General features: G+C 68.0%; 61 protein-coding genes (1 of these 61 only partly in view). 26 read left to right on the forward strand and 35 right to left on the reverse strand.

The window, feature by feature from the left end:
• From VGB75_08185 to VGB75_08195, 3 genes are all read left to right on the forward strand, one after another.
• Window positions 1-198 (forward strand): hypothetical protein (locus VGB75_08185; protein ID HEY0167004.1); only part of this gene is annotated, 198 nt, incomplete at its 5' end.
• 348 nt (window positions 199-546) lie between these two features.
• Entirely contained in the window at window positions 547-1,014 is a 468-nt protein-coding gene (locus VGB75_08190; GenBank protein ID HEY0167005.1) for a hypothetical protein, read from the forward strand.
• 95 nt (window positions 1,015-1,109) lie between these two features.
• Complete coding sequence (locus tag VGB75_08195; protein HEY0167006.1) at window positions 1,110-2,399, forward strand: hypothetical protein; 1,290 nt, start codon at window positions 1,110-1,112, stop codon at window positions 2,397-2,399.
• Here VGB75_08195 and VGB75_08200 read toward each other — a convergent pair.
• Together VGB75_08200 and VGB75_08205 are read right to left on the reverse strand one after the other, a co-directional pair.
• The gene (locus VGB75_08200) at window positions 2,389-2,874 is read right to left on the reverse strand and encodes a pilus assembly protein TadG-related protein (protein HEY0167007.1); all 486 of its coding nucleotides are present in this window, start codon (window positions 2,872-2,874) and stop codon (window positions 2,389-2,391) included. The genes VGB75_08195 and VGB75_08200 overlap by 11 nt on opposite strands.
• Window positions 2,875-2,912: 38 nt before the next feature.
• On the reverse strand, window positions 2,913-3,362 hold the full coding sequence (locus tag VGB75_08205) for a hypothetical protein (GenBank protein HEY0167008.1): 450 nt from the start codon (window positions 3,360-3,362) through the stop codon (window positions 2,913-2,915).
• Window positions 3,363-3,438: 76 nt separating this feature from the next.
• Between VGB75_08205 and VGB75_08210 the strand changes: the two genes are divergently transcribed.
• Window positions 3,439-3,642: a hypothetical protein gene (locus tag VGB75_08210; protein ID HEY0167009.1), complete on the forward strand. Its 204-nt coding sequence runs from the start codon at window positions 3,439-3,441 to the stop codon at window positions 3,640-3,642.
• The gene (locus tag VGB75_08215) at window positions 3,639-3,809 is read left to right on the forward strand and encodes a hypothetical protein (GenBank protein HEY0167010.1); all 171 of its coding nucleotides are present in this window, start codon (window positions 3,639-3,641) and stop codon (window positions 3,807-3,809) included. Before VGB75_08210 ends, VGB75_08215 begins: the two co-directional genes overlap by 4 nt.
• A 37-nt stretch (window positions 3,810-3,846) precedes the next feature.
• Here the strand turns inward: VGB75_08215 and VGB75_08220 are convergent, their stop codons facing one another.
• The 11 genes from VGB75_08220 to VGB75_08270 all read right to left on the reverse strand — a co-directional run bounded on the left by VGB75_08220 (window position 3,847) and on the right by VGB75_08270 (window position 13,023).
• Window positions 3,847-5,115, reverse strand: coding sequence for a hypothetical protein (locus tag VGB75_08220; protein ID HEY0167011.1), 1,269 nt, complete (start codon window positions 5,113-5,115; stop codon window positions 3,847-3,849).
• 514 nt (window positions 5,116-5,629) lie between these two features.
• The gene (locus tag VGB75_08225; GenBank protein ID HEY0167012.1) at window positions 5,630-6,277 is read right to left on the reverse strand and encodes a hypothetical protein; all 648 of its coding nucleotides are present in this window, start codon (window positions 6,275-6,277) and stop codon (window positions 5,630-5,632) included.
• Complete coding sequence (locus tag VGB75_08230; GenBank protein ID HEY0167013.1) at window positions 6,274-6,813, reverse strand: hypothetical protein; 540 nt, start codon at window positions 6,811-6,813, stop codon at window positions 6,274-6,276. The genes VGB75_08225 and VGB75_08230 overlap by 4 nt, the downstream gene beginning before the upstream one ends.
• Before the next feature lie 521 nt (window positions 6,814-7,334).
• Entirely contained in the window at window positions 7,335-7,781 is a 447-nt protein-coding gene (locus tag VGB75_08235) for a pilus assembly protein TadG-related protein (GenBank protein HEY0167014.1), read from the reverse strand.
• A complete protein-coding gene (locus VGB75_08240) occupies window positions 7,778-8,263 on the reverse strand; it encodes a hypothetical protein (protein HEY0167015.1) in 486 nt (161 codons plus the stop codon). The genes VGB75_08235 and VGB75_08240 overlap by 4 nt, the downstream gene beginning before the upstream one ends.
• Window positions 8,260-8,625, reverse strand: a complete 366-nt coding sequence (locus VGB75_08245; protein ID HEY0167016.1) for a TadE/TadG family type IV pilus assembly protein — start codon at window positions 8,623-8,625, stop codon at window positions 8,260-8,262. Before VGB75_08245 ends, VGB75_08240 begins: the two co-directional genes overlap by 4 nt.
• A 56-nt stretch (window positions 8,626-8,681) precedes the next feature.
• Window positions 8,682-8,906, reverse strand: coding sequence for a hypothetical protein (locus VGB75_08250; protein HEY0167017.1), 225 nt, complete (start codon window positions 8,904-8,906; stop codon window positions 8,682-8,684).
• A 64-nt stretch (window positions 8,907-8,970) separates the two neighbouring features.
• Window positions 8,971-9,915, reverse strand: coding sequence for a type II secretion system F family protein (locus VGB75_08255; GenBank protein ID HEY0167018.1), 945 nt, complete (start codon window positions 9,913-9,915; stop codon window positions 8,971-8,973).
• Between the two features lie 43 nt (window positions 9,916-9,958).
• Entirely contained in the window at window positions 9,959-10,816 is an 858-nt protein-coding gene (locus VGB75_08260; protein HEY0167019.1) for a type II secretion system F family protein, read from the reverse strand.
• A gap of 1 nt (window position 10,817) precedes the next feature.
• Window positions 10,818-12,107: an ATPase, T2SS/T4P/T4SS family gene (locus VGB75_08265; GenBank protein HEY0167020.1), complete on the reverse strand. Its 1,290-nt coding sequence runs from the start codon at window positions 12,105-12,107 to the stop codon at window positions 10,818-10,820.
• A 115-nt stretch (window positions 12,108-12,222) separates the two neighbouring features.
• Complete coding sequence (locus VGB75_08270) at window positions 12,223-13,023, reverse strand: alpha/beta hydrolase (GenBank protein HEY0167021.1); 801 nt, start codon at window positions 13,021-13,023, stop codon at window positions 12,223-12,225.
• 111 nt (window positions 13,024-13,134) lie between these two features.
• On the opposite strand from VGB75_08270, the gene VGB75_08275 reads away from it, so the two are divergent.
• Complete coding sequence (locus VGB75_08275; protein ID HEY0167022.1) at window positions 13,135-13,473, forward strand: hypothetical protein; 339 nt, start codon at window positions 13,135-13,137, stop codon at window positions 13,471-13,473.
• 867 nt (window positions 13,474-14,340) lie between these two features.
• Here the strand turns inward: VGB75_08275 and VGB75_08280 are convergent.
• Together VGB75_08280 and VGB75_08285 are read right to left on the reverse strand one after the other, a co-directional pair.
• Window positions 14,341-15,072 carry a DinB family protein gene (locus VGB75_08280; GenBank protein HEY0167023.1) on the reverse strand — a complete coding sequence of 244 codons (732 nt, stop codon included), beginning with the start codon at window positions 15,070-15,072 and terminating at the stop codon, window positions 14,341-14,343.
• A gap of 177 nt (window positions 15,073-15,249) precedes the next feature.
• Entirely contained in the window at window positions 15,250-15,489 is a 240-nt protein-coding gene (locus tag VGB75_08285) for a hypothetical protein (protein HEY0167024.1), read from the reverse strand.
• Between the two features lie 146 nt (window positions 15,490-15,635).
• On the opposite strand from VGB75_08285, the gene VGB75_08290 reads away from it, so the two are divergent.
• The 3 genes from VGB75_08290 to VGB75_08300 all read left to right on the forward strand — a co-directional run bounded on the left by VGB75_08290 (window position 15,636) and on the right by VGB75_08300 (window position 17,760).
• Complete coding sequence (locus tag VGB75_08290; GenBank protein HEY0167025.1) at window positions 15,636-16,127, forward strand: hypothetical protein; 492 nt, start codon at window positions 15,636-15,638, stop codon at window positions 16,125-16,127.
• A 326-nt stretch (window positions 16,128-16,453) separates the two neighbouring features.
• Window positions 16,454-16,801: a hypothetical protein gene (locus VGB75_08295; protein ID HEY0167026.1), complete on the forward strand. Its 348-nt coding sequence runs from the start codon at window positions 16,454-16,456 to the stop codon at window positions 16,799-16,801.
• A gap of 170 nt (window positions 16,802-16,971) precedes the next feature.
• On the forward strand, window positions 16,972-17,760 hold the full coding sequence (locus tag VGB75_08300) for a DUF2278 family protein (protein HEY0167027.1): 789 nt from the start codon (window positions 16,972-16,974) through the stop codon (window positions 17,758-17,760).
• A 102-nt stretch (window positions 17,761-17,862) separates the two neighbouring features.
• Here VGB75_08300 and VGB75_08305 read toward each other — a convergent pair whose 3' ends face one another.
• A complete protein-coding gene (locus tag VGB75_08305; protein ID HEY0167028.1) occupies window positions 17,863-18,297 on the reverse strand; it encodes a VOC family protein in 435 nt (144 codons plus the stop codon).
• 385 nt (window positions 18,298-18,682) lie between these two features.
• Here VGB75_08305 and VGB75_08310 point away from each other — a divergent pair, with 385 nt between their 5' ends.
• Window positions 18,683-20,296, forward strand: coding sequence for a peroxidase family protein (locus VGB75_08310; GenBank protein ID HEY0167029.1), 1,614 nt, complete (start codon window positions 18,683-18,685; stop codon window positions 20,294-20,296).
• A 79-nt stretch (window positions 20,297-20,375) separates the two neighbouring features.
• On the opposite strand, the gene VGB75_08315 is transcribed toward VGB75_08310, so the two are convergent.
• Window positions 20,376-21,473 carry a D-TA family PLP-dependent enzyme gene (locus VGB75_08315; GenBank protein ID HEY0167030.1) on the reverse strand — a complete coding sequence of 366 codons (1,098 nt, stop codon included), beginning with the start codon at window positions 21,471-21,473 and terminating at the stop codon, window positions 20,376-20,378.
• Window positions 21,474-21,997: 524 nt separating this feature from the next.
• On the opposite strand from VGB75_08315, the gene VGB75_08320 reads away from it, so the two are divergent.
• The gene (locus VGB75_08320) at window positions 21,998-22,528 is read left to right on the forward strand and encodes a hypothetical protein (protein ID HEY0167031.1); all 531 of its coding nucleotides are present in this window, start codon (window positions 21,998-22,000) and stop codon (window positions 22,526-22,528) included.
• Window positions 22,529-22,926: 398 nt separating this feature from the next.
• Here VGB75_08320 and VGB75_08325 read toward each other — a convergent pair whose 3' ends face one another.
• The 6 genes from VGB75_08325 to VGB75_08350 form a co-directional block, all read right to left on the reverse strand.
• The gene (locus VGB75_08325; protein ID HEY0167032.1) at window positions 22,927-23,832 is read right to left on the reverse strand and encodes a XamI family restriction endonuclease; all 906 of its coding nucleotides are present in this window, start codon (window positions 23,830-23,832) and stop codon (window positions 22,927-22,929) included.
• Between the two features lie 30 nt (window positions 23,833-23,862).
• Window positions 23,863-25,092 carry a DNA cytosine methyltransferase gene (locus tag VGB75_08330; protein ID HEY0167033.1) on the reverse strand — a complete coding sequence of 410 codons (1,230 nt, stop codon included), beginning with the start codon at window positions 25,090-25,092 and terminating at the stop codon, window positions 23,863-23,865.
• Window positions 25,093-25,339: 247 nt separating this feature from the next.
• Window positions 25,340-26,191: a hypothetical protein gene (locus VGB75_08335; GenBank protein ID HEY0167034.1), complete on the reverse strand. Its 852-nt coding sequence runs from the start codon at window positions 26,189-26,191 to the stop codon at window positions 25,340-25,342.
• Window positions 26,188-27,249 carry an ABC transporter ATP-binding protein gene (locus VGB75_08340; protein HEY0167035.1) on the reverse strand — a complete coding sequence of 354 codons (1,062 nt, stop codon included), beginning with the start codon at window positions 27,247-27,249 and terminating at the stop codon, window positions 26,188-26,190. The genes VGB75_08335 and VGB75_08340 overlap by 4 nt, the downstream gene beginning before the upstream one ends.
• Window positions 27,246-28,349, reverse strand: a complete 1,104-nt coding sequence (locus VGB75_08345) for a hypothetical protein (GenBank protein HEY0167036.1) — start codon at window positions 28,347-28,349, stop codon at window positions 27,246-27,248. The genes VGB75_08340 and VGB75_08345 overlap by 4 nt, the downstream gene beginning before the upstream one ends.
• The gene (locus VGB75_08350; GenBank protein HEY0167037.1) at window positions 28,333-28,929 is read right to left on the reverse strand and encodes a sigma-70 family RNA polymerase sigma factor; all 597 of its coding nucleotides are present in this window, start codon (window positions 28,927-28,929) and stop codon (window positions 28,333-28,335) included. Before VGB75_08350 ends, VGB75_08345 begins: the two co-directional genes overlap by 17 nt.
• A gap of 181 nt (window positions 28,930-29,110) precedes the next feature.
• Here VGB75_08350 and VGB75_08355 point away from each other — a divergent pair, with 181 nt between their 5' ends.
• The gene (locus tag VGB75_08355) at window positions 29,111-29,374 is read left to right on the forward strand and encodes a hypothetical protein (protein ID HEY0167038.1); all 264 of its coding nucleotides are present in this window, start codon (window positions 29,111-29,113) and stop codon (window positions 29,372-29,374) included.
• 50 nt (window positions 29,375-29,424) lie between these two features.
• Here VGB75_08355 and VGB75_08360 read toward each other — a convergent pair whose 3' ends face one another.
• From VGB75_08360 to VGB75_08370, 3 genes are all read right to left on the reverse strand, one after another.
• Window positions 29,425-30,921: an amino acid permease gene (locus VGB75_08360; GenBank protein HEY0167039.1), complete on the reverse strand. Its 1,497-nt coding sequence runs from the start codon at window positions 30,919-30,921 to the stop codon at window positions 29,425-29,427.
• An 86-nt stretch (window positions 30,922-31,007) separates the two neighbouring features.
• Window positions 31,008-31,901, reverse strand: a complete 894-nt coding sequence (locus tag VGB75_08365; protein HEY0167040.1) for a B12-binding domain-containing protein — start codon at window positions 31,899-31,901, stop codon at window positions 31,008-31,010.
• 138 nt (window positions 31,902-32,039) lie between these two features.
• Window positions 32,040-32,786 (reverse strand): B12-binding domain-containing protein, encoded by a 747-nt coding sequence (locus VGB75_08370; GenBank protein HEY0167041.1) that lies wholly within the window; start codon window positions 32,784-32,786, stop codon window positions 32,040-32,042.
• Between the two features lie 213 nt (window positions 32,787-32,999).
• Between VGB75_08370 and VGB75_08375 the strand changes: the two genes are divergently transcribed.
• Window positions 33,000-33,779: an ANTAR domain-containing protein gene (locus VGB75_08375; protein ID HEY0167042.1), complete on the forward strand. Its 780-nt coding sequence runs from the start codon at window positions 33,000-33,002 to the stop codon at window positions 33,777-33,779.
• A gap of 5 nt (window positions 33,780-33,784) precedes the next feature.
• The gene (locus VGB75_08380; GenBank protein ID HEY0167043.1) at window positions 33,785-34,069 is read left to right on the forward strand and encodes a hypothetical protein; all 285 of its coding nucleotides are present in this window, start codon (window positions 33,785-33,787) and stop codon (window positions 34,067-34,069) included.
• 95 nt (window positions 34,070-34,164) lie between these two features.
• On the opposite strand, the gene VGB75_08385 is transcribed toward VGB75_08380, so the two are convergent.
• The gene (locus VGB75_08385) at window positions 34,165-34,812 is read right to left on the reverse strand and encodes an NAD(P)H-dependent oxidoreductase (protein ID HEY0167044.1); all 648 of its coding nucleotides are present in this window, start codon (window positions 34,810-34,812) and stop codon (window positions 34,165-34,167) included.
• Window positions 34,813-35,059: 247 nt separating this feature from the next.
• Window positions 35,060-35,689 (reverse strand): maleylpyruvate isomerase family mycothiol-dependent enzyme, encoded by a 630-nt coding sequence (locus VGB75_08390; protein HEY0167045.1) that lies wholly within the window; start codon window positions 35,687-35,689, stop codon window positions 35,060-35,062.
• A gap of 86 nt (window positions 35,690-35,775) precedes the next feature.
• Between VGB75_08390 and VGB75_08395 the strand changes: the two genes are divergently transcribed.
• The 4 genes from VGB75_08395 to VGB75_08410 all read left to right on the forward strand — a co-directional run bounded on the left by VGB75_08395 (window position 35,776) and on the right by VGB75_08410 (window position 38,896).
• A complete protein-coding gene (locus VGB75_08395) occupies window positions 35,776-36,219 on the forward strand; it encodes a MarR family transcriptional regulator (protein ID HEY0167046.1) in 444 nt (147 codons plus the stop codon).
• 121 nt (window positions 36,220-36,340) lie between these two features.
• The gene (locus VGB75_08400) at window positions 36,341-37,159 is read left to right on the forward strand and encodes a basic amino acid ABC transporter substrate-binding protein (GenBank protein ID HEY0167047.1); all 819 of its coding nucleotides are present in this window, start codon (window positions 36,341-36,343) and stop codon (window positions 37,157-37,159) included.
• Between the two features lie 64 nt (window positions 37,160-37,223).
• Entirely contained in the window at window positions 37,224-38,087 is an 864-nt protein-coding gene (locus VGB75_08405) for an amino acid ABC transporter permease (protein ID HEY0167048.1), read from the forward strand.
• The gene (locus tag VGB75_08410; GenBank protein HEY0167049.1) at window positions 38,084-38,896 is read left to right on the forward strand and encodes an amino acid ABC transporter ATP-binding protein; all 813 of its coding nucleotides are present in this window, start codon (window positions 38,084-38,086) and stop codon (window positions 38,894-38,896) included. The genes VGB75_08405 and VGB75_08410 overlap by 4 nt, the downstream gene beginning before the upstream one ends.
• 154 nt (window positions 38,897-39,050) lie before the next feature.
• On the opposite strand, the gene VGB75_08415 is transcribed toward VGB75_08410, so the two are convergent.
• The gene (locus VGB75_08415; protein ID HEY0167050.1) at window positions 39,051-40,091 is read right to left on the reverse strand and encodes a DUF1353 domain-containing protein; all 1,041 of its coding nucleotides are present in this window, start codon (window positions 40,089-40,091) and stop codon (window positions 39,051-39,053) included.
• Between the two features lie 216 nt (window positions 40,092-40,307).
• On the opposite strand from VGB75_08415, the gene VGB75_08420 reads away from it, so the two are divergent.
• On the forward strand, window positions 40,308-41,942 hold the full coding sequence (locus VGB75_08420) for a hypothetical protein (GenBank protein ID HEY0167051.1): 1,635 nt from the start codon (window positions 40,308-40,310) through the stop codon (window positions 41,940-41,942).
• Here the strand turns inward: VGB75_08420 and VGB75_08425 are convergent.
• The gene (locus tag VGB75_08425; GenBank protein ID HEY0167052.1) at window positions 41,935-42,105 is read right to left on the reverse strand and encodes a hypothetical protein; all 171 of its coding nucleotides are present in this window, start codon (window positions 42,103-42,105) and stop codon (window positions 41,935-41,937) included. The genes VGB75_08420 and VGB75_08425 overlap by 8 nt on opposite strands.
• A 148-nt stretch (window positions 42,106-42,253) precedes the next feature.
• Here VGB75_08425 and VGB75_08430 point away from each other — a divergent pair, with 148 nt between their 5' ends.
• Window positions 42,254-44,659 (forward strand): excinuclease ABC subunit UvrA, encoded by a 2,406-nt coding sequence (locus VGB75_08430; protein ID HEY0167053.1) that lies wholly within the window; start codon window positions 42,254-42,256, stop codon window positions 44,657-44,659.
• Between the two features lie 24 nt (window positions 44,660-44,683).
• On the opposite strand, the gene VGB75_08435 is transcribed toward VGB75_08430, so the two are convergent.
• On the reverse strand, window positions 44,684-45,217 hold the full coding sequence (locus VGB75_08435; GenBank protein HEY0167054.1) for a PH domain-containing protein: 534 nt from the start codon (window positions 45,215-45,217) through the stop codon (window positions 44,684-44,686).
• Between the two features lie 44 nt (window positions 45,218-45,261).
• Window positions 45,262-46,065: a biotin--[acetyl-CoA-carboxylase] ligase gene (locus VGB75_08440; GenBank protein ID HEY0167055.1), complete on the reverse strand. Its 804-nt coding sequence runs from the start codon at window positions 46,063-46,065 to the stop codon at window positions 45,262-45,264.
• 271 nt (window positions 46,066-46,336) lie between these two features.
• On the opposite strand from VGB75_08440, the gene VGB75_08445 reads away from it, so the two are divergent.
• On the forward strand, window positions 46,337-47,914 hold the full coding sequence (locus tag VGB75_08445; GenBank protein ID HEY0167056.1) for an acyl-CoA carboxylase subunit beta: 1,578 nt from the start codon (window positions 46,337-46,339) through the stop codon (window positions 47,912-47,914).
• A complete protein-coding gene (locus VGB75_08450; GenBank protein ID HEY0167057.1) occupies window positions 47,911-48,126 on the forward strand; it encodes an acyl-CoA carboxylase subunit epsilon in 216 nt (71 codons plus the stop codon). The genes VGB75_08445 and VGB75_08450 overlap by 4 nt, the downstream gene beginning before the upstream one ends.
• A 117-nt stretch (window positions 48,127-48,243) precedes the next feature.
• Here the strand turns inward: VGB75_08450 and VGB75_08455 are convergent, their stop codons facing one another.
• On the reverse strand, window positions 48,244-49,059 hold the full coding sequence (locus tag VGB75_08455; protein ID HEY0167058.1) for an S-methyl-5'-thioadenosine phosphorylase: 816 nt from the start codon (window positions 49,057-49,059) through the stop codon (window positions 48,244-48,246).
• 125 nt (window positions 49,060-49,184) lie between these two features.
• Between VGB75_08455 and VGB75_08460 the strand changes: the two genes are divergently transcribed.
• Window positions 49,185-50,345: an acyl-CoA dehydrogenase family protein gene (locus VGB75_08460; protein HEY0167059.1), complete on the forward strand. Its 1,161-nt coding sequence runs from the start codon at window positions 49,185-49,187 to the stop codon at window positions 50,343-50,345.
• Between the two features lie 126 nt (window positions 50,346-50,471).
• Window positions 50,472-51,077, forward strand: a complete 606-nt coding sequence (locus tag VGB75_08465) for a nucleoside triphosphate pyrophosphatase (GenBank protein HEY0167060.1) — start codon at window positions 50,472-50,474, stop codon at window positions 51,075-51,077.
• A 34-nt stretch (window positions 51,078-51,111) separates the two neighbouring features.
• Here VGB75_08465 and VGB75_08470 read toward each other — a convergent pair whose 3' ends face one another.
• Window positions 51,112-52,635: an acyl-CoA carboxylase subunit beta gene (locus tag VGB75_08470; GenBank protein HEY0167061.1), complete on the reverse strand. Its 1,524-nt coding sequence runs from the start codon at window positions 52,633-52,635 to the stop codon at window positions 51,112-51,114.
• Between the two features lie 124 nt (window positions 52,636-52,759).
• A complete protein-coding gene (locus tag VGB75_08475; protein HEY0167062.1) occupies window positions 52,760-53,923 on the reverse strand; it encodes an acyl-CoA dehydrogenase family protein in 1,164 nt (387 codons plus the stop codon).
• A 151-nt stretch (window positions 53,924-54,074) separates the two neighbouring features.
• Here VGB75_08475 and VGB75_08480 point away from each other — a divergent pair, with 151 nt between their 5' ends.
• A complete protein-coding gene (locus VGB75_08480) occupies window positions 54,075-54,482 on the forward strand; it encodes a MerR family DNA-binding transcriptional regulator (GenBank protein HEY0167063.1) in 408 nt (135 codons plus the stop codon).
• A 111-nt stretch (window positions 54,483-54,593) separates the two neighbouring features.
• A protein-coding gene (locus VGB75_08485; protein ID HEY0167064.1) for an acetyl/propionyl/methylcrotonyl-CoA carboxylase subunit alpha crosses the window boundary here: on the forward strand, window positions 54,594-55,158 show its beginning. The gene runs 1,205 nt beyond the window's last position; only the first 565 of its 1,770 coding nucleotides appear in the window; the start codon lies at window positions 54,594-54,596; the stop codon falls past the right edge of the window.

Below are 55,158 nucleotides of genomic sequence, written 5' to 3' on the forward strand. Positions count from 1 at the left end.
GTCAGGGCTGTCAGGGCTGTCAGGGCTGTCAGGGCTGTCAGGGCTGTCAGGGCTGTCAGGGCTGTCAGGGCTGTCAGGGCTGTCAGGGCTGTCAGGGCTGTCAGGGCTGTCAGTGGACGAACGGGTTCATTGGACGAAGCCCTGGGCTTGGGACCGGGCGTGCTGGTCGATGCCGTCCGGGCGGCCGATGAGGCCTGAGAAGGCCAACTCGGTGTGGCCGCGGCAGTGGGCCAGCACGGTGGCGCCGTCGGCGGATAGCGCGGCCTGCACCTCAACCCTTCACTCAACTAAGTGCGACGCCAGTCTTTGACTCTGCGCACAACGCCGCGACGGCCCATAGCGCCTATAGAACCGCGCCCGCTCGTTACCAATGCCCGTCGTGCGCCATGTATTGGACATAGGCGCTGCGGCTAATCCCACCTCCGTCGGCCACGTAGCTAACAATATGTTGACACCCTCAATGCTAACAGGGCACGCTACTCGGCAGGGCTGCCTGGTGGCCTGTAGCTCTACGGGGGTGGGGAAATTATAGGTACGCGTTCGCATATGCGGGTACTTGCCGTCGCCGCGTCACTCTCAGCGGTCAGTCTTGCCGCCTGCGACAAGGACACCGGCTCCGCTTCGTCTGGATCGGTCGCCCGCAGCGGCAGCGCGGTCATTTCAACCGCCCCTGCTAGCACAACCACCAGCTCACAAGCGAGCCCATCGTTCTGCAACCAGCTCAACGCCAGCTCTGCCCTTCACGGCTTACCCTCAGCGATCAAAGCAATTGCTGCCTCTGCGGACTCAGCCTCAGGGGTAACAACGCTGCAAACCGCAGCCAGGGATTTACGCGCCGCCGCAAAGATAGCTCCAAAAATCATCGCCGGCAATATGAGGGCAACAGCCCAGGCCATCGACGTGTACGCGAATGATGGCCTCACCGACCAAGGCGTGTCTGACGCATTGGTTAATCAGTTAAGTTTACTCGGAACGGTGGTGCAGGCGGAATGTCACTACGCCTTAGGGAACTGATTGCGGCGTCGCTCAGTTCTCTACTCGTCGTCTCAATCAGCATGATTGCGTTCTCTGTCCCCGCTTCTGCTGGGCCGGCTCCGGGGCTTTGTGCCATGAACACCTCTCGCGGCGAAGTTCCGGCGAAGTTTCCTTTGCAAGCCTGCCTCACCTCCGACATTATTTGGCTCCATAACAATCTTGAAGTGCCCGTCACAATGGCTGGCTCAGGTATGGGAACTCCGATTATTGTTCCCTCCGATATCGGTATTGCCGCGTCTCTTACGCGTGCTTATTACAACGATCCTTGGATAGTTTTTCCAGGCGATACGGTTCGCATCCCCATCGGGCCTGGATCGGTGAAGCTAATTGCTGATAATACTAAGGCAGGCGGCTTCTACGTGCTTGCTGCAACATTGCTCACCTTTATTCCCGGAGGAGTGAGGAAGGCGCTGTATGATGCGCTAGCGGGCCTTATTCGCGATCTGATTGACGCTACCCTGAAGTACGCTAACTGCATCACCCGCGCAAACTGGATACAGATGATCGCTTGCTCAGCTCAAAACAATTGGGACGTTAAATTTGCCATCGGAAAGGCAGGCGTGCTTGCCCTTTCCAAAGGGGCTTGGTCCTTATTGTTTGACACTGGCTACCTTCTCAAATTGGTGGGGGATCAGGTCCCCGGGGTAGCGGCTGTGGTCTATGGAGCTCCCATCTCCCTCAGCGCGAAGCAGGTCGCTCCTGAAGGCGGTAGCGGTAAATCGACCGACCAGGGTGGCACTGGTTCTGGTAACACTACTAATCCTGGAAGTAGCGAAGGCACTCCTGGATCGGAGAAACCCCCAGGAAGCTCACAAACAGGTAGCATCAAGATCGACTGGAGTGGCGCTCACCCCAAGTGGATTAGGATGACACTCGGAGGATTCAGCGCAGGGAGCTGGCGGTACACCTGCCATTTCGGGAGCGGCGGCGATCAATCCTTTACATTGTTCTCCTCTGGGGGTACGCAGACCATCGATAACGGCCGCACTTGTTACACCGGGATCCCAGGGGACACGGTTTGGGTGACCATTGCATCAGCTCGATCGAACACGATCTCGGTTGCTCCACCACCGCAGCCGCCACCTCCTCCACCACCACCACCACCGAGTCGAGTTGTCTCCCTCGCCCAGGGACCCGCAGCACCTGCGGGTTACCGCTACGCCGTGGCCATCTCCGGATTCAGCGCCAACAGCAACGTCACCGTGACCTGCCATGACTCAGCCGACCCGCAAGGCTTCTACACCTTCGTGATGACCACCAACGGTTCAGGCGCAGCCTCCACCTCAAACCAGTGCTACTCCGGCGACGGACCCGACCATTGGGTGCGAGCCGCCGGCATCGAATCCAATCACGTCACCTGGTAGCTGCCCCATAAGTTGTCACTGAACTGTCACGGCCAAGCTGCCTAGTCATCGAATTCATTGGATGAAGCCTTTGGGCTTGGGATCGGGCGTGCTGGTCGATGCCGTCGGGGCGGCCGATGAGGCCTGCGAAGGCCAACTCGGTGTGGGCGTGGCAGTCGGCCAGCACGGTGGCGCCGTCGGTGGACAGCCCGGCCTGCACGATCACCTCGGTGCGTCCGGCGTCCGCGGCGAGGTAGTCCTGCACCGCTGCCAGCGGCAGGGTGCCGGTCAGCTCCCGGGTCCTGGCGGCCGGGCCGTCGATGGCGTTGGCCCCGGCCACCGCCGCCCCGTCGCAGACGCTCTGCAGGTCACGATGCTGGGTGAAGGCGTCACTGGCCATCACCGCCGCAGCCACCACCAACAACCCGATCAGGGAGAATCCGAGGATCAACGGGATGGTCGAACCCCGGTCGTCGTCGATCATCCGTCGAGTCATCCGGCCAGTCGAGGCGCGATCACGCCGGCGCGGCCGGCTCATCGGGCGATGATCCGGAAGTCGTCGACGTGCACCAGATACCGACCGATGATTGTCACTCCGCGCCCGGACAGCAGGGTGGGAACCGCCGGCAGCGGCTGATGCCTGACCACGCAGACCGCGAACACCGACGCCGGAGCCAGCGACGGCACCGAGGCCGGGCCCCGGCAATCCGCGCCAGCCTCGACGTAGCGCACCTGCACCTCGGCCGGCGTCAGGCCCTGACCGCGCAAGGCAGCCCGCAAGGCAGCCTGCGCCCGGACCTCGGCCTGCGCGGCAGTGTCCGACGTGGCGATCGCCCGGCCGACGTCGCGGGCGGCGTTGGTGGTCGCCAGCCGGCCGCGCTGCACCACCGCGACCGCCACGATCAGGTAGATCAACGGCACCAGCACCAGCACCGCCACGAAGACGATCGCGCTCCACGACGGACGCGCTCCCTTTGCTGCCACGGCGTAGTGGACCTAGTGTTCCTGTCCTGTCCGTCGGCATTGGCACCCTTACCGACGGACACCGAAGGAGGACGCAGTGATCTCGATGCTCTTGGCCCTGCTGCACCGCAGAAAGACCGGACACCGGATCTGGCGCGAGGAGATGATCTGGTCAGGCGAGCGGGCGATGGTCTGGTTCTGCGAGTGCCAGAAGCAGTGGCACCCGCTCTCGCAGCCCGGTCCCTATCCGGACGGCAGGGACCCGATCCACAGGGAGCCGCCCTGGGAGCGGGAGAAGTGACCACGTCCCTCCGGGTGCTCGGCTACGTGCGCGAGCGCGGATGCCCATGGAAGGGCAACCCCGCCCGCTGCCCGTGGCGCAGCACCGAGGCAACCCGCGACGACGACCACGCCTGGGACGCTCCGCGAGGGTACGCCCGGCATCGCGGGGACCGCCGCAGGTACTGAGAAAACGGGGTCGCGTGGACACTTCCGCTGGCCCGAGTTAGGGGGAACGCAGCACCGATGCCCATCGGCCCAGGTACTCCAGTGCGGGGAGCGAATCCAGAACCAGGTTTCCCGAACTGGCGGCCACGGCACGGTCCCGGGCGTCTTCCAACTGGTCCGCGATGTCAGCTAGCGGAGTTGCAGCCGTCAGGTCGAGTTCCCACTTCCGCGCCAGAGCGAAGTGCCGCTTGAGGTCGTGGTAGGGCAGGGAGGCAATCGACTGACCCGTCGCTCGCCAGTCAGCGCACGCATCACATGGACACGCGAATGACAGGTCCACCGATTCAAGGACAGCCGCAACCGCCGGGGACATGAAGAGGTGAAGGTCTCGCACGTAGTACCGCGGAGGTGCAGCGCCGGTCGACGCCAGCGCGGGCCAATCGCGAGACTCGCTATACGTAAGTCCGTTTCCGAAGCCGCGAAGACCTGCGTGGCGCATACAGATGCTAAAGAAGCCCCCGTACAAGTTGACGAGCCGTCGACCGTCAGGTCGGTTGGCGATCACATTCCACAACGCGCGCAGTTGCGACTCGTTGACCTTTCGCTCATCGAAGTTCGTGATCCAGAAGAAGGCGATCTTCGAGAGCGCAGGCGGCAGCAGCGGCAGGATCTCGGCGAGCGTGGCCACGCCGTCCGCGTTCTCTTTAGGGCGTCCATCAAGACACAGAACGGGCATGATCTTGTCCGGTTGCGGAAGCGAAGAAGCAGCCGCCCACACTTCCTGCATGACAGTCCACCAGGGGTCCGACGTGCCGGAGACCGCGAAGTACGGTGCGAGGATGGCGTACGGCGGCATGGCATTCGTGGTCGGAGCGGGGGCCCCCTGCTGCTGCATCGCTTCCGCCAACAAGGCGGCATAGCGATCCAGCTTCTTCTTCACGACGGGCGCGTGACCCGCGTAGGTCCGCTGCCTGTCGACGATCTCGCCAACGAGTTCACCGACCACTGCGGGGGTGTAGAAGGTTGGGTCGAGGGAGGCGGTCCCACTTGCGACGGCCGAGTGAACGGTTGGGCCGTGCCACTCAGCGAGGGTGATGTGAGATGCGCGAGGGTCATCGATGTCCCCTTGAAACAGGGGCGTGCGCGGGTCGATCAAATATTGCAGCTGGCTCGACAGGACGAACGCAGCGGTCGCCTCCTGGTAGTAGGACGCGATCGTGCCCGGCACGGTCATCACGTGAAAGGTGCCCTGGACAGCGATGTTTCGGAAACTAGCCTGATCGCTGTTTCCGTAGGCCATTAAGTGACGGAAAGGCATCTGGTTCACACCCCCCGCATCAGCGCGGCTACGGATTCCGTGCCTCGCGCTCTCATCGACGTGAGCTGGTCAAGAGTCTTCTGGCGTAGCGCCGAGTCGGGATTCGCGGGAGTAGCAGCAATGACTACATGCAGCCACTTCTGGTCGACAGCGAGGACACCCACGCCCTGACCCCAGCAAGCGTCTATCACTGCGTCGGTGACCTTATAGGCCGGGAGAGCGATCATCGACAGGTCGACGCTGAAGCGGTTCAGAACTGCCTGACGCAGCGCCCGTTGCCAACTTGCGAGTTTCGCTTCAATCCCTACCACGACGTCGGGTGAAGAATCATGGAGGTCGCGAACGGCGACACAGACATCAGTTCGAGCCCGCCCATGCGACTTAACCTCGAACCCCACGGCTCGAAGTGGCCATTGAGCTCTCATCCTCCGTGCGAGCTGATCGACCAGCGCCGCCTCTGAGATGTGGCGAGCGGGACGCGGCGCCGGTGGAACGAAAGCGCGGGCGGGGTATGCCACGAGCGTCATCGCGTCGAACCTCCCGAGTTCCGTGCCATGCGAGCCAGGCCAGAAAGATAGTTGCTTTCGCGTACCGAGCCGAGCGCTTCGGCGCCGATCCACCCCAGCGACCCGGCGAGCACGAACAGAGCCACCAGCGACAGGGGAATCGGGAAGTCAACCGATGGCATGCACAGCGAGAACCCGAAGTACACCCATGCCAGCAAGAAGACGAACGCTGCGCACCCGATCCTCTTCGCATGACCGACGCGACGGTCATGGACCGACTGCGCGCGGTGGATCACCGCGTAGTGCGACTCAAGTTCAGCGTACGAGTCGAAGAACTTCGGGTTGGCACCGAGAACGCGCCGCGTGTCGATCTCCGGGTCACCCGGCTCCCCCGGGAGGAAGCGCTTCTTGGTGAAATCCACGTAAGGCTGTATGCGAACAATCACCGATGCCAGGATCGGACGAACGTTGTCCGTCAGGACCCCATCCCGAACTTCAGCCACATCGTCGCCGCAGTCCTTCAGGATCCGCGACTCCGCAGTGAACGCGCGCACGATGGCCGTGATGGCGGTGATCGATACCGGGATGATGAGGCCCATCCAGCCGAGTTGTAGTTCCGGACCGCTACCGCCCTTGGCAGCAGCCGCCACGACCAACGCGTTCACGCGTACCGGTGGGCGATCACCGAATTCTTTGCCGAGTCCGGGTAGGTCTTGTACACGTACCTGATCAGACCAGATAAGGAGCGGGCCGCATATCGATCCTTGATCGCGGACAACTGCTCGGCAACCGCCGGGTGATGGTGCGCCAAGAGGTCGGCGACGAGGTGCCCATGCTCTGTCAGCACGAACCGCCGCTCCACGTACTCGTCTGCCTCGACTGCGCCGGTGACGTTGACGTCTTCCATGCTGTCGATCGTTTGCCCATCGACGACACGTTCTTCCGTGAGCAGCCCGGACTCCTCCAGCAGTTCGACAGCCTCGTAGACGTCTTTCGAGAAAGGACCATAGTTGTAAGCCTTAAACTCGAGTTGCTCGCCCGCGACGCTGTCCGCGACGGACGTTTCCTTCTCAACCAGGTACAGCAACTTCTCAAGACGCGTGATGCCGTTGACCCGATTCTTGGCACTGGCAACGTTCGTCGGCGCGGCCAAGAGCATCAGCACGAGGTCGCTACCTTCGAGCGAGTCTGCGAGCGCCATGCGCGTCCCCTTCCGTGGCTATGTTCCGTCAGCCGACTCTAGTCCGCTTCGGGCAAGTGGGATGCTTCAGCATCCCACCGACAACCGGACGCAAGGGTCAGGCGCGCGAGGTGCTCGTCCTGGGAGTATGTTACGTCTTGCGAATTAGAGGCGGGCTCGTTGATCCAGATCTCCTCGACCGCCCGGTCGTCGAAGTACTGCTGCAACGGCCCGAAGCCGGCCACCTGATCGAACACGGCGCGGCCGCGGCCTCGGCGTCACCCAGCGGCGGCAACGCCGACATAGCGGCCCGGTCCAGGTAGTCGATGAGCACCTCATCGACCAGCCGACGGGTCGCCTCGGGCTCCAGCACCGGGTCCACTGCCTGCGGCGCACCAGCTCGCGGACCTCGCCCTCCACGATCGACTGCGCGCCCGGCACTGCTTACCCCCGGTAGGCGTCAAGAGCAACGCGAGAAAGCTTAACGGCCCAATGCGCGTTCTGCCGCTTAAGGCTCGAATTCTGGAACCATCACGCTGCTTTCATCGGACGATGCCCTGGGCTTGGGATCGGGCGTGCTGGTCGATGCCGTCCGGGTGGCCGATGAGGCCCGCGAAGGCCAACTCGGTGTGGGCGCGGCAGTCGGCCAGCACGGTGGCGCCGTCGGCGGACAGCGCGGCCAGCACGCTCACCTCAGCACGTCCGGCGTCCGCGGCGAGATAGCTCTGCACCGCTGCCTGCACCGCTGCCAGCGGTAGCGTGCCGGTCAGCTCTCGGGTCCTGGCGGCCGGGCCGTCGATCGCGTTGGCCCCGGCCACCGCCGCCCCGTCGCAGACGCTCTGCAGGTCTCGCTGCTGGGTGAAGGCGTCACTGGCCATCACCGCCGCCGCCACCACCATCAACCCGATCAGGAAGAACCCGAGGATCAACGGGATGGTCGAACCCCGGTCGTCGGCGAACTTCGGGCGAGGCCGTGGGTCGCGGCTCATCGGGCGATGACCCGGAAGTCGTCGACGTGCACCAGATAGCGGCCGATGACGGTCACCCCGCGCCCGGACAACAGGGTAGGCACCGCCGGCAGCGGCTGATGTCTGACCACGCAGATCGCGAACACCGACGCCGGCGCCAGCGACGGCGTCGTCGCCGGGCCTCGGCAGTCCGCGCCGGCTTCGACGTAGCGCACCTGCACCTCGGCCGGAGTCAGACCCTGACCGCGCAAGGCGGCCCGCAACGCGGCCTGCGCCCGAACCTCGGCCTGCGCGGCAGTGTCCGACGTGGCGATCGCCCGCCCGACATCGCGGGCGGCGTTAGTGGTCGCCAACCGGCTGCGCTGCACCACCGCGACCGCCACGATCAGGTAGATCAACGGCGCCAGCACCAGCACCGCCACAAAGACGAACTCGATGATCGCGCTGGCCTGCTCACCCGTGCGCCGCAGCTCGTCGAACCGTCGCTGTAGGAGTGATCTCACGGGTCGTCCTTGAGTGACTGCCCGCTGACATCGACTCTCACCAGCGCGCCGATCGGCAGGAAGACCGATCTGATCGTCCCCCGGCATCGCACCTCGGCGGTCACCAGACCGCTGCCAACCTCAGCGACCAGGCCTCCTGCGCAGGGCAACCGCCGAGCCATTCCCGGGCTCAGCGCCTGGCTCAGCAACGCCGCGGCGCGCTCACCGCCGGCCTGCGCCGGCACACCGGCGTTCGCGGCATAGCGGGCCCCGTCAGCAGCCGCCGCCGAGGCCACCGACCGGACGTAGAACACCGCCGCGACCTGCACCACCGCGAACAGAAGCATCACCAGCAGCACCGACATCAAACAGAATTCGGCCACAGCGGAGCCGCGATCATCGGTCAGGCTCCGCGCCCTACGGCGATCGGCCACTGCCTTCAGTTGCCGGTCTCGCCGGTCACCGAGTCGATCGCGTTGCTGACCGCATCGGTGATCTTGGCCTTGAAGACGCCGAAGATCACCACCACCAAGCCCGCCGACATCACCGTGACCATCACCCAGCCCGGCACGTCGCCGCGGTCGGAGTCCGAGCCCCGCAGCCGGCGCTGCGCGCGCAGGTAACCGTTGCCGAACCAGGCGGCCAGCAACTGCGCCTGAACCATGTCTGTGTTCCCCTTTCCTCAGCCCGCGAGCGCGTGCCGTTCCTTGTGGTCGCCTATTCAGCGGTTATTTGGTGAGCGAGACCAGCGTCAGCAGTCCCGGGTAGAGCGCGAACAGCACCGTCACCGGCAGGATCAAAAACACCACCGGCACCATCATCTGCAGCTCCTTGCGGCCGCCGGCTTCCAGCAGCGCCCGCTTGGAGAACTCCCGGACGTCGGCCGCCTGGGCGCGCAGCACCTCCGCCAGCGGCGTGCCGCGCTCGATGGCGACCAGCAATCCCTGGATGAACCTGCTGAACGGTTCCAAGGTGGTCCGCTCGGCCAGCTCGCCCAGCGCCCTGGTGATCGGCTTGCCGGCCTTGGCCTCGTCCAGCACGCCCTGCAGGTCTCGGGTCAGCTCGCCGCGGGTCAACCGGCACACCCGCTGCATCGCGTCGATCGGCGCCTCGCCGGCCAGCACGGCCAGGGCGAGCAGGTCCGCGATCACCGGGAACTCCGCGAGCATCGCCCGCTCGCGACGGTGGACCTGCTGGGTGAGCCACCAGTCCCGGGCCAGCACTCCGCCGGCCGCGCCGATCAGCGCCGCGCCGGCGATCAGAACCGGGTCGAGGCCACCGCGCAGGTAGGTCAGGCCCGTCAAGCCGACAGCGCCGCCGACCATGCCGAGGCCACCCCAGACCACCTGCTCCATCCGGAAGTCCTCGACGTCGGCGACCAGCCCCAGGCCTGCGAGCCGGCGACGCACCGATGCCGCACCACCGACCACCCGGTCCAGCCAGCGAACCAGGCCGACAGCCGCCGGGCCGAGCAACCGCCGCGCCACGTCCAGCGGCGCCGGAGGACCGGCCGAGCGGGCCAACAGCCGCGACGGAGCGGGGGTGTCGGCGAGATAGGGCGCGATCCGGTCGCTGAGCCGGATCACCCTCATCGGCGGAGCGGATCGAATGGCCAGCAGGGCGCCGAGCGCTGCCATCAGGCCGAGGCCGGCGCCCAGCCACCAGCTGGTCATCGCGACACCCGTGTCACCGCAGCACTGCTCATCGCAGCTCGGGTCATCGCAACACCCTGGGCTCTTCGGGCAGCCGGCCGATCCGCACCATGATCCGGTATGCCAGCAGGCACACCGCCGCGCCGATGCCCAGCAGCAGCACGCCGCCGGAGGAGTCGAAGGTCTGCAGCGTCGAGGACTGGGTTCCCAGCAACAGCAACACGATCCACGGCGCGGCGACCGCGAGCCGGGCCGCGCTGACCGTCCAGCCCTGACGGGTCTCCAACTCGGCGCGGGTCCGCGCGTCGGCTCGCAGCAGCTCCGACAGCGTGCGCAACACGGTGCCGAGATCACTGCCACCCACCTCGCGAGCCACCCGCAGCGTCTCGCACACCCGGTCCCCCACCGGGTCGGCCAGGTCGTGCTTCAACGCGTTCAGGCATTCGGCGAACCGGCCGCTTGCGCGGTAGGAGACGCCGAACCGCGCGAACGCCGGGCGCAACGGCTCCGGCCCGCGGACACCGAGGCCGGACACCCCTTCAGGCAGGGACATTCCGGCCCGGACGGCTGAGGCGAGGTTGTCGATGGCCTCAGGCCACAGCTCGCGCAGCGCGACCTGGCGGCGCTGGCGCATCCGCCGCACGACAGCCAGCGGCCCGAGAAAGGCGAACACGGTGAAGCAGGCGGCGACGGCCAGGGTTCCGGTGATCAGCTGCACGAGCAACCCGGCCAGCGCCGCCGAGATCACCTGCAGGCTGAGCAGCTGCGCCGAGCTGACCGACTCGACGCCGGCCTGCCGGATCAGCTCGTCCCGGCGCGTCGACCAGCCCAGACGAGCCGGGTCGCGCCGCGGCGCTCGAGGACCGCTGCGCCAGATCAGCAGCAAGCCGACGCCCGCGAGCAGGCCGATGAATGCGCCCATCTCAGGCTCTCGCCCGTGCGGCGCCGGCGGCCATGGCCGGAGCGCCACGGTCTGAGCGCTCGTCCTGCCCGAGCAGCTCGGCCAGGTCGTGACCGGCCTGCTCGTAGCGCTCTTGATGCGGCGGGTAGCCGTCGCCGCGACGCAGTCGGCCCTGCCGGTGACCGAAGATCTCCGACGTCTCGATCACCTCGCCCTCGGCCCGTCCGGTGACCGCGACGATCTCGCGGACCCGGCGCTGACCCCGGTGGTCTGCGCCCAGGTGCACCACCAGGTCGACCGAGGCGGCAACCGTCGGAACGACGAACGCGGCGCTGACGTTCTCACCGGCCAGCAGCGGCAGGGTGCACATCTTCACCAGCGCCTCCCGGGCGGAGTTGGCGTGCAGCGTGCACATGCCTGGCAGTCCGGAGTTCAGCGCGATCAACAGGTCCAGGCACTCCTCCTGCCGGACCTCGCCGACGATGATCCGGTTGGGACGCATCCGCAGCGCCTCTTTGACCAGCCGGCGCAGGGTGATCTCACCGGTTCCCTCCAGGTTGGGCTGCCGGGTCTGCATCGACACCACGTCGGGCAGCGGCACCTGCAACTCGAACACTTCCTCGGCAGTGATCACCCGCTCGGTGGCCGGGATCGCCGCGCACAGCGCGTTGAGCATGGTGGTCTTGCCGGCCTGGGTGCTGCCCGACACCAGCACGTTCAGCCCGGCGGCGACCGAGGCCTCCAGGAAGCGGGCCGCCTGCTCGGGCAGCGACCCCAGCCGGACCAGCTCGTCCAGGCCGGCGACGCCGATCACGAACTTGCGGATGTTGACCGCCATATGCAGACGGGTGATGGACGGGATGACGACGTGCAACCGGGAGCCGTCGGGCAGTTGCGCGTCGACGAAGGGCGCGCTGAGATCGAGGCGGCGACCGGACAGGCGCAGCATCCGCTCGACCAGGTCGGCGACCTCGTCGCTGGTGAGGATGACCGTGGTCAGCTGGGAGCGGCCGTGCCGGGCGATGAACACCCGGCCGGGCTCGTTGATCCAGATCTCCTCGACCGCCGGGTCGTCGAAGTACTGCTGCAACGGCCCGAAGCCGGCCACCTGGTCGAACACGGTGCGGGCAGCGGTCTCGGCATCACCGAGCGGCGGCAGCGCTGACATCGCGGCCCGGTCGAGGTAATCAGTGAGCACCTCGTCCACCAGCCGCCGGGTCGCCTCCGGCTCCAGCACCGGATCGAGCTGCCGGCGGCGCACCAGCTCGCGAACTTCACCCTCGACGATCGACTGCGCGGTCGCCACCCTCACCCCCGGTCGGTTCCAAGATCAACCGGGGCAGCTTAAACGACCGATTGCGCAGCCTTGCGCTTAGAGACGGATTTGTGGATAACCATCCAAGAGAGTAGACGGTCCGTCTAAGGGATCACGCGCTCAAGGGCTGGGGTCTCAGCTGAGACACGATCAAATCGGGTGCCATATCGATGGCGTCGTGACCGCACCCGGGAAGTGCTAGGACCTCGGCCGATGGCGCGGCATCGGTAATGGCCGCGGTGACAGCGCCGGCCCAGGCTGGGCTGTGGTCCCCGAGCAACAGGGTTATGGGGCAATCCAGGTCCCGGGCCAGGGCGGCGGGGTCAACGCGGCTAAGGGCATGGGCCTCGCGCGGCAGGGTGGCTGACACGACCGCTAGGACGTCGTATCCCATCGGGGCCCGACGCAGCGCGTCGATCTCCTCTGGTCTCAGACCGATCACCTCGCTCAGGAAGCTCACCATTGCGGGGCCGGGCTGTCCGTTGTTGATCAGCGCCGTTGCCCGCCTCACCCACTCCTCGGGGACCGTCGGAGGACCGGGCGGCTCGTAAAGCAGCATCCGGCCGATCAACGCGCCGAGACCTCGAACGCCGAGCGCGCAGGTAGCACCGTAGCTGTGGGCGAACACATGGACGGGCGTCGACGCCGCGGCTGCCACGGCGACGATGACCGCGGCGATGTCGGCGTACTCCTGCTCGATCCGGTACTCGTGGTGGTCGCCGCTCGTGCCTCGACCGCGCCGGTCCATCGCGGTCACCTGGAAGGAGTCGGTCAACGCTTCCCACAGCGGCGCCCACCGCTCGATCTGCCCGAAGCCGCCATGCACGAGCACCAGCGGTGGTCCCGATCCTGAGGTGAGCGTGCCGATCGGCACCCCACCCTCGCCGGCCACCGAGCCTCTGATGCCGTCCACAGCCACACCACCTGCGATAAGTTACGCCTGCCTGCGCGGCGCACAGCCTGTTGAGTGTAAGCCCTCGCCGGTGGGAGAAGCCTCAGCCCAGCGCGGGGTGAACGGGGTCATGTGCAGCCGCTACCTGAGCAGGACGACGGGGACGGCGATGATGTGCCGGCCATCCAGGTGACCGGCCGGTTGACCGGCTGCACGCCGGGTACCGACAACTACGGCGAGAGCACCACGGTGGAGCAGGACGGCCACATCCTGAGCGAGTCGGGCGACCATGCCGGATCGGGCCTGGTCTCGTGCTCGAACCCGCGGGATCCACGGTCGGAACCGACCCGATCTATGCCCGCAGCGGCACCCCCGGTACACCCGGGACGGGTCCGGATCACCATGACCGTGCAGAGTTACTCCACCTCCGTCAAATTCTCCGTGACCCGCTGGGCCACCGTTCCCGGCTGACCCGGTTCACGTCAACTGCCTAGCGGGCGGGACCCCGCTGTCGAAGCGGTCGCAGGTGCGCGACCGTCTCACACCTTGTCAGCACTACCCAACCAGGCCAATGAACGCCCCGACCAGTGCAATCTTTGTGGTCGTGGGCATGGCGTTCCACTGCTGCCGCAGGTTCAGCATTTGAGTCGACCAGCCCCAGCCCGGCACCGATTGAACTGAAGTTCCACTACGGCTCGCCCTGTCCGTACCGGGCGATGGCCGCAGTGTTGCGGGCCAGCCGGACCCGCGTGCTCGAACGGTCTAATCAGTCGATTCAGGTAGGACAACTCTGCCGACAAGCCGGCTGCCGCTGCACCACACGGTATGACCTTCCGACACCTGGTATGGATTGCTCTGAGTGGGGGTGCCAACGTAAGCGCCGTCCTTATACAGGTGGCCGCCACTACACGATAATGAGGCTGCCATCGCTTCGCCCGGCAAGACCGCCATGGTCGCCGCGCACAACGCTCCGACCAGACCGCTCAGCGCGGCAATCCGACGGCTGCCAGTGCTAACTTTTGTCATCGACCAAGCCCCTTTTGTTATGTATTGATACGCCCGAATTAGGACGATACAGTCCGCGGGCCGCAGCGGCGCAAGCAGGTCAGATGCTTTACCTGCCCATACGAGGCGATGGTCCGACACTGACGCAGCCATCAACCCGAGCAAGCGGTGGTCGGAGTCTTCGCCCACTTCGAGGCCTACCGACCACGACATGCAGAGCGAGTATCTCGGCATGACCGTCACTTAGACAGTTCGCCTAGTCAAGGCTGAACACATCGAGTCCTGCCCGATCGCGGCATGAGCGGGCGCTCGTCCTGGCTGGCTCATTGTGGCTCAACGCATACGAGCGAGATCCCGTCGGATGTAGCGCAGGTGCGCCCATTCCTCCTCCAGGATCACGCGAATGCAGTCACCGACGCTGGGACGCCAGTCGCCGCCGCCCCACGGGTTCTCGCGTTCCTCGGCGAGCAATTCCGCCGTGGCCGTGGCGAGGAAGTCGGTCACCAACTGCTGTCGCTCGGCCCGCACCGCGAGGACCTCCTCGTAGGCCGGCGGGTCGGCGCGGAAGATCGACATGTCAAAGCCCATCTCGTCAGCGCCGGTGAAGATCTGACCGATCTCGGAGAACGGCTGCCGCATCCGCAGGATCCCGCCGCGGAGCCAGGCGTCGGTCGCCAGGATGAGGTGCCGCAGGGTCTGGGCCAAGGACCACTCGTCCTCGACGTGGGCGTCCACCAGGTCCGGCGGCGTGCCCGCCACCGTCGTCTGCCACGCCGACTGCACCGCGACCCAACCCTCGCGCAGGCCCGCGGGCGTCTGCGCCTTCTGCAGCTCGCGGCCCGGAAACTGCCGGTTGAGCTCGGCATCCACCAGCGGCGCCACGTCGACCCCATTGACGAAGAGGCTGCCGAAGAACAGGTCATGGCTGTCGATGTCGAGTCCGTCCACATCGACGCCGCGCATCGTCACACCGCTGACATCAGAGAATCTCAGGGTGGCGCCCTTGAAGCTCGCCTTGACGAAACTCGCGCCTTCGAACTCCTTGGTGCCGGAATAGGTCGTCATCGCCTAATCATCACCGCTGTCGAGGACAGCCGCGGGACATCGACGCCAACGGCGGCCCTAGACAGGTTCCACGGACTTGCGCCCGATACGGCCTAACCGACGTGAGGAGCGTCGGGATAGGCGAGCGCACCTCGGCATGAAAGTGCGCACATCCGCATCAACCTCGCGAACCCATGATCAGCAGGGGCAGACGCAGACCTGATTGATGTAGTCGTAGCAACAGTGCGTCCCGTCGGGTAAGTCGAAGATCTCGATGTCGACGTCCACCGGCGGGCCGGGAGGAAGGTGCGCCTGCGCGGCCTGCCGCGGCGCGAACTTCAGAGCCACCTCAGGGCCCAACGTGAGGTCGACGGTCCGTGCGAAGATCAGGGCCATCTCATGAACCCGCACGCTGATCTCCTCCGAAAGCCGACGCATTCTCACGCCATCCTCAGGCGTCAGCGGTACGCGCTTCTGTGTCCCATCCGCCATGGCTGCCATCCCTTGTGAGTCACCTTATGGTGATGCCACCATTTGCTTTCAAGTATCGACGTGACGGTCTCATTCGTTTGTACGCGAGGGGGATGGAGATGGCAATAAGCGTTGACCTGAGCGCGCCGCAATTGCGACCCGAAGCCGTCCTTCAGTTAATAGATCAGCACGCGGCCCAGCGGCCGGCGCAGAACATCCTCTTCAAGGTGAGCGAGCCCGCCTTTCGGCTTCACAGAGGCCGGCTTTCTAACATCGTCGCTGTGTCGCCGACGGAAGCGGCGCGGATGAACGCCGAGCTGGACGTGTCGGGCTCACCGACGGACTACCTGGTCTCCGGCGCAGAGTGGCGCTGCACGCAATGCCGGAGATATCTGAACTTCTTCGACATATACGAATCAGGCAAGAATCATCATGACAATGAATTCTTCAAGATCTTCCTTGGCGGCGGGGACTACCACATCCAGGTCGCTCGCGAGGCCTCTCTTTTAGAGGTGGCCTGCACCGAATGCGGGACGGTCAACGAGTTGAAAGCGCCTGTCCACTACTCCGGAACTGTCGGCGGGTCTGCTTACACCTACTTGTGAAAGTCGTCCTTGTAGGAGTCGGCGGAATCGCGGGCGCTACTCAACCATCGCCGCGAGCGTCCACCTCGTGCAGGGCGGGGCGGGTGGTGCAGAGCCGACCCGATGCTGCGTCTCGACCTCCGAATGCCCACGGCCGAGGACAGCGGGTGCGGTCGCTGGTTTAGGCCATTCGAGGTACAAGCGGAGGGCGAGATGGCAGCATCGCAAGCATGCGCAGATTCCTCGCCCTTGGAGCAGCAGCCGCCCTGGCTGCGACATCGGTAGTCGTCGCGGCCCCTGCGGGAGCCGCACCTCGAGCAGAACGCCTGAAGCTCAAGATCAACCCGGTGACCAGTCCGATCTTCATCTTCGACGCCGGAATCGCGCAAGAGAACCTGGTGCCCGCCATCCAGGTGACCGGGCTGCTGTCCGGTTGCACGCCGGGCACCGACACCTACGGTGAGAGCACCACCGTGGAGCAGGACGGCCACATCCTCTATGAGTGGGGTGGCCATCCTGGATCGGGCTTGACCTCGTGCGCGGACCCTTCAGGCTCCACGGTGGGAACCGACCCGATCTTCGCCTTCGCAGGCGCTGCCGTGCACCCAGGACGGGTCCGGATCACCATGACGGTCCGCAGCTACTCGAACTCCGCGACGGTGACTGTGACCCGCTGGGCCACCATCCCCGGCTGACCAGGCGCCTGCTGACCCCGCTCTCCACCGCGACAGCATCCCGCGGGCCACTCAGCCGAGACAGTCGATCGCTCACCCGGCCTCCCACGCGGCCAGCCGAGCGGCAACCGCGAGGTATCGCCAACCCGGTTCGGCCCTCCTTGTCGGTAAGCGCGACCCGGAGGGTTGTCATGCCACTCGACCACGGCTACGGCGTTGCCGTCGGCACATTCGCCTCATTCACCCGCGAGGACCCGAGCTCGTTCGGACACTGGTATCACGGCAAGCTGCGCATCAACACCCCCGCCGGCCAGTATGAGGCGGCCCTCGATGTCGACACCCCCGCCGGCATCGGCGTCAGCTACCGCTTGGTCACCGACCTGACCACGGCGAGCATTCCTATCCTGGCGGCGCTGGGCGAGGGTTTCACCGCCCTGGCGGCGAACCCGACCTCCGGCGCCCTGGACTACGTCCGCAGCCCGATCCTGCAGGACGGTTGGCTGGTCATCTGGCTGCGCCGGTGGCTGGTCGCGCGCCGGAAGCCTCCGCTCAACCCCGAACCGTGGGCGCCTACCGCGGTGGACAAGCTGCTGGCGCTCGTTCGCCGCTGGCCACCGCGGTTCGGGCAGCGTTCGCGGGTCGGGCTGCGTTGGCGGTGGGGGCGACGGTGGCGGCTTCCGCTGCGGTGGCGGTCCTTTGCGTGGGTGTCCAGTGACGGCGACAACGCCCTCGATGTGCTCGAACAGCGGCTTGCGCAGGCCGCCCGCATCTACATCTTGGGCGAACCCTTCACGACCGGCTTGGGTGTGCACAACGTGCACATGAACCAGGGCGACCCGGTCGGCCCACATCAGGCCGAGAACGGCGTCTGGCAGGACGGCGCGGTGATCATCCAGCTCGCCGACGGCGGGGTGACGATCTGGCAGGTGAAGTTCAACACCCAGTCGCTGATCACCAACGACCAGGGCCTTCCGGCGTAGCGCTGACAAGACGTCCGGCTGACGCAGTGACTGACCATCTCCCGGCGACCAAGTACTGCCGCAGATCGCGGTAGGAGCGGACGGACGCAGCGTCGCGGCCGGTCAGTCGAGGCAGAACTCGTTGCCCTCGACGTCCTGCATCACCAGGCACGACTCGTTGTGACCGTCGGCAAGCAGCAGTCGCACGCGCACCGCGCCGAGCGGGACCAGTCGCGCGCACTCGGCCTCAAGCGCGGCCACGCGCTCTTCACCGACTAGCCCGGTGCCGACCCGCACGTCCAGATGCAGCCGATTCTTGACGACCTTGCCTTCGGGAACCCGCTGGAAGAACAGTCGCGGGCCCGAACCTGAGGGATCGACGCAGGCGAACGCCGAACCCTGATGCTCAGGCGGCAGCGCGCGATTGAAATCGTCCCACGTGGCAAACCCCGGCGGTGGCGGCGGCACGACGTAGCCCAACACCTCACACCAGAAACGAGCGACGCGCTCCGGTTCTGCGCAATCGAAGGTGACCTGGACCTGCTTGACCGACGCCATCGCTCCACCATAGAGGCACGACCCAGCCATCGCCGACTGCATTGACACCACGTGAGCAGCGGCGCCCGAAGCAAGTAGGCCACCCCCATTGAATACGTCGCCCAACTTGATCACTCGTTGCCCGCCGACGCGTTGAATAGACAATCGATCGTCAGTCTCCGGCATTGAATCTCCGGGGTCAGCCCACGTGAAGTTGACCGGGTTGTCCCGGCGCGTGAGGGAGCGGTCAAACTGAAGTGGCACCCCGACTTGCGCGCAGTAGCAGCATTCCCAGCAACCGCGTTCGCTGCTAGATTCGTTGGATCGCGTACGACGAATGGACCCTGCGATGACAACCGTCGTTCTTCACTCCGGCGACACTAAGCAGACGTGATAGCCGCGAACCATGACCACCGATTTGGTCGCCGACGCCGAGCGTTTTCTGATGGGATCGGACGGCTGGCGCAACGGCAGCCAGCTGTACGCCATAACGCATTTCCCTGAGCTGTGGCGGTTCGTCCGCCAGACGCCCGGGCTGAACGCACTGATGAACTCGCTGATCATCGACCAGATGGTCTACAAGATGAAGACCCGGCCTGAGGCGTTGAGCACGATGGCGCCCTACACCAGCTGGGACTCACTGACCGACCGGACCTACAGCGAACGGCATCTGCCGCCGGACCCCGCACTGCAGACCCGGTTGCCGGCGACCGCCGACGTCGTCGAGCTGTTCCGTGCTCGCCCGAGCGGGCACACACTGTCACCGAAGTCCACACTGCTGTTTCCGCACTTCGCGCAGTGGTTCGTCGACGGATTCCTGCGCACCGACCCGCAGAACCCGCTGAGGAACACGAGCACCCACGACATCGACCTATCGCAGCTGTACGGGCAGCACCAGGATGTCACCGACCTGCTCCGCACCCGCCGCGGCGGCGAACTCAAGAGCCAGCTGATCCGCGAGCAGGAGTTCCCCCCTTACTACATGGGCCAAGACGGCCGCCCGAAGCCGGAATTCGCCGGACTACCGATCACGTTTCCCGGCAGCGACCGCAAGGCCGTGTCCACCAGCGATCTCGACCCGGTCCAACGGCAGTCGTTATTCGCACTCGGTATAGCCCGCGGGAACATCCACTACGGATTCGTGATGATGAGCACCGTCTGGCTGCGTGAGCACAACCGGCTCGCCCGGCAGCTCGCCGCCACCCATCCCGCCTGGGACGACGAGCGCATCTTCCAGACCGTCCGCAACGTGCTCATCGTGCTGCTGTTGAAGATCGTCGTGCAGGACTACATCAACCACATCACCCCTTTCTGGTTCAAGCTGTTCGTCCGGCCCGGCATCGGCGTGCGGGAGAAGTGGTACCGGCAGAACTGGATGAGCATCGAGTTCGACCTCCTCTACCGCTGGCACTCACTCGTGCCGCCGGAGATCACCGTCGGCGGCGTCCGCCGCCCTACAGCCGACGTCCGCTGGCACTCTGAGATCGTTCCCGACCATGGCGTGGCAGCCCTGTTCGACGAGGCATCCCGGCAGCCCGCCGGCGAGATCGGCTTGCTGAACACCGCGGACTTCCTCCTCCCCGTCGAGGAGAAGACAATCAACATCGGCAGGTCCGCGCAGCTCGCCGCCTTCAACGACTACCGGGCCGCCTGCGGGTACCCTCGCTACACCACGTTCGGCGAGTTCAGCACCCGACCCGACATCGTCGGCGCGCTCGCCGGCGCCTATCACACCGCCGACGACGTCGAGCTCTACACCGGCCTGTTCGCCGAGGACGTCCGCAGCAACGCCGCACTCCCCACCCTGATGGGCACCATGGTCGCGGTAGACGCGTTCTCCCAGGCGCTGACCAACCCGTTACTCGCGCCCGGCGTGTACACCGAGGACACGTTCTCGCCAGAGGGAATGCGCGCCATCGCCGGCACAAACACGCTCGCCGACCTCGTCGCCCGCAACGTCACCGGCGAGCCGACCGCCCCGCGCGTCTCGTTCACTCAGCTGAACTGGGCGCCTCAATGAGCCTTCCCGTCTTTGGCGTCCCCACCCCAGCCGACCTGACTGACCAGCTCACGAGAAAGAACGCAGGCCACGTGGGTCGCTAACTGTTCTTGCCGCGAGCCGCCACGGCCCACCGGTCGACGAGCTGTCCCCCGCTGACGACGGCGACGTCGTCGACGAGGTTCATCGTCACGCACACATGGTTGGGGACCACCCGAAGCCGCTCTCCGAGCGCCGGCAGCGGGCTCCCCTCAGGCCAGACAACGGTGGCGTGGTGCTCCGACAGCGCGGTGATCCGGGCGTCAGGGTGGTCGATCAGGCGGCCGTGGCCGGTCGCCCAGGCCGATCGATCAGTGCCGAGCACCTTGCTCCCGGAGTCGAGGACCAGGCGCCGGGGAGATCCGCGGCCGGTGTCGGTGCGGCTGACGACCGTGGCGGCGACCGTCAGGGCGATGTCATCCCACGTGCATCGCCCCAGCTCCAGTTGTTGCGCGTCGCAGAACACGTAGACGCCCGGGCGAACCTCGGTCGCCACCGAAGAGCCGGTCAGTGTCGCTGTCGGGGTCGAGCCGCCGCTGCGCCGGCTCACGTTGTGGCCAGCGGCCGTCAAAAGCTCGGCAGCCTCAGCGAGCGCTGCCTGCTCTTGCTCGACCGCCTGCTGAGGCATCCCCGGCGCGTAACTGTGACCCGGGAAGGTGAAGACCCCTTCAACCAGCAGCCCCGCCCGGTGCGCGGCCTGGGCCACCTCCACTGCCAAACCTGGGGAAACACCGCTGCGGTGGTGTCCGCTGTCAACCTCCACGAGCACGGCGATCTCACCGGCGGCGCCGTTCAAGGCAGCGCCCATGGTCTGCGCGCCTTCCACCGAGTCGAGTCCCACGGAAACTCGCGCCTTGGCGCTGAGCCGGCGCAGCCGCTCTGCCTGCGGCCGCGTGAGCCACAGCGGGTAGGCGATGAACAGGTCGTCCACCCCGTGGTCGGCGAACACCTCTGCCTCACCGATCGTGGCCACCGTGAGACCGGCAGCGCCGGCTGCCAGTTGCCGGTCGGCGATCTGGAGCACCTTGTGCGTCTTGGCATGCGGGCGCAACCGCAGGCTCGTCTCTCGCACGTGGGCCGCCATACGGGTGATGTTGCGCTCGAGCACGTCCTGATCGATGACGACCTGAGGAGTGGGGATGTCTTCGACAGCGCTCATCTGGCTCCCCTACGTGGCCCCCTCTGCGGGCGCATATGCCCGAGAACCCTATCGGTCGGACGCCGGATGTGGCTGGGTCTGACCCGAGCGTGCATTCAGCGGCAGGACACTGCGCGCTATGCCTAGATCACTGGTCCTTAAGCGTGAAGGACAGCGCCGCCAGCTCCCAAATCAATGTCACCCACGCGGCTCAGGCGAGGTTGCTCCGCGTCAGCGGCACCCGCTCAGGAACGGGAAGGCGTCACGGGCCGCGCCCCGTCGGACTTCTTAATACAACTCAGATTTCGTGGATCGGAATCGTGAAAACCTCACTTAAAAGCAGCCGTTGACCCCTAAGCCGGCTATCAAATACCCTCTTTCATATGCGGTAAACCGGCCGGAATCGGGGACACATGAAAAAGCGCATTTTGCTAGGCATAGGAATCTCAGTGGGCCTGTTGCTCATTACCGAGGCTAGCGCTGCCGGGCCAGTGCGCGGTCCGGGTCAGCCGGCGCCGACCCACGACGCTGACAAGAAGGCAACCGTGGACGACAACGCCGCCGTACCGGGCGCGGACATCGACTGGGCTCTCCAAGAGGTGATCGGGCGGGTAGCCACCGCGGCAGACAAAGTCGGGGCAACCGATCCGGCGTACACCGTCAGCGTCGTAGACGTGCGCAACGCCCGCTTACAGATCTACCGCAAGTCAGTGACGACTGATGCCTTCGACCTTTCCAAATACCGAGTTCTCGCCCCTGCTGGGGTGTCGATCGAGTTCGAGGCCGCCGCCTTGAGCGCGACCGAGATCAAGCACCTGAGTGATTTAATTTGGGCGCTGTCGCCCGAGTTCAAGGCTGCCGGTGTCAAACTCCAGAGCTGGGGGCCGGACTACGCCAACGGTATGCATGTCCTCTACACATCAAACACCCCGGAGCTACCCCGGCACCTGGTCGAGAGCCTGGAGATCTACGGGCTCGGCACGGTGACCTTTCAAGTGGGGGCGGTACAGAGCCTGGCAAATCGACAAGCAGACACCTCCCCTTTTGCGGGTGGTGCTCGGATCCACGGGACCTAACCGAGACGGCGGAACGAGCCCCGCTCAGTGCACGTCCAACTTTGCCGCCAAGAGCACCGGGAACGGTCAATATTACGAGATGACGGCTTGGCATTGTTATAAGCCGACCGACAAGAGGTTCTGGGGCTGAACTCGAACGATCAATACGCCACTGCCGTGGGACTGATTTCAGCGACCGATATAACGGAATGGACGCCATGTCCGTCCTGGGTCAAGAGCGACTCGCAATGCGCCAGGATTGTACTTTTCACTGATATCGTGCCCGGGCACATTCCCTCGTGTTGTCAACTTTTCATGATTGTTGGTTTAGAGCAACGGCAAGAGCTACGGCTGGGAGCAGGCTGCCGCTTAGCCTGGTTGGGCGGGTAGCCCGCAGTCACAGGTCCACACTCTGGCTGTCAGGGGCGCGTGGCTGTCACGAACTCGCCCAACGGCGAGAGATCGTGTTCCCAGAAGATCGAGACACCTCGGTCCTGCGCCGTTCGCAGGCATGCAAGATCAAACACCCCTGCAAGGACGACGCCGGTCAAGGTGTCCTGGCCAAAATGACTTCGCCAGCCCTCGGCCTTGCCGCCAACTTCACGGTTGACACGCTTCCAGCCGTTCTTCGGCCCGTTGGACACCTTGCATTCGACTGCGAACAGCCGCTTGTCGTGGAGGCGGGAGGGGACGTCGCACTTCGCTGCAGCCACCCGCCGCTCCCGCGTGTAGGTACCGGGTGCTAGATCGTCAATGAAACGGATCGGACCGCGCGTTCCGTCGAATGACATGCCCGCGTCAGCGAGCGTCTGAGCAGTCAACGCCTCTTGACGAAGTGATGCCTCACCGCGTCGCTGCGTGCCCAACTGCTGGGCCGCCCATAGCACCGAAGTCGCGAGGACGGCAGCTTCGCGCTCGGATGGCGCGGGGTCGCGATTCTCAGTCAACCACGGGAAGCGGACAGGGTCGATGACAATGCGGATAGCCTCCGCCGTCTCTTCCGCCAAGTCCGGCGGTACGCGCTTGAACTTCGGACCTCCCACTAGTGTCCACAGGTCCTCTTGGCTGATAGGCGGCCCGCAAATATACCTCGCGGCCTGCCACGCGTCGGGATCTTGGGTGAAGACTGCGCCCGTCAGGTTGCGCATGTTGTCCGAGGCGTCGAAGACGTATTCCACACGCGGACGAAGAGCGGTATAGACGCGCTGGAATGCGAGTGGACCTTCCTCGCGGCGCTGAGTCGTGAACAACTGCTCCCCGACGTCCCGAGCTTTCTTAAGTTCCTGGTCACTCCAGAAGGGAGGTGCTGCCGATGCTCGTGCCATGCGGTGAGTGTCGCACCACCCGGCCGGCGATCAGGCGGTCGCAGATCCCCGCGTGTCGGTCGTCTTTGGTATAAGGCGGACTCTAAGCGACCCGTTGACACGGTGTTCGGCCTCCGTATACCGCACCCGCTTCAATAACTCGGGTGGCCACGGTGGTGTAGTGGGCCGCTCCAAAGCAGGGCCGCGCCGTAGCGCCGACAACACCATTCCGCCCACTACTTCGGCTACATCGACCTGAACGGCGTTACCGATCTGCTTGAACAGCGAGGCGGCAGTGCCCTGGAAGGACCACTCACTCGGAAATCCCTGAATTGCGGCGCATTCGCGCCACCCCAGGCGACGCATCTCCTCCCCCGGCAACCGGACCCAGTCAGGGGTGCTTGCTGCCCGGATCGTCCGCGCCGGAAGTGACAAGTCCGCAAGGAAGCTGTCCTGCCGGTAACCCCAATGCCCGCTGGGACGGTTGTTCATGACCTTGCCGGCAGTCTTGATCCCAGTGCCCGGCGTCAATGCTCGGAGTTGATCTGCTCGCGCACCTGAGGGATAGACGACCTCGGAAGGATCTGCGGGCGGCAAGGACGAGAGCGCCTCACCCAGTGTCACCCACGGCTTGCGTCCGTCGCGCGCGGCCTTGTCGTGCGTAGGCTGCGGGAACAGTGGCAGTTCGTAGTCACTCGTCGCGACGATAAACAGACGGACTCGACGCTGCGCCGCGCCGTAGTCTGCTGCATTAAGGGTGGCAACGCGGCTCGCGTAGCCGATGTCGGCCAGATCCTGCTGGATGCTGCGCAGGACCTCGCCCGGAGCACCGCTGGGACCGACAGCCGTGACAAGCCCTCGGACGTTCTCTAAGAGGACGAAGCGGGGGCGCACTTCGTCTACCAACCGCAACATGTGCGCAATAAGTTGCCCACGCGGGTCGTTCAGGCCCTTTTGATGCCCCGCCGATGACCATGGCTGACACGGCGGGCCTCCAGCTAGAAGGTCGGGGCGCCACTTCCCGCCGCTCCGCGCGGGACGTAGGTCAGAGGCCGAGAGTGTCGAGACATCCGCATTGATCAAGTGCGTGTTCTGGAGGTGATTCGCCGTACGCCCAAGGACAGGGATCTCACGAGCACGACTCTCACGTAGGGTCTCCATGCTGTCCGGCGCCAGGTCCGTGGCGATGACGACGTCCCATCCAGCCCGCTCTAGGCCAATGTCGAGGCCACCCGCCCCGCTAAATAGAGAGATCGCTTTAGGCCCGGCAACGGACGTCATCTTGTCCTCACCACGCGGTCTCACTGGTCGTTGAGACGTTCCGTCCACTCACAAGATGGAGTCTTGCGCACGGGTCTGACGTTTCGGCGCGGCGACACGGCTGATCCACCCGATCAGCCATCGATGGCTATCTGCATCCTTGCACCTCGCCTAGGTGGGGGCTCGCGGGCGAGCATCGCCGCCACATTGGGAGTCATTATGGGCACCCTGAGCCCAGTTTTGGAGGCTCGCCGTGATCGATGGGCAGTCACAGGTCCTTGCGCGTGAAGGACGTCGCCGCCAAACCCCACACCATCGCCACCCACACCGCGGCCCACGCAAGGTAGCCGAGCGTCAACGGCGCCGCGCTCAGAAATGGAAAGGCTTGGCCGTCCGAGCCGCCGAACACGGCCAGCGCGGACGGGTCCTGAAAGGCGTTCATCGCCCCGCGCCACAGGCCGTCGGTGGGCAGCAGCATCCGCGACACGGTGCCGACGCGGGCGACGGCCTCGTTGCCCAGCGACGCGCCCACGCCGCCCACCACCCCGGCCACCCAGGTCGTGCAGAACAGCCCGACCGCGACCACCCCCGAGGCCATCGGCGAGATGGCTGTTGAGAGCAGCACGGCCAGGGTGAGCAGCACGGTGGTCTGCGCGGCCAGCAGCGCCAGAGCGGCCACCGGCTGCGGCGGCCAGTAGTCCACCGTCGCCCGGACCACCAGGCACTGGGCCAGGCCCGCGAGCACGACGAAGCCGCTGCCGAAGGCCACCAGGCCCAGCCACTTGCCCAGCAGGAACGTCGACCGTCGGATCGGGCGGGCCAGCACGGCCAGCGCGATGCCCGACTCCGTCTCACCCGACAGCGTCGGCCCCGCGAGGAAGGCGGTGCCCAGCGCCGCGATGAGGCTGTAGCCGAACATCACCAGGTTGAGCACGATGGAGGCCGTCAGCCGGGCCTCACCGCTGGTGAGCGCGCTGCCGCCGGACTCCGCCGCCAGGCGCGAGAACCCCCAGCCGCTCAGCGCCAGCAGCACGACGGTGAGCGCCGCCAGGGCGAACAACACCCGCCGGCGGGCCGCCTCGCGCAGGGTGAGCGCGGCGATGGTCAGCACGGTCGTCATCGCTTCCCCTCCGATCGGGCGTCCACTTCTGACCGCGCGTCGGCGCCGGCCCGCAGGATGCCGAGCAGGCGCTCCTCCAAGGTGATCCGCGCCGGCTCGACCGCGTGCACCCGCGCTCCCAGGACGGCCAGGTCCCGCACCAGGTCAGGCACGGCCGCCGTGTCATCGTCGGCCGGCAGCGCCACGGTGAACCAGTCGCCGGCCCGCTCGAGTTTTCCGGCCGCGGCCAGCCGCTCCCGCGCCGCGGCGGAGACGCCGGTCAGGTGCAGCCGGAGCTCGCGCTGGCCCAGCAGCTCGGCGAGGGTGCCCGACGCCGCGACCCGTCCCCGGTCGAGGATGACCACCCGGTCACACACCCGCTCGACCTCGCCGATCAGGTGCGAGTTCAGCAGCACCGCCACGCCCCGGGACTTCAGCTCCAGCACGATGTCACGCACGTCGACGCGGCCCAGCGGGTCCAGGGCGCTGGTCGGCTCGTCCAGCACGACCAGCTCAGGCCCGGCCACCAGGGCGACCGCCAGCCCGAGGCGCTGCTGCATCCCCTTGGAGAAGCCGCCCACCCGGTCGCCGGCGCGCTCGGCCAGGCCCACCAGCGCCAGGCACTCGCGCTGCTCGCGCGCGCTCACCTCGATCCCGGACAGCCGGACGTGCAGGGCCATCACCTCGGCCGCGCTCAGCCACGGCTGGTACCGGAAGAGCTCGGGCAGGTAACCGACACGGGCGCGGGCGGCCGGGTCGGCGGCGGGCCGCCCGAGCAGCATCACCTCTCCGGCGTCGGGGCGGACCAGGCCCAGCAGCATCTTGATCACCGAGGTCTTGCCCGCCCCGTTCGGGCCGAGCAGCCCGACCACATCGCCGCGGCCGACCTCCAGCGACACGTCCTCGACGGCCTGGCGCTTGCCGTAGCGCTTGCGCAGGCCCGAGCACCAGACGGCCGGCGCCTGCGGCAGGTCGGCGACCAGCCGCGCCGCCTCGCGCTGCGCGGCGTCAGTGCCGACCGCGGGGTCAGTGCCGACCGCGGTGCCAGTGCCGACCGCGGCGCCAGAGGCGGCCGTCACTTCAGGCCCCGGGCGATCGACAGGACCTCGTCGGTGTCCAGCGAGCCGGCCACCGCGGTCACCGCGCCGTCGGCCACCCACACCACGGCCGCGAGCGCCCGGTTGCGGGTCTGCAGCACGGTGGCCGGCACGCCGTTCACCTGGGACGGCTTGGTGGTGACCTCGTCAGCGGGCACCGGCAGCGGGAGGGTGGAGCCGTCGGCGGTGAACGCGCGTAGCTGCTCGGCGACCCGGTCGGGCAGCCCGGGCAGCGACAGCAGGTAGTCGCGCACCACCTCGAAGGCGACGCCGGACGAGGTCGCCGTGGGCGCGACGGCGCGGCCCACGATGAGGGCGGGAGCGCCCGCCGAGGACTTCCAGGTCTGGGCCACCCCCGGGCCGGCTGTCAGCCGCACCGAGCTGCCGTCCAGGCCGGGCGGCACAGGCGGCAAGGCCGTCCCCGCCTCGTCAGCGGCACGGGCGGCGCGCTCGGCCGAGAAGGTGAAGGTGGCATTCATCTTGCGGCCCACCTGGTAGACCGGCTCACCCCTGACGCCGCGGGGCAGGTCGGTCACCTCCGGCACGTCCAGGCCGCTTTCGGCTGCCGCGGCCGCCGCGTCGGCGACCTCGTGCACGTCCGGCTCGCTCGTCATCGCGAGCGTGCCGTACGCGCTCAGGTCGGGCAGCGCGATGAGGTCGGCGGCGCTGAGGTTGAGCGGGGCGATCTGCTCGGTGCGGAAGATCTGCAGCCAGTCGTTGGCCGCGGCCGTGCCGGCGCCTGCGAAGACCACGGCCACGGCCAGGGCCGCGACGACCGGGCGGCGCAGGAGTTCCCGCCACCGTCCGGCACGGGCCTGCGCAGGGGGCCGGGCCGGCGCGGGAGCCCGCTCGGGCGCGGCGGCGGGCAGGGCAGTCGACAGCCGCCGCCAGGCCGCGGCCATGTCGAGGTCCCCGGCGCTCTCGCCGGCCAGCGCCGCGCCGACCAGGGTGGCGTCGGAGCGGGTGGCGGCCAGCGCGTCGAGGCACTGCGGGCAGCCGGCGACGTGCCGGCGGTCGGCGTCACTCACCCCGGCCGGCTCGTCGAGCAGCCGGCGCAGCGCGCCTTCAGTCAGATGACCCATGACGGTTCAACTCCTTGCGCAAAGCGGATTCGGCGCGCCGCACGGTGGTGCCGACGCTGCCGGGGGACATGTCGAGCGCCGCGGCGAGGTCGGCGTAGCTCAGGCCGCTGTGCCGCAGCACCAGGGCCATGGCCTGCTTGCGGGGCAGCCGGCCCAGCGCCGCACGCACCCGGCCGCGCTCCTCCAGCGTCACCACCGCCTCGGCCACGTCGGACACGACGGCGTGCTCCGCCGCGGCGGCGATCTCCTCCCGCGACGTCCGACGACGCCCCGAGCGGAGCAGGTTCAGCGCGGTGTGGGCGGCGGCGACGACGAGCCAGCCGGAGGCTTGGTCGGCCGCCACCGAGGAGCGGTTGAAGGACAGGAAGACCTCCTGCGCGACGTCTTCGGCCTGGTCACGCGAGCCCAGCACCCGGGCGGCCACGCCGACGACCTGCTGGTAGTCGCGGCGAAAGACCTCGTCCAGGTCGGCGCGCACGGCGCCGCGGGCCGAACCCGACACCGCCACCCGCTCCGTCCTCTCGTCCCGCCCCTTCGCCGCTACGGCGATCGCTTCGGGGGCCGCACCGCGGGCCGCCATGACGGCCGCGCCTGCCGCTCCCCCACGCCGAATCAGGTCCATGTCTCTACAGCACCGCCGGGCTCAAGAATGTGACATCCAGCGGACACAGTGTCCCCCGAACGAGGCCAACGCAGAGCTCGGACGCGTCCGGCCGGACGTCCTGTCTTGTCCCATCCCATAAAGAGCAGCGCCCACTGGGGTGTATGTGCCCCAGCAACTCGTATTAGGGCACTCGGCGAAGCTACTGGCGCTGCTGCCATCGCGTCCGATCTTCTCCTCCGAAGACGCTGTCGCAGCCCTCCCCGCTCCGCGAAGCAGCGTCTTCGCCGCCATCAACCGCCTGCGCGACGCCGGCGTGCTGCGTGCGCTCACTGATCGAAAACGCGACCAGGTGTGGGGGGCAAGCCTGATCCTCGCTGAGTTGGACGACTTGGGCGTCCGGATCGCGCAAGCAAGCACCTGACACGACCTTGCGCGCGATCGCGGCGCCGACTGGAGGTCAGCCGCGCGGGCTCACTCGTGGGTTCGGCCGGCTGCCAGGCCCGCCTGCTCCGGATCGGCAGAGCGCGTGTTCGGCGACAGCCGGGCATGGCGATAGCCGTAACCCAGGTAGATGACCAGGCCGAGCGCGAGCCACACCGCGAACCTGAGCCAGGTGGCGATGGTCAGATTCAGCATCAGGTAGAGGCAGGCCAGCACGGACAGAATGGGGATGAACGGCGACCACGGCACCCGGAAGGGCCGATTGATCCCGGCTTCGCTCCGGCGCAGGATCGGGATCGCCGCTGACACGATGAGGAACGCGAACAGGGTCCCGATGCTGACCAGGTTGGCGAGGGCTTCCAGCGGGACGAAGCCGCTGAGGGCGGCCACCAGGACCGTCACCACCGCAGTGATGCGCACCGGGGTTCCGAATCTGGGGTGGATGGCGGCCACCGACTTGGGCAGCAAACCGTCGCGGGCCATCGCGAAGCCGATCCGGCCCATGGTGATGATGCAGACCAGGATGACCGAGGTCAGGCCGCAGACGGCGGCGATCGAGATGAGGGTGCCGGCCCAGCTGGCCCCTACGGCGTCGAACGCCGAGGCCAGGGGCGAGCCCTCGCTGAGCTCGCCGTAGCTCACCATCCCGGTGACCACCGCCGAGACGCCGATGTAGAGGGCGGTGGCGATGGCGAGTGTCCCGAACAGCCCCAGCGGCAGGTCCCGGGACGGCTTGCGGGTCTCCTCGCTCATGTTGGCGACTGCCTCGAAACCGCTGTAGGCGAAGAACACCACAGCCGCCGCGGTGAGGATCCCCCCGATGCCGAACGCCTCCGGGGGCAGCCCGAACACCGCCTGCGCCACCGTCCGCTCCGCCCCTTTGGGGGAGGTTGCCGGGCCGGCGGACCCCGGCACGAACGGGCTCCAGTTACTCAGCTTCACGAAGAACGCGCCGGCCACGATGATGAACAGGCAGACCGCCACCTTGACCACCACCAGCGCGTTGGTCACCCTGGCCGACTCCCTGATGCCCAGTGCGGCGATGACGCCGAGCACGACGGTGATCGCCATCGCGCCGACATTGACCGTCGCGTCCTCACCGAAGATCGAAGTCGGCAGCGAGAAGAGGTTCTGCAGGTACCCCGACCACCCCCGGGCGACCACCGCGGCGCCGAGGGCGAATTCCAGCACGATGTCCCAGCCGATGATCCACGCGACCAGTTCGCCGATGCTGACGTAGGCGTAGCTGTAGGCGCTGCCGGCGGTGGGGACTCCGGAAGCGAGCTCGGCGTAGCAGAGCGCGGCCAGCAGGCTCACGACGCCCGCGATCAGGAACGAGATGACCACCGCCGGGCCGGCGTGGTTCTTCGCCTCGACACCGGTGAGCGTGAAGATGCCGGTGCCGATCACCACGCCGACTCCCAAGCCGGTCAGGTCCACCGCCCCCAGCCGTTTTCGCAGGCCCGTGCCCTCGTCGGCGCCCTGGGACAGCAGATCCTCAACCCGCTTCTTGCGCAACAAGTCCATGACTCACGCTAACTCGCGTCGCGCGATCTCCGAAAACAGGCGCGCCCGCCCTGACCCGTGTCGCCACGACGCCGCGGCCCTGCCGCTCAGCCCAGTGCGCGGTCGATCAGCTCGCAGGCGTCCTGCAGCCGGGTGCCCAGGTAGACGCCGGGCAGGTTGCGGCGGCTGCGCGGGGACGTGAACGCGTTGCCGGCGTAGAACACCTTGACGCCCAGGACATTGGCGGCGTGCAGGGACTGGATGGCGCGAGCGCGGCCGGAGCTGAGGTGCGAGACGATGACCGCCGCCCCGGCGTGGGTCGCGTGGATCGCGGTCTCAAGGGCGGGCACAGCGGTTTTCGCCCCGAGCAGGCGAACGGTCCACTGCTGGTAGCGAAGCAACGTCGCCAGCGCCTCCAAGCCGATGGTGTGCAGATCGGTCGGCCCGCACGCCAGGACGATCGTCGTCGGCCGGGCAGGCGCGGGGGCATAGGCGGTCAGGGCCTCCAGCCAGGCCCGCGCCGCCTCGGTCGCGAGGTGCTCCTGTTCGACGTCGCAGCGTCCGGTCTGCCACCACAGCCCGATCTGCTGCATCGCCGGCAACAGCACGTCGTCTAGGCAGGGCCCCAGGCCAAGGGCGCCTTGAGCCCGGGTGAGGTGCTGGCGCACCGCGAGGGGATCAGAGCGCTCAGACGCGGCGAGCACGTCGGCGACGAACTCGCTGGCAGTGCCGGTGAGCTGGAGCAACTCGCGCACCGACTGGGCGGCCAGGCTTGCCCGTTTGCCCCGGGCGATCTCATCGCGCATCAGCCTGAGTCCGTGCAACTCCGCCGCGGAGTACCGGCGGTGCTTGCCCACACCTCGGACTACCTCCGGCATGTTGTACCGCAGTTCCCAGGAGCGCAGGGTCGGCATGGGGACGCCGAGCTGGCGTGCCGCCTCGGCGATCGGCACGCCGGGAAACTCGTTGCGCGGCTGCTCGCGACCGCTGGCAGCCACCATCAGTCGAAACCTGGCATGGCTGCCGGACCGTGCTGCGGGTGGCCGCTGGGTGTGCTGCTCATCGGTGTTTCCGTCGAGAGGGGAACCGGCGCATGAGGTGGAAGCCCGCCGGCCCCCAAAGCTTCGCACGCGGATCTGTCAGCGTCTATCAGCGTGCTCGGGCGGCGTGCCGGGGTCGGGCAGGGCAGCGACCCCCTTGAGCTTTGCCGTGTCCGTCCTGAGCCGAGATCTGAGGATGAGCGACGAGGCGTCTTGCAGCCGGGTTCCCAGATAGGTCCCGGGGAGGTCGCGTCGCAGTCTGGCGGTGGCGAACGCCTCCCCGGCGTAGAACAGCTCCGGCACCCAGGCCTCAGCCGAGCGAAGTGACTCAGCAGCGCGGTCATGGTTGACCCGCAGGTGCGACACGATCACCACAGCCGCGGGACGGCTGGCTCGGACCGCGGTCATGAGCGTGCGAGTGGACACCCGAGCCCCGAGCAGGCGACAGCCCTGCCCCTGGTAGCGGAGCAGGATCGCCAGGGCTTCCAAGCCCAGGCTGTGCCGGTCAGTCGGCCCGCACGCCAGGACGACAGGTGGGCCTGGATCGGGCGCGGGCGCCAGGACCTCATGACTCTGCAGCCAGGCCCGCGCGCATTCAGTGGCCAGCCGCTCCTTCTCGATCCCGCACTGGCCCCTCTGCCACAAGATTCCGATAGCGCGCATCCCAGGCAGCAGAACGTCATCGAGGCACGTGCCCAGCCCGCACGCTTGGGTGGCCTGCTCGAGTTCACAGCGCATCGCCGCCGGATCGTCGCGCTCGAACGCGGACAGGAACCGGAGAGCGAACTCGGCGGCAGGAGCGGCCGGGTCGGCGCTGTGCATGCGCTCGGGCTGCGAGAGACCCATCTAACGCGCCTGGCCGCGGCGGCCGACGGAGGGCAGCACGGCGGGCAGACAGAACATGAGTTTCCTCTCAGCTGACTCGGTCTGCTCATCCTCACGAGCCTGTGACGGCCGCGGCAAGGAGCCGACCGCGCAAGAACCACATTGCATAGTCTCCAACCGGCTCCGGGCGGTCGTTTCGAGAGAGCATTCAAGGAACCACACCCGGAGGCCCGCATGAGCGTTCAATCCGCCCCCTTTCTGACGCACCGCCCGTCCGCCCACTCAGAGCAGGGCCTGGGGCCGATCCTGCAGGCCCTCGACGGCCTCGTCGCTTCTGCCGAGCCCGCGGTTGTGTTCACCAGCGTCACCCGGCTGTGCGTGCCGTCGCTGTGCGATGCCGCCACGGTCGCCGTCATGACTGCCGAGCACGCGTACAAGACCGCCTGGCCGTGGAACGGCGCCCACCACGAGGATCCCGCTCTCCTCAGGCAGGCGATGGCGGGCAAGCAGGTGGTCAGCCACAACGCGGTGCTCACGCCGATACTCGGCAGGAGCATCGAAGGCGTCCCCGACTACCGGGGTGTTCTGACGATGGCCTTTCACACCTTGAGCCCCAGCGCCCACCACGGTGTGCTCGCCCAACTCGTCGTCGAGCGTGCGATGGCCGTGATCGAGCGTGAGCGCCTGGCCGAGATCCTGGCAGCCCGACAGGCCCAGGCCGACAATCTTCGCATCGCGTTGACGACCAACCGGTGCATCGGCACCGCTATCGGAATCCTGATGGCCAATCACAAGCTGACCAGCGAGGCCGCCTTCGACCTGCTGCGTCGAGTCAGCCAGCACAGCAACCGCAAGATGCACGATCTCGCCATCGACGTCATCGACACCGGCGCGCTCACGTTGCCCGCCGGCGTCACAGCGACACCGTCTCTGCCCAGCTCCCCCGACGAGTCGCCGTCAGCGCTCACCCGGCCCAGGCCACGCCCGTTTCCGCTTTGCACGCCGAGGCCGTGACACCCATGCCTGTCACAGCGCGGCGACGCTGGCACGCCGACATCGCCACCCGGCTGCAGGCCGGTGACCTGGCCGCCCTGATGGAGCTCTACGACGCGACCTCGGCCACCGTCTACGCCTACGCCTTGCGGGCGCTCAGCTCGTGCGACGACGCCTGCCAGGCCACCCGAAACGCCTATCTCACCGTGTGGCAGGCCCCGCAGATCCTCAGCGACGTCCGGGTGCCGGTCGAGGTCAGGTTGGCCTCCCTCATCCGGGCGACCCCGGCTCTGACCTACGCCACCGCGTAGGCCTGTACCTCAATCTCTTTTCCTCAACAGTGAAAACCCTGATCACCGAATCTAACGGCAGGATTCCTGCCTGGATCGGGGAGCAAGCTGAGCTGCTACGCCAGTGTGTACGCGCCGGCGAGGTCATCGGCCAGCGAACAGGCCGCCTGCTTGGCTGATTCGATCGCGGCGGCGCACACGGTGGGTGATTGGTCCATCGGCTGCGCGTTCACGCAGTGAAAGTCGACGATGCCCACGAATCCGAATATCTGTCGCAGATATGACTCCTCGGCGTCAAAGGAATGCATCGGACTGCCCAGCGAGTAATCTCCGCCTCGGCTCGTGACGCACACCATCCGCTTGCCGTGCACCAGGCCGACCGGCACGCCGTGCTCGTTATAGCCGAACAGGTAGCGGGGCTGCACGATGGCGTCGATGTAGTACTTGAGCGCGTACGGAATGCTGAAGTTCCACATCGGCGCGGTGATCAGGTACACGTCGGCGGCCAGGAACTCCTCGATCAGCGTCTCGATGTGCGCCCAGGACTCGGCATGGTCGGGATCGATGGGCCGGCCCACCATCAACCGGTACTTCGAGTCCATGTTCTGACCGTCGACCGGAGGCAGGTCCTCGGCGAACAGGTCCCGGGTGCGCACCTCGGACTCCGGGCGCTTGCTGTGCAGGCGCTCCAGAAACGCGTTGGAGATCTGCAGCGTGCGCGACCGGGCGGCTCGTGGCGTGGCGATGATGTGCAGGAGCTTCATGTGCGACTCACCCTTCCAGCGAATCTCCACATCCGGTCACGTGCGGGTCGCGACGCGTGCCGGGTGCACGACCCCCGTGGCCGTGTCGAGACAGCGAAACGTTATAGGTTACAAGCGTTTCCTGTCCCCCGGGCTGTACACACCAAGAGCTGATGGAGCTCCCCAAGATACCTGGGACAAATGCGCCCAATGGTTGGGAAACATGGCAGAAATCGGTGCTCACCGCCGGTGGAGTCAGAGGATCTGATCAGTTAGACAGCGATGGGACTCCGGGACCGTTCAGAGAGTCGACAACGGTCGAGGCCCGCCCGGTGAGAAGGAGCAGAAGGGACAAGGCGGAGCCGGCCACCTCGGGTCCGGCTCCGACGGTCCAGTCAGTGTCGGTCGCCGTCAACCTCAGCCCGGCAAGGCGGCGCCTGGCGTTGAACGGCCACCCCATGGCCCAGACCCGCTCCAGACCCTCACGGCTGAACGCGGCCGGAACGGCGAACTCGCGCCCCAGCGGTATGGCGATGTCCTGACTGTGCACGATGGCGTCAAAGAGGCAGTTCCGCGCGTCTAGGACTCTGGCGACGTGCCGCTCGCTCGCGTGCTCGCGGATGGCGCCGACAATCTGGTCCGCGGGCCGGCTACCGTGACGCAGTGCCACGACGGTGTTGATGCGGTTCGGGTTGAACCCGGCGCGCGGCCCGACGCGCATCATCGACCACGTCGTGATCGTCGGGACCGACGACAAGTGGCCCGCCACGTCGCGCACGCGCCACCCTCGGCATAGGGACGGGGCATCCCACTCCGCCACAGTCAGGGAGTCCAGCAGATCGGCGACGCCTAGGCGCACCGTGCGAACCGCGGCCCAGTAAGCCTGCTCATCCGTCATCGCAAAACCTTCAATCGCACGAACTCCAGCGCTGCGTGGACACCGTGATATTAGTCCGAATTTCGGACTGATGCAATGATGTCACGGTGGCCGACAATGATGCTGCCGAGCTGAATCTCGGACTCTTGATGTTCATCCCGTACCGCTACCTGGAGTCGGCCGTGATGGCTGCCCTCAAGTCGCACGGCCATGACATCCCCCTAAACCAGGCCCGGGTGTTCCAGCGAATCGGCCCGGGGGGCACCCGGCTGGCTGACCTCGCCGAGGCCGCCCAAATCAGCAAGCAGACACTGGGCTCCATCGTCGACCAGCTCGAACGAGCCGGCTACGTCGAGCGGATCGCCGACCCCACCGACGCCCGCGCCCGGCTGGTGACCATGACGACCAGGGGGCGGGAGCTCGTCGAGCTGAGCGCCCCCGTGGTGCGTGCTGTGGAGGCCAGCTGGGAGGCCCACTTGGGTAAGACCCGGAGCAGGCAGCTTAGGCAAGCCCTGATCGCGCTGCGTGAGATAACCGACCCCTACAGTTAGGCCAGCCTCGCAGAGTTCTCGACTGCGCGAGGACAAGTGCGCAGACATCTGGCAGGCCTGCTAACAGAAAGCGCCTCTTGATGCGAGGATGGCCCTTTCCTACGCACCCTGGGAGCATTTCATGCACCGTACGTTCATGGCGCGCGCGGCCACCGCCGCCTGCGCGCTCGTCCTGCTCGCCGGCTGCGGAGGCGGCGACGACGAGGCCACCGACGCCGGAAAGTCCAGCGGCGCCAGCAGCAGCATCAAGTTGATCAAGGCAGGCGAGCTGACGACCTGCACGCACCTGCCCTACCCGCCGTTCCAGTCCGCAGAAGGCGGCAAGGTGGTCGGCTTCGACGTCGACCTCATCGACCTGGTCGCCAAGGACATCGGCGCCAAGCAGGCCATCTTCGACACCCCGTTCGAGAACATCAAGACCGGCGCCGCCCTCAACGCCGGTCAATGCGACGTCGCGGCGGCCGGCATGACGATCACCGAAGAGCGCAAGAAGAACCTCGACTTCTCCGAGCCGTACTTCGACGCCACCCAGGCGTTGCTGGCCAAGAAGGGGTCGGGCATCACCTCGCTCGATTCGGCCAAGGGCAAGAAGGTCGGCTCGCAGGCCTCCACCACCGGCGAGGACTACGTCAAGGAGCACGGCGCTGACCCGGTCTCCTTCGAGACCTCCGACGCCGAGCTCAACGGCCTTCGCAGCGGCCAGGTGGACGTGATCGTGCAGGACCTGCCGGTGGTCAACGGCTGGCTCAAGGATCCAGCCAACGCCGACTTCGAGATCGTGGCCAACCTCGACACCGGCGAGCAGTACGGCTTCGCCGTGAAGAAGGACGGCAACGACGAGCTGCTCGCCAAGATCAACGCCGCTCTTGCTAAGGCCAAGAGCGACGGCACCTATGACACCCTCTACACCAAGTGGATCGGCGCCAAGCCGGCTAGCTGAGAAGACCTCGTCCTGGCGGGCCCGGCGGGCGCGCACCAGCCTGGAAGAGCCCAGCCACGAACGGATGCCCATGGCCACCAGCACCTCAAGCGCCGAGACCACGCCTGCCAGCACCGCAGGCGTGCGCCGATCACGGCTGACCCGCCGGCAGCGCCGGCGGGTCAGCCTGGGCGTCCAGTACGCGTTGTTCGTGGCGGTCCTGGTCATCGTGGCCTTGGTGGCCGACTGGGAGACGCTGCGGCAGAACTTCGCCCGCGGCGAGATCGCCCGGGAGATGTTCCCCGGAGTGCTCACGGTGGCGTTGAAGAACACCGTGATCTACACCCTGACCGGCTTCGCCGGCGGGTTGCTGCTCGGCGTGCTGCTCGCCCTGATGCGGCTGTCGTCGGTGCCGCCCTACCGCTGGCTCGCGGCGGCCTACATCGAGGTCTTCCGCGGGCTGCCGGCGCTGCTCATCTTCATCTTCGTGGGCGTCGGAGTGCCGCTGGCGTTCCCCGGGACCAAGATCCCGGGCGGCACCGTCGGCAAGGTCGCGCTGGCGCTGGCGCTGGTGTCAGCGGCCTACATGGCCGAGACCGTGCGCGCCGGAATCCAAGCCGTGCCCCGCGGCCAGCGAGAGGCAGCCCGGTCACTGGGCATGTCCAGCGGCCGGGCGATGGTCAGCATCGTCATCCCGCAGGCCTTTCGCATCATCGTGCCACCGCTGACCAACGAGCTGGTGCTGCTGTTCAAGGACAGCAGCCTGGTGCTCTTTCTCGGCGTGCAGCTCGGTGACCGCGAGCTCACCAAGTTCGGCCGGGACCTGGCCAGCACCAAGGCCAACATCACCCCGATCCTGATCGCGGGCCTGTGCTATCTGATCATCACCATTCCCCTGAGCTACCTCGCACGACGGCTCGAGGCCCGCAACGCGAAGGCGAACGCATGAGTCTCGACCCGATCACCGACGGCGCCGAAGCCGGCCGTAGCCGTCAGGACGCAGCGATCGACGTCCGCGCCCTGCACAAATCCTTCGGCGCCAACCACGTCCTGCGCGGCATCGACTTTCACGTCGCGCGCGGCGAGGTGGTGTGCGTCATCGGGCCCTCCGGCTCGGGCAAGTCCACGCTGCTGCGCTGCATCAACCTGCTCGAAGAGCCGCAGTCCGGCGAGGTCTACGTCGGCGGTGTGGAGATCACCGACCCCGATGTCGACATCGACGCGGTCCGGCGCCGGATCGGCATGGTCTTCCAGTCGTTCAACCTGTTTCCGCACCTGACCGTGCTTGAGAACCTCACCATCGCCCAGCGCCGGGTGCTGCGCCGGCCCAAGGCCCAAGCCGAGCAACTGGCCCACGCCAACCTCGCGAAAGTCGGGCTGTCGGACAAGGCGAACGCCTACCCGGCGCAGCTGTCGGGCGGCCAGCAACAGCGTGCGGCGATCGCGCGCTCGCTGTCGATGGGCCCGGACGTGATGCTGTTCGACGAGCCGACCTCGGCCCTGGACCCCGAGCTGGTCGGTGACGTGCTGGCGGTGATGCGCGACCTCGCGGCCGAGGGCATGACCATGATGGTGGTGACGCACGAGATGAGCTTCGCCCGCGAAGTCGCGCACCGGGTGGTGTTCATGGACGGCGGGGTCGTGGTCGAGGAAGGCAGCCCGGAGCAGGTGATCGCCGCCCCGCAGCACGAGCGCACCCGATCGTTTTTGGCCCGCGTGCTCGATCCGGCCGCGGCCAAGGGGCCCATCGAGAGCTAACCGTGCCTGGCTGGGCTGCCGGTTACTGCATTGGGGCAATGCTTATCCCACGAAACTTGCGTCCAACGAGGCTTGCGTCCAGCGACGCTTGCGTCAGCGAGGCTTGCGTCTAGCGACGCTGGCGCCAGTGACCCTTATGCCCATAGCGACGCCGTCACTTCGGCGCTCCGAGCAACGGGCCGACGACAGGCTCGTCGTCCTGGAACCCGCGCACGGCCCAGCTGATCAGATCCGGCAGCGCCAGCGTCAGCTGAACCAGCGTGGTGAGCAGCACCACCGGCAGGATCAGCGGAGCGAGCAGCACCGCGATCAACGCGACCCGCACGTCGGTGAGCGACCCGAGCGCGAGCGCGGCGAGTAGCAGGCCGCCTGCCGCCACCGCATGCCAGGACAGCGAACGCAGCGCCGATGGCGCGTCAGGCCCGGCGCCGGCCAGGCAGGCCACCGTCGTGACCAGGCTCAGCGGTATGGCGGCTATGAAGACCCAACGCCGCAACACCGCCATCAGCACCGCGACGCCGAGCATCACCGACCAGAACGCCCGGTCCGACAGCCAGCCCTCGACTCGCGGCGGCCCACCACCGAGGGCCACGGTGAGCGCGTGCAGGCCGAGGACCGCGGCGGCGAACGCCAGCGCCGCCAGCGCGATGGCAAGCACCCTGCGGTAGATGAAGAACCGCCCGTAGGACACGCCGGTCCAGAAGATCCAGCGCCGCGCCGGGCCGACGCCTTCAGAACGCAGCGTCTCGCGAAAGAGGTCATCAGCCTCGGTGCGGATCTGCGTCGGGGTCCGGCCCGGCGGGATGGGCCGACCGGCGGCGTCACGGTCGTCCGGGTGGGCGGCGATCACGCCATCGGCGACGTCACAGAGGTGGTCGTGCAGCAGCGCCGATCGCAGGTGCTGGCCATAGGGCCCGAGAATCCCCCACAGAAACCCTGGCACGGACGTGAGGTCGGTGCCTTGGCCTGGTTCCCCGATGCCCCCGGTGTGCGCCGGCGCCACGAAGTACCGGCCGTCCTCGGCGACGTAGCCGTAGGCCTCACCGAGCTGCCAGCGTGGCGAGCGCGCCCGCGCGGCGCTGCCCTGCGGCAAGCGCTCCCTGACCTCTCGCACCGAGAAGAACGTCAGCGCCAAGGGATCGGGCGGGGCGTCAGCCGGGCTGTCGGGATCGAGGCGACGGGCGACGAATGGCATGCGCGCGAGCATGCCGGGGCGCATCGCCGTTGTCCACAACGCCGTTCGCGGCTGTCGGAGCTGGGCGCCAGGCTGCGCAGCCGCCCCTGTTGGTGGGCAGAAAACGCCACTCCGCCGCCGCGGCCACGGCGCAGGGTGAGTCGGCTCAGCGACGCACCCTGACGGATCGGCTCGGCAAACGCGGTCTGAGCGGCAACCTCTGCGACTATCTGGGGCATGGGGAGCGACTCGGAACCGGGCAGCGCCGGCGTCGAGACAACCCTGGCTGAGGCCAGCCAGCTGACCCTCGGCCACCCAGGTCTCAGTGAGCCCGAACTCATGCGCGTGGCGCTGGAGGATGCTCTGGCCGCGGCCCAACACAAGCAGGCCGCTGCCCGGGCCCGGTTGACCGAGGCTCACGAAGAAGCCCAGTCGCTGATCGGCGACGCCACCCACCAGGCGATGCTGGTCGCCGCCGCCGCCGAACAGGCCGCCGAGCACATCCTGGCCCACGCCCAGGCCGAGGCGGATCAGGAGCGGTCGCAGGCCAAGCTGACCGCCACCGCCTTCCGCGCCCAGGCCGAGCAGGTCCTGCTCGGCGCCCAGCGCGAAGCCGATCAGCGGCACGCCCACCTGGCAGCCGATCTGACCCGGTCCTGGAACGAGCACGAGCGCGAGCTTCGCGAGCTTCTCGCCGGCGCGCAGGCCGAAGCCGGCGCCGTGCGGACCGCGGCAGACCAGCAGGCGGCCACCGTGCTCGATCAGGCGCGGCGCCAGGCGGCTGGGATGCTGAGCGCCGCCGAGGACTTCCTGGAGGACGCCGAGCGGGACGCGGCAGCCCGCCGGCTTGCGGTCACCCGGGAGTCGAGGGCCGTGCTCGATCAGGCCCGGGACCAGGCGGCTCGCGAACTGGCCGCCGCCGCCGAGCAGACCGCCTGGGCGCAGCAGGTCGTGACCGGCCTGATCGACACCGCGACTGCCGAGGCCAGCCGCATCCGCGACCAGTCGCATGCCGAGGCCGCCGCGGTGCTGCGCCAGGCGCGGCTGCGGCTAGGCGGTGTGCTGGCTTCGGCGTCTGAAAAACTCCGCCGGCGGCGCAGCGAGCTTGAGGACGACCTGCACGCCGCCGCCGACAGCGACCGGCAGCGGCTGGCGGAGGTGGCGGCCGAGTCGGCAGCCGTGCTGGCGCGGGCCCGCCAGCAGGCCGAAGCGACGATCGCCCACGCCGATGAGTCCGCCGCCGGGCGCCATGATCGCGCCGAGCGCCGGCTGGCCGAGGCCGAGGCAGGCGCCCGCGCGGTCCGTGAGCAGGTGGCCGAGCAGGTCGGCCAGTCGCAGCGGGAGATGTATGAGGCGCGGCGCGCGGCCAAGGCCCAAGCGAGCCTGACGATCAGCGACGCTCGCGCCGAGGCCGAGGAGGTGCGGGCCCTGGCGCACCGACTACTGGCCGAGGCCCAGGCGGAGGTGGCGTTGCTCACCGAGCGCCGCGATGCCATGGTCGCCGAGCTCGGCCAGCTGTCCGCGGTGTTCGAGGCGCTGGCCGCCCCGGACGAGCAGGGCCGCTCGCAGGAGACAGCGGCGCCCGCTGGAGCCGTTGCCGCTGAGGCGGTGCTCGACAGCACACCGGCCCAGACCGGGCAGATCGAGACCGGGCAGATCGAGACCGCGCAGATCCCGGCCCGGCCGAGCTGGGATTGGGCCGATCCGGAATCGGCCGTCCAGGACCGGCTGGCCGAAGGCGCCGAGGAGCTGGACAGCCACTTCTTACTCGAGCAGATGATGAGAGCCGCGAATGATCCAGAACGGCAGCGAGGCCATTGGCGTAGCTCTGCGCGGCTCCGAGCCCGCGGTGGTCGATCGGCGGCTAGCTGAGCTGACCGCCGCGGCACTGGCCGCCGCGAGCGGCATTCGGCCCTGCGCCGAGGATCTCGGCACGACGTGGGACGATCTCGAAGGTGACCGGCAGACCCGCCCGGCGCACCCGGCGCAGGACGCGCTGCGCGGCGGTCAGGCTGGCGATGTCCAGCCTTCTCATGCGTCCTCTGCCCGGGCGATCCTGAGCAGGCCCACGACGGCAGAAGTGACTATGACGGTTGTTCAGCACCGATGAGCGCCGGGCGCCGCCGAAGCCACAGGGCGAGGGCGGCCCCGTCCACAGAGGAAGCCTCACAGAGGGAGACAGGATGAGCAGAACCCCGGGGACGGGCCCGCAGGCGTCCGCTCCGCACGTCGCCGACAGCAGCCACGACGTGATCCGCGTGCACGGCGCTCGCGTGAACAACCTCAAGAACTTGTCTGTCGAGATCCCCAAGCGCCGGCTGACGGTGTTCACCGGCGTCTCCGGCTCCGGCAAGAGCTCGCTGGTCTTCGGCACGATCGCCGCGGAGTCACAGCGATTGATCAATGAGACCTACAGCGCCTTCGTCCAGGGCTTCATGCCTACGCTGGCGCGTCCTGACGTCGACGTCCTGGAAGGGCTCACCACCGCGATCATCGTCGACCAGGAGCGGATGGGCGCCAATCCACGCTCCACGGTCGGCACCGCCACCGACGCCCACGCGATGCTCCGGATCCTCTTCAGCCGGCTGGGCACGCCGCACATCGGTCCGCCCACGGCGTTCTCGTTCAACGTCCCGACGCGCAAGGCCAGCGGGGTGATGAGCACGGAGAAGGCCGGCGGGCGCGTGGAGAAGAGCGTGGTGCGCGACGTGGTCTACATGGGCGGCATGTGCCCGCGCTGCGAGGGCATGGGGTCGGTCTCCGACTTCGACCTCACGGCGTTGTACGACCAGAGCAAGTCGCTGGCCGAAGGCGCGCTGACGATCCCGGGCTACAGCATGGACGGCTGGTACGGCCGGATCTTCAGCGGCGCCGGCTTCGACATGGACAAGCCGATCGCGAAGTTCACCAAGAAGGAGATGCACGACCTCCTCTACAAGGAGCCGACCAAGATCAAGGTCGAGGGCATCAACCTCACCTACGAGGGCGTCATCCCGAAGATCCAGAAGTCGATGCTCTCCAAGGACGTCGACGCGATGCAGCCCCACATCCGCGCCTTCGTCGAGCGCGCGATCACGTTCCAGACCTGCCCCGAGTGCGACGGCACGCGGCTCAGCCCGGAGGCGCGGTCGTCGAAGATCAAGGGCAAGAACATCGCCGACCTCTGCAAGATGCAGATCAGCGACCTGGCCGATTGGCTCCGGGGGCTCGACGAGCCGTCCGTCGCCCCGCTGCTCGCCGGACTGCAGCACCTGCTCGACTCGTTCTCCCAGATCGGCCTGGGCTACCTCTCACTCGACCGGCCGGCCGGCACCCTGTCGGGCGGCGAGGCGCAGCGCACCAAGATGATCCGCCACCTCGGGTCCTCGCTCACCGACGTCACCTACGTCTTCGACGAGCCGTCGATCGGACTGCACCCGCACGACATCGAGCGGATGAACGACCTGCTCCTGCAGTTGCGGGACAAGGGCAACACCGTGCTCGTCGTCGAGCACAAGCCCGAGATGATCGCGATCGGCGACCACGTCGTCGATCTCGGCCCCGGCGCGGGCACCGGCGGTGGCGAGGTCGTGTACGAGGGCGCCGTCGACGGGCTGCGGGCCAGCGGCACGCTGACCGGCCGGCACCTCGACCACCGGGTGTCGCTGAAGCCTTCGGTGCGCGCCCCCTCGGGAGCGCTCGAGGTGCGCGGCGCGAACACCCACAACCTCAAAGACGTCGACGTCGACCTCCCGCTCGGCGTGCTGGTGGTGCTCACCGGCGTGGCCGGCTCGGGCAAGAGCTCGCTGATCCAGGGCTCGGTCGCCAAGCGGGACGGCGTGGTGATCGTCGACCAGGCTGCGATCCGCGGCTCGCGGCGGAGCAACCCCGCGACCTACACGGGGCTCCTGGAGCCCATCCGCAAGGCGTTCGCCAAGGCCAACGGGGTGAAGCCGGCGCTCTTCAGCTCCAACTCCGAAGGCGCCTGCCCCGCCTGCAACGGCGCCGGCGTCATCTACACCGAGCTGGGCGTCATGGCCACCGTCGAGTCCCCCTGCGAGGAATGCGAGGGAAAGCGGTTCCAGGCGTCGGTGCTGGAGTACACGCTGGGCGGCCGCGACATCGCCGAGGTGCTCGCGATGCCGGTGACCGAGGCCAAGGAGTTCTTCGGCGCCGGTGAGGCGCGCACGCCGGCCGCCCACACGATCCTGGACCGGCTGGCCGACGTGGGCCTGGGCTACCTCAGCCTCGGCCAGCCGCTCACCACGCTGTCCGGCGGCGAGCGGCAGCGGCTCAAGCTGGCCAGCCAGATGGGCGGCGACAGTGCTGTCCTCGTCCTCGACGAGCCGACCACCGGCCTGCACCTCGCCGACGTCGAGCAACTGCTCGGCCTGCTCGACCGGCTCGTCGAGGACGGCAAGTCGGTCATCGTCATCGAGCACCACCAGGCGGTGATGGCGCACGCGGACTGGATCATCGACCTCGGTCCCGGCGCCGGCCACGACGGCGGCCGGATCGTCTTCCAAGGCACGCCGGCCGACCTGGTCGCCGCCCGATCCACGCTCACCGGCCAGCACCTCGCCGCCTATGTGGGCGCCGGCGGCGACTGAGGTTGGGGCCAGGCGCGGCAGCCCTCAGGCCTGGGGCAGCCGCGGGTACTCCCGCCGGCTGGTGTCGGCCTCGATGAGCCGGTTCAGGGTCTGCTGGACGTCGTTGGCCCCGGGGATGTCGACCAGCGTCTCCTGCCCGTGCTCGCCGGCGGACTCGATGTGCAGGGTGCCCGAGCGAAAGACCCGGTCCCACAGGCTCTGCTCGTAGGCCACATCGCTGATCCGGCCGAGCGTGATGTCGCGCCCGGTGTGCTTGAACACCCCGCGCCGGATCAACACCCGGCGGTCGGTGATCACGTAGTGGGTGGATCGCCAGCGGATGACCGGCGCCAAGGTCAACCAGGTCGCCAGCACCAGCGCCAGAGCCAGCAGCGCCAGCAGCAAGACCTGCCGGGTGCCCTCGTTGTCCTGACCCTCAGGCAGGAAGGCCAGGCCGGCGCCGGTCAGCCCGCAGATGACCAGGAAGGCCGACACCGCCGGAACGAGCGTCAACCAGTGCGGATGCAGGTGCTCGACGATCTCCTCGTCCTCGTTGATCAACTTCTCTGGATAAGGCACGTGCCTACCCCCCCGTCAAGCGCGGCAATCGTGTTCAGTTCACGTTAGCGAATAACTCCACGTACGTGGGTGACGTCTCCGGCGGCCACCGGCACCAGCGCGCCCCCGCCGGTAGGCCGCACCAGCAGCCGGCCGCCCTCGTCGAGGTCCAGCGCCCGGCCGAGCAGGACGTGACTGCCGAGCTCTACCGACACCTCACTGCCCAGCGTCGCGCACACGGCGCGGTACCCGCTGGCCAGCCCGCTCGATCCGGCATCGCCGCCGTGCGCCTGCCAGGCGGTGTAGAGCCCGTCGAACCGACCCAGAAAATCCACCAGCAACTCGGCGCGGTCAAGCTCGCGATGGCCTTCGAGCAGCAGCGAGGTCGCCGTCTCGACCGGCAGCTCGGCCTGGCTGGTCACGACGTTCAGGCCAACCCCGACGACCACCGCCCCCGCGCCGGACTGCACCAGGATCCCGGCCGCCTTGGCGCCTCGCGGCCCGAGCAGCAGGTCGTTGGGCCACTTCAGCCGGGCAGCCGGGCCGAGTGTGCGAGCCAGTGCCAGCCCGGTCAGCAACGGCAGCCAGCCCCACGTCGGCGCCGGCGGCGCAGGGCGCAGCAGCACTGAGAACGTCAGGCCCTTTCCTGCCGGTGACACCCAGCTGCGGCCGAGCCGTCCCCGGCCCCCTGACTGCAGCTCGGCGACCAGCACAGTGCCGGCCGCCGCGCCGGCCGCCGCGGCGGCGAGCAGGTCGGCGTTGGTGGAGCCGGTCTCGGGCACCGCCTCGACCAGCCACCGTCCGGCCAGCCGGGCGGTGACCGCGTCGGCGTCCAGCGGTTGAGCGGGCTCGTGCCTCGGGTGGGTCATGACTCATTGTCGCCACCACACTCCGGCGCCGGACGCGCAACAGGCCGACCCGGTCGCGAGGTCGGTCACTACGTAAGCCTGCGCGGCGCCTGTCGGTCTAGGCTCAGCGCTCATGAGTGCTGACGTGGAGCCAATCGCGGCAGAACGATGGGCCCAGCCCGATCCCGCCCCGGACTCAAACCCGGTGTCGGATTTGGACTTGGACCCTGGGTCGGACCCGGACGTGGACCCGAGGTCAGGCCCGGCACCCGGCCCAGACACGACGCCCGGCTTGAACCCACACAGCACGGCCGGCAAGCTCGCCGCGCTGGAGACCCGCTATGACGAGGCCGTCCACGCCGGCTCGGCCCGAGCGGTGGCCAAGCAGCACGCCAAGGGCAAGAAGACCGCTCGCGAGCGGGTCGCGATGCTGCTGGACGAGGGATCGTTCGTGGAATTCGACGAGCTGGCCCGGCACCGCTCGACCATGTTCGGCCTGGAGGACAACCGCCCCTACGGCGACGGGGTGGTCACCGGCTACGGAACCGTGGACGGCCGGCCGGTGTGCGTCTTCAGCCAGGACGTCACCGTGTTCGGCGGCGCGCTCGGCGAGGTCTACGGCGAGAAGATCGTCAAGGTCCAAGAGTTCGCTCTCAAGACCGGCTGCCCGCTGGTCGGCATCAACGAGGGCGGCGGCGCGCGCATCCAGGAGGGCGTGGTCTCGCTCGGGCTCTACGGGGACATCTTCTACCGCAACGTGCAGGCTTCGGGCGTCATCCCGCAGATCTCACTGATCATGGGCGCCGCGGCGGGCGGCCACGTCTACTCCCCCGCGCTGACCGACTTCGTGGTGATGGTCGACAACACCTCGCAGATGTTCATCACCGGTCCGGACGTCATCAAGACCGTCACCGGCGAGGACGTCAGCATGGAGGAGCTCGGCGGCGCCCGGGTGCACAACACCACCTCAGGTAACGCGCACTACCTGGGCGCCGACGAGCAGGACGCCATCGACTACGTCAAGGCGTTGCTGTCCTACCTGCCGAGCAACAACCTGGACCTGCCGCCGGCTGGGGACCCGTCGCCGGAGCCGCACCCAGACGATCTCGACCTGTTCCTGGACACCTTCATCCCTGACTCGGTCAACCAGCCCTATGACATGCACACGGTCATCGAGCACCTGGTCGACGATGAGGAATTCCTCGAAGTGCACGCCCTGTTCGCGCCGAACATCATCTGCGGTTTCGCCCGGATCGACGGTCAGCCGGTCGGCGTGGTGGGCAACCAGCCGATGAACCTGGCCGGTTGCCTGGACATCGCCGCCTCGGAGAAGGCCGCTCGCTTCGTCCGGACCTGCGACGCCTTCAACGTGCCGGTGCTGACCCTGGTCGACGTCCCCGGTTTCCTGCCCGGCACCGACCAGGAATGGCAGGGCATCATCCGGCGCGGCGCGAAGCTGATCTACGCCTACGGCGAGGCGACGGTCCCCAAGATCACGGTGATCACCCGCAAGGCCTTCGGCGGCGCCTATGACGTGATGGGGTCCAAGCACCTCGGCGCCGACGTCAACCTGGCCTGGCCGACCGCGCAGATCGCGGTGATGGGCGCCCAGGGCGCGACCAACATCCTGTACCGCAAAGAGCTGGCCGAGCTCGCCGATGACCTGCCCCGGCAGGAGGCTCGGCGCGCGGAGCTCGTCGCCGAGTACGAGGACACCCTGGTCAACCCCTACGTCGCGGCCGAGCGCGGGTACCTGGACTCGGTGATCCCGCCGTCTGCGACCCGGGCGCTGATCGTGAAGTCGCTGCGGATCCTCAAGACCAAGCGCCAGTCGCTGCCGCCCAAGAAGCACGGCAACATCCCGCTATGAGCGCCGCCGAGCCGCTGTTTCAGATCACCTCCGGACGGCCGACGGCCGACGAGCTGACGGCAGTGACCATGCTGCTGCTCACGATCGCCCGGTCGCCGGCGCCCGACCCGCGACCGGCGCAGCAGGTGGGCGGTTGGGCCGACCCGGCGCTGCGGTTGCGCAGGCCGCTGTCGCCCGGTCCTGGCGCCTGGCGCGCTTCAACCTGGGCCTGACTGCCCTGCCCCTTCCGCCATTGTGCGGCCCGAATCCGCGGCTGCAGGCGATGTAGGCGCGGATTCAGGCCGCACAATGCCGACAGCTCAGGACAGCTCAGGACAGCTCAGGACAGCTCAGGGCAGTGGGTAGGGCGGCGTGGTGTCGCCGAAGACGTCGGCGCAGCCGCAGTCACCCTGCGCGGCGGGCAGTTCGGCCAAGGTGGCGACCAGCAGCTCCCGCAGCTTCGGAAGGTTCGCCGCGAAGGTCTGCAACACCTCGGCGTGGGTGACGCCGTGGCCCACGTCGACGCCCGCGTCGTGGTCGGTCACCAGGCACAGCGAGGTGAAGCAGAGCGCGAGCTCGCGGGCCAGCGCGGCCTCGGGCATCGCGGTCATCCCGATGATGGCGGCGCCGCTGCGGCGGTAGTCCAGTGATTCGGCGCGGGTGGAGAACCGCGGGCCGTTGATCACCGCCAGGGTGGCCGAGGCGGTCAGCGGCACTCCGGCGGCCTGGGCCGCTCGTTGGGCGCCGGCCCGGCCGACCGGGCAGTAAGGGTCGGCGAAGGACAGGTGAGCCACGCCGCTGTCACCGTCGCTGTAGGTGTGAGCCCGGCCCCAGGTCCGGTCCAGGATCTGGTCGGGCAGCACCAGCGCGCCCGGCCCGAGCTCGGGCAGCAGCGAGCCGACCGCCGAGCCGGTCACGACCTGGCGGACCCCCACCGACCGCAGCGCCCACAGGTTGGCCCGGTAGGGCACCCGGTGCGGCGGAAACCGGTGATCCGAGCCGTGCCGGGGCAGGAAGGCCACCTGCCGGCCGGCCAGCGTCCCGATCGTGAGCTCACCGCTCGGCTCGCCGTACGGGGTGCTCACCCGCAGGCTCTGGGCCTGTTCGAGCAGCGAATAGAAGCCAGAACCGCCGATGACGCCGACATCGGCCTGCGAGATAGCCACACCGCACACCGTAGCGACCCCGGGCGAGGGTGAGATGTGCCCCGCCCGGCTTGGCGTTGCGCCTGACCTCGGGAGATAGTAGGACGTCAGAACATCGGGGTCTGGTCACACCGGGGAGCCACGAGATGCAGCGCAAGCACTATGACGAGGACCATCTGGCCTTCGGCGAGGCGGTTCGCACCTTCATCGCCAAGGAGATGCTGCCGGACTACCTGGCGTGGGAGGCGGCGGGGCTGATGCCCCGGGAGGTGTTCCAGACCGCTGGCGCCAACGGGTTCCTCGGCCTGCAGGTGCCCGAGCAGTACGGCGGCGGCGGGACCGATGACTTCCGGTTCAACCAGGTCCTCGGCGAGGAGCTGATGCTGGCCGGCATCGGCGGCGCAGGCCTCGGGCTCACCCTGCACAACGACATCTGCCTGCCGTACTTCCTGCACTACTGCACCGAGGAGCAGCGGCAGCGCTGGCTGCCCGGCATCGTCTCGGGCGAGCTGATCACGGCGGTGGCGATGACCGAGCCTGGCGCCGGCTCTGACCTGGCCGGCATCCGCACCTCAGCGACGCCGGCCGGCCCAGGGGCTGACAGCGACCTGATCGTCAACGGCGCCAAGACCTTCATCACCAACGGCATCAACGCCGACCTCGTGATCACCGCGGTGCGCACCGGGCCGGACCGGCACAAGGGGCTGAGCCTGGTCGTTCTGGAACGGGGCATGCCCGGCTTCGAGCGCGGCCGCAACCTCGAGAAGCTGGGCCTGCATTCCCAGGACACCGCCGAGCTGTCCTTCACCGACGTCCGGGTGCCGGCGGCCAACATCCTGGGCGAGCTCGGCAAGGGCTTCCTCGGCATGGTGTCCAACCTGCCGCAAGAGCGGATGTCGATCGCGATCGCCGGCGTGGCCGGCGCCCGAGCGGCCCTGAACTGGACGATCAGCTACGTCCGCGAGCGCAAGGCCTTCGGCCAGTCGATCGGCTCGCTGCAGAACACCCGGTTTGTGCTGGCCGAGGTCGCCACCGAGATCGACGTCGCCCAGGCCTACCTCGACCAGTGCGTCAACGCCCTGCTGATCGGCGACCTGACCCCCGAGGACGCCGCCAAGGCCAAGTGGTGGGCCACCGAGCTGCATGGCCGGGTGGTCGACCGGTGCCTTCAGCTGCACGGCGGCTACGGCTACATGCAGGAGTACCCGATCGCCCGCGCCTACGCCGACGCCCGGGTGACCCGGATCTACGGCGGCGCCACCGAGATCATGAAAGAGATCATCGGCAAGTCGCTCAAGCTCGGGTGAGCTAGCCTCTGCTGGGCGCGGCGTCATGCTCTGGAGTGGTCATGACCCCTTGAGGGCATGACGCACCGGGGCCAGAGCTGGGCCAGCGCGCCCACGAGGTGCCAGCGAGAGAAGCGGAGCGACACCATGCGGTTCCTGCTCGCTTCGGCCTCCTCCGGACGGCTGCGGACGCTGCGCCATGCCGGCGTCGAGCCCGAGGTCGAAGTCTCCGGCGTGGACGAGGAGGCGATCACCGCGCCGACTCCGACCGACCTGGTGCGCGAACTCGCGCACGCCAAGGCGGTCGCGGTGGCCGGCAGGCAGCGCGGTGAGTTGCTGGTGCTGGGTTGCGACTCGATGCTCGAACTCGACGGCGCCGCACTGGGCAAGCCGTCCTCGGCCGAGGAGGCGATCGCGCGCTGGAAGTCCATGCGCGGACGGACGGCGGTGCTGCGCACCGGTCACACCCTGATCGAGGTCGCCGGCTCGGCGGCAGTGCGGATGTCGGACCGGGTGGCCAGCACCGAGGTGCGCTTCGCCGAACCCTCCGACGCCGAGATCGAGGCCTACGTCGGCACCGGCGAGCCATTGCGGGTGGCCGGCGCCTTCACCGTCGACGGCTTGGGCGGCTGGTTCGTCGAGGCGGTGGCAGGTGATCACCACAACGTGGTGGGGTTGTCGCTACCGCTGCTGCGCCGGATGCTGCTGGACTTCGGCTACGCCGTCTCAGACCTGCCCACCGCCGCCCGCTGACGCAGCCTGCTGCGGCGAAACCGCGGCGGCCGGCTCAGACTGGGGGCACCCCGTGTCGCTTGTCGGCCAACGGCCGGGCCTTGCCGGCGAGGGCTGCGAACCGCTGAGCGATCTCGGCCCGCAGCTCGGACGGGTCGATGATCACGTCGATCACCAGGTCGGCGGCCAGCCGCAGCAGGTCGACGTCCTCTTCGTACTCGGCCCGCTTTGCCTTGACGAAGGCGGCCTGCTCCTCCGGATCGGTGATCTCAGCGATCTTGTTGGCGTAGACGGCGTTCACCGCCGCCTCAGGCCCCATCACCGCTACCCGGGCGGTCGGTAACGCGATGCAGGCGTCGGGCATGAAACCCGGCCCGTCCATCGCGTACAGGCCGGCGCCGTAGGCCTTTCGCACCAGCACCGATATCTGGGCCACGTTCGCCTCGGACACGGCGGTGATCATCTTGGCGCCGTGCCGGATGATGCCCTGACGCTCCACCTCGGAGCCGATCATGAACCCGGGCACGTCGGCCAGGTAGAGCAGGCTGACGTTGAAGGCGTCGCAGAGCCAGATGAACCGGGCGGCCTTGTCGGCGGAGTCGCCGAACAGCACCCCGCCGCGGACCGCGGAGTTGTTGGCGACCACGCCCACCGGGCGGCCGTCGATCCGGGCCAGGCCGGTGATCAGCTCGGCGGCGAACTCCGGTTTGACCTCGAAGAACGAGTCGGCGTCGATCAGGCCCTCGATCACCTCGTGCATGTCGAAGGGCATCGACTCGGCGACCGGCACCACGTCGTCGGCCAGCTCCACGGCCGGGGCCTCGGCGGCGTAGGACGGCGCCGGCAGCCGCCAGTTCAACGGCAGGTAGGAGAAGAACAGCTTGGCCTGCTCGATGGCGTCGGCGTCGTCGCTGGCCAGGTTGTCACCGCAGCCTGAGACGGTGGCGTGCATCCGGGCGCCGCCCATCTCTTGCAGGCTGACCTTCTCGCCCACCACCATCTCGGCCATCCGGGGCGATCCCAGGTACATCGAGGCGTTGGCCTCGACCATGATCACGATGTCGCAGAACGCCGGGATGTAGGCGCCGCCGGCTGCCGATGGGCCGAACAGGCAGCAGATCTGGGGCACCTTGCCCGACAGCGCCACCTGGTTGTGAAAGATCCGCCCCGCGCCGCGGCGGCCCGGGAACAGCGCCACCTGATCGGTGATCCGGGCGCCGGCCGAGTCGATCAGCCAGAAGATCGGCAGCTCCTCGACGAGGGCGCGCTCGGTGATCCGGATGATCTTCTCCACGGTCCGGGCGCCCCACGAGCCGGCCTTGACGGTCGGGTCGTTGGCCACCACCAGCGCCGGCCGGCCCTCGACCAGCCCCTGACCGGTCACCACGCCGTCAGCCGGGAGTCCCTCGGCGGTGGCGTTGGCCAACTGGGCGTCCTCGACGAAGGTCCCGTCGTCGAACAGCAGCGCGATCCGGTCCCTGACGTAAAGCTTGTGGGCGTCGGCGAGCTTGGCGGCGGCCTTGGCCGGCGGCGCGAGCGTGGCCTGGCGGGCGGCGCGCACCTTGTCGGCGTCACTCATGTCGGTATCCCCTGCTCTTGGCTTGAGCGCTCACCGCTCAAGCGCTTCTCAGTCGTCATGGGCACAGGTTGCCAGGGCGACCGCAGAGCATGACGCTCCGGCAACGGATCGAACCGCGGCGGCGCTACTCGACGGGTAGGCCGAGAGCCCGGGCGATGACCATGCGCTGCACCTCGGAGGTGCCTTCGCCGATCTCGAGGATCTTGGCGTCGCGGTAGAACCTGGCAACCGGGTACTCCTCCATGAAGCCGTACCCGCCGAAGACCTGGGTCGCCACCCGGGTGGCCGAGACCGCGGCCTCGCTGGAGAACAGCTTGGCGATCGCGGCAGCGTGCTTGACCTCCTTGGCCGAGCGTCCGGCGTCCTTGAGCCAGGCGGCCTTGTAGGTCAGCGTCCGCGCCGCTTCGACGGCGACCGCCAGGTCGCTGATCGCGAAGGCGATCGCCTGCCGGGCGCCGATCGGCTTGCCGAAGGTGTGCCGTTCCTTGGCGTAGCGCAGCGACTCGTCCAGGCAGGCCTGGGCAAGCCCGACAGCCAGCGCCGAGATGGCGATCCGGCCGTCGTCGAGGATGGCCAGGAACTGCTTGAAGCCGGTTCCACGCTGCCCGACCAGGTTGGCCTCAGGCACCCGGCAGTCGTCGAAGACCAGCCCGTGGGTGTCGGAGATGCGCCAGCCGAGCTTGTCGTAGGGCGGCTGGACCTCGAAGCCGGGGGTGCCGCTGGGAATCAGGATCGCCGAGATCTCGGGCTTGCCGTCGACCGTGCCGGTGCGAGCGGTCACGGTCACCACCGAGGTGATCGAGGAGCCGGAGTTGGTGATGAAGGCCTTGGAGCCGTTGACCACCCACTGGCCGTCGACCAGCTCGGCCTTGGTGCGGGTGGCGCCGGCGTCCGAGCCGGCCTCGGGCTCGGTCAGGCCGAAACCGGCCAGGGCGCGCCCGGCGACCAGGTCGGGCAGCCAGCACTGCTTCTGCTCGTCGCTGCCGAAGCTCAGGATCGGGTTGATGCCCAGGCCCACGCCGGCCGAGAGCGTGATGCCGATGGACTGGTCGACCCGGCCGAGCTCTTCGATGGCCACGCACAGCGAGGTGAAATCGGCGCCGGCGCCGCCGTACTCCTCGGGCACGACCAGGCCGAACAGGCCGAGCTCGCCCATCTTGGGGATCAGCTCGACCGGAAAGTAGTGCTCGCGGTCCCAGGCCGCCACGTGCGGGGCGACCTCGGACTCGGCGAAGTCGCGCACGACCTTGCGGAAGACCTCGTGGTCGGCTGACAGCTCGAAGGACATGGCGACTCCCGGCGCTGGACGAGCCGCCGCGGTGGCGCGGAGCGCCGGCCGAGCAGCTCGGGACGGATGGGCGGTGAAGCTGGTTGACGGTGAAGAGAGGTTGATGGTGGAGCAGGTTGACGTTTACGTCAACGTTAAGCACTATAACGCTATGACCTCGGCCACGGAAGCCAGCAGGGCCGACCAGACCTGGACCGTCGGCGAGCTCGCCGACGAGCTCGGCGTCACCACCCGGACCCTGCGCTTCTACGAGGCCGAGGGGCTGATCACGCCGTCCCGAGCCGGGTCGGCGCGCGTCTATGACCACCGGGACCGGGCTCGGCTCCGCCTCATCCTGCGTGGCAAGCGCTTTGGGATGTCGTTGTCAGAGATCCGCGAGATCGTCGACATGTACGACGGGGCGGCCTCCTCCGAGCGGCGCCAGCTCGAGACGCTGCTGAGCCGCCTGGACGAGATCACCGTGGACCTGACGGCCCGCCAGCGCGATCTCAAGCGGACGATGTCCGAGGTCGGCGAGGTCGCCCAGCAGTGCCGGGACCGGCTCGCTCAACTCTCCTGACCACCCGGTCAGAGAGGTCGTTTTGTCGGACAAGCGTGCCGATTGGGTAGCCTTTGCAACACACCCACGAATCGCGGCGCCTGCGAGTCCGGCCGCAGTCAGGAGGCACGCATGCGCAAGGTGCTCATCGCCAACCGTGGCGAGATCGCCGTCCGGGTCATCCGGGCGGCCAAGGACGCCGGCCTGAGCTCGGTGGCGGTCTACGCCGACCCCGATCGCGACGCCCTGCACGTCCGGATGGCTGACGAGGCCTTCGCGCTCGGTGGCAACACCCCGGCGGAGTCCTACCTGGTGATCGAGAAGGTGCTCGACGCGGCGCGGGCCTCCGGCGCGGACGCGGTGCACCCGGGTTACGGGTTTCTCAGCGAGAACGCTGAGTTCGCCCAGGCGGTGCTCGACGCCGGCCTGATCTGGATCGGCCCGTCGCCCCAGGCCATCCGCGACCTCGGCGACAAGGTCACGGCCCGGCACATCGCGCTGCGCGCCGGCGCGCCCCTGGTGCCCGGCACCAAGGACCCGGTGTCCGGCCCCGACGAGGTGGTGGCCTTCGCCACCGAGCACGGGCTGCCGGTGGCCATCAAGGCCGCCTTCGGCGGCGGCGGCCGGGGGCTCAAGATCGCCCGCACCCTGGAGGAGATTCCCGAGCTGTACGCCAGCGCGGTGCGCGAGGCGGTCG

It is taken from the genome of Jatrophihabitans sp., from assembly GCA_036399055.1.
Taxonomy (GTDB): domain Bacteria; phylum Actinomycetota; class Actinomycetes; order Mycobacteriales; family Jatrophihabitantaceae; genus Jatrophihabitans_A.

Excerpts from the sequence above, each read along its gene's own strand:
- VGB75_08365 (HEY0167040.1), bottom strand. The coding sequence starts at position 31,901 with ATGGTGGCTGCCAGCGGTCGCGAGCAGCCGCGCAACGAGTTTCCCGGC.
- VGB75_08280 (HEY0167023.1), bottom strand. The coding sequence starts at position 15,072 with ATGACGACCTATTCCGGCACCAAGGAGTTCGAAGGCGCGAGTTTCGTC.
- VGB75_08350 (HEY0167037.1), bottom strand. The coding sequence starts at position 28,929 with ATGGCGGCCCGCGGTGCGGCCCCCGAAGCGATCGCCGTAGCGGCGAAG.
- VGB75_08335 (HEY0167034.1), bottom strand. The coding sequence starts at position 26,191 with ATGACGACCGTGCTGACCATCGCCGCGCTCACCCTGCGCGAGGCGGCC.
- VGB75_08450 (HEY0167057.1), top strand. The coding sequence starts at position 47,911 with ATGAGCGCCGCCGAGCCGCTGTTTCAGATCACCTCCGGACGGCCGACG.
- VGB75_08375 (HEY0167042.1), top strand. The coding sequence starts at position 33,000 with ATGAGCGTTCAATCCGCCCCCTTTCTGACGCACCGCCCGTCCGCCCAC.
- VGB75_08475 (HEY0167062.1), bottom strand. The coding sequence starts at position 53,923 with ATGTCCTTCGAGCTGTCAGCCGACCACGAGGTCTTCCGCAAGGTCGTG.
- VGB75_08200 (HEY0167007.1), bottom strand. The coding sequence starts at position 2,874 with ATGACTCGACGGATGATCGACGACGACCGGGGTTCGACCATCCCGTTG.
- VGB75_08285 (HEY0167024.1), bottom strand. The coding sequence starts at position 15,489 with ATGCGTCGGCTTTCGGAGGAGATCAGCGTGCGGGTTCATGAGATGGCC.
- VGB75_08405 (HEY0167048.1), top strand. The coding sequence starts at position 37,224 with ATGCCCATGGCCACCAGCACCTCAAGCGCCGAGACCACGCCTGCCAGC.
- VGB75_08470 (HEY0167061.1), bottom strand. The coding sequence starts at position 52,635 with ATGAGTGACGCCGACAAGGTGCGCGCCGCCCGCCAGGCCACGCTCGCG.
- VGB75_08460 (HEY0167059.1), top strand. The coding sequence starts at position 49,185 with ATGCAGCGCAAGCACTATGACGAGGACCATCTGGCCTTCGGCGAGGCG.
- VGB75_08385 (HEY0167044.1), bottom strand. The coding sequence starts at position 34,812 with ATGAAGCTCCTGCACATCATCGCCACGCCACGAGCCGCCCGGTCGCGC.
- VGB75_08415 (HEY0167050.1), bottom strand. The coding sequence starts at position 40,091 with ATGCCATTCGTCGCCCGTCGCCTCGATCCCGACAGCCCGGCTGACGCC.
- VGB75_08325 (HEY0167032.1), bottom strand. The coding sequence starts at position 23,832 with ATGGCACGAGCATCGGCAGCACCTCCCTTCTGGAGTGACCAGGAACTT.
- VGB75_08235 (HEY0167014.1), bottom strand. The coding sequence starts at position 7,781 with ATGAGCCGCGACCCACGGCCTCGCCCGAAGTTCGCCGACGACCGGGGT.
- VGB75_08290 (HEY0167025.1), top strand. The coding sequence starts at position 15,636 with ATGGAGATGGCAATAAGCGTTGACCTGAGCGCGCCGCAATTGCGACCC.
- VGB75_08420 (HEY0167051.1), top strand. The coding sequence starts at position 40,308 with ATGGGGAGCGACTCGGAACCGGGCAGCGCCGGCGTCGAGACAACCCTG.
- VGB75_08465 (HEY0167060.1), top strand. The coding sequence starts at position 50,472 with ATGCGGTTCCTGCTCGCTTCGGCCTCCTCCGGACGGCTGCGGACGCTG.
- VGB75_08345 (HEY0167036.1), bottom strand. The coding sequence starts at position 28,349 with ATGGGTCATCTGACTGAAGGCGCGCTGCGCCGGCTGCTCGACGAGCCG.
- VGB75_08315 (HEY0167030.1), bottom strand. The coding sequence starts at position 21,473 with ATGAGCGCTGTCGAAGACATCCCCACTCCTCAGGTCGTCATCGATCAG.
- VGB75_08380 (HEY0167043.1), top strand. The coding sequence starts at position 33,785 with ATGCCTGTCACAGCGCGGCGACGCTGGCACGCCGACATCGCCACCCGG.
- VGB75_08310 (HEY0167029.1), top strand. The coding sequence starts at position 18,683 with ATGACCACCGATTTGGTCGCCGACGCCGAGCGTTTTCTGATGGGATCG.
- VGB75_08195 (HEY0167006.1), top strand. The coding sequence starts at position 1,110 with ATGAACACCTCTCGCGGCGAAGTTCCGGCGAAGTTTCCTTTGCAAGCC.
- VGB75_08300 (HEY0167027.1), top strand. The coding sequence starts at position 16,972 with ATGCCACTCGACCACGGCTACGGCGTTGCCGTCGGCACATTCGCCTCA.
- VGB75_08480 (HEY0167063.1), top strand. The coding sequence starts at position 54,075 with ATGACCTCGGCCACGGAAGCCAGCAGGGCCGACCAGACCTGGACCGTC.
- VGB75_08370 (HEY0167041.1), bottom strand. The coding sequence starts at position 32,786 with ATGGGTCTCTCGCAGCCCGAGCGCATGCACAGCGCCGACCCGGCCGCT.
- VGB75_08330 (HEY0167033.1), bottom strand. The coding sequence starts at position 25,092 with ATGACGTCCGTTGCCGGGCCTAAAGCGATCTCTCTATTTAGCGGGGCG.
- VGB75_08250 (HEY0167017.1), bottom strand. The coding sequence starts at position 8,906 with ATGGTTCAGGCGCAGTTGCTGGCCGCCTGGTTCGGCAACGGTTACCTG.
- VGB75_08440 (HEY0167055.1), bottom strand. The coding sequence starts at position 46,065 with ATGACCCACCCGAGGCACGAGCCCGCTCAACCGCTGGACGCCGACGCG.
- VGB75_08410 (HEY0167049.1), top strand. The coding sequence starts at position 38,084 with ATGAGTCTCGACCCGATCACCGACGGCGCCGAAGCCGGCCGTAGCCGT.
- VGB75_08430 (HEY0167053.1), top strand. The coding sequence starts at position 42,254 with ATGAGCAGAACCCCGGGGACGGGCCCGCAGGCGTCCGCTCCGCACGTC.
- VGB75_08425 (HEY0167052.1), bottom strand. The coding sequence starts at position 42,105 with ATGAGAAGGCTGGACATCGCCAGCCTGACCGCCGCGCAGCGCGTCCTG.
- VGB75_08230 (HEY0167013.1), bottom strand. The coding sequence starts at position 6,813 with ATGGCGCTCGCAGACTCGCTCGAAGGTAGCGACCTCGTGCTGATGCTC.
- VGB75_08255 (HEY0167018.1), bottom strand. The coding sequence starts at position 9,915 with ATGACCAGCTGGTGGCTGGGCGCCGGCCTCGGCCTGATGGCAGCGCTC.
- VGB75_08260 (HEY0167019.1), bottom strand. The coding sequence starts at position 10,816 with ATGGGCGCATTCATCGGCCTGCTCGCGGGCGTCGGCTTGCTGCTGATC.
- VGB75_08390 (HEY0167045.1), bottom strand. The coding sequence starts at position 35,689 with ATGACGGATGAGCAGGCTTACTGGGCCGCGGTTCGCACGGTGCGCCTA.
- VGB75_08400 (HEY0167047.1), top strand. The coding sequence starts at position 36,341 with ATGCACCGTACGTTCATGGCGCGCGCGGCCACCGCCGCCTGCGCGCTC.
- VGB75_08305 (HEY0167028.1), bottom strand. The coding sequence starts at position 18,297 with ATGGCGTCGGTCAAGCAGGTCCAGGTCACCTTCGATTGCGCAGAACCG.
- VGB75_08190 (HEY0167005.1), top strand. The coding sequence starts at position 547 with ATGCGGGTACTTGCCGTCGCCGCGTCACTCTCAGCGGTCAGTCTTGCC.
- VGB75_08360 (HEY0167039.1), bottom strand. The coding sequence starts at position 30,921 with ATGGACTTGTTGCGCAAGAAGCGGGTTGAGGATCTGCTGTCCCAGGGC.